At 35.9% G+C, this 43,903-nt stretch carries 38 protein-coding genes and 4 tRNA genes; 25 read left to right on the forward strand and 17 right to left on the reverse strand.

Features of this window, described 5'->3' with window-relative positions; translation table 11 throughout:
* Positions 1-108 precede the first annotated feature (108 nt).
* Positions 109-756 (forward strand): hypothetical protein, encoded by a 648-nt coding sequence (locus ACE1OF_RS15250; RefSeq protein ID WP_448895511.1) that lies wholly within the window; start codon positions 109-111, stop codon positions 754-756.
* Between the two features lie 562 nt (positions 757-1,318).
* Here ACE1OF_RS15250 and ACE1OF_RS15255 read toward each other — a convergent pair.
* From ACE1OF_RS15255 to mutY, 4 genes are all read right to left on the reverse strand, one after another.
* Positions 1,319-1,394 (reverse strand) — tRNA-Thr (locus tag ACE1OF_RS15255).
* A 108-nt stretch (positions 1,395-1,502) separates the two neighbouring features.
* Positions 1,503-1,578, reverse strand: a tRNA-Phe gene (locus ACE1OF_RS15260).
* Positions 1,579-1,768: 190 nt separating this feature from the next.
* Positions 1,769-2,041, reverse strand: coding sequence for an oxidative damage protection protein (locus ACE1OF_RS15265; protein ID WP_448895512.1), 273 nt, complete (start codon positions 2,039-2,041; stop codon positions 1,769-1,771).
* 71 nt (positions 2,042-2,112) lie between these two features.
* A complete protein-coding gene (gene mutY, locus ACE1OF_RS15270) occupies positions 2,113-3,354 on the reverse strand; it encodes an A/G-specific adenine glycosylase (protein ID WP_448895513.1) in 1,242 nt (413 codons plus the stop codon).
* Between the two features lie 89 nt (positions 3,355-3,443).
* On the opposite strand from mutY, the gene ACE1OF_RS15275 reads away from it, so the two are divergent.
* On the forward strand, positions 3,444-3,782 hold the full coding sequence (locus tag ACE1OF_RS15275) for a YggL family protein (RefSeq protein WP_448895514.1): 339 nt from the start codon (positions 3,444-3,446) through the stop codon (positions 3,780-3,782).
* Between the two features lie 71 nt (positions 3,783-3,853).
* Entirely contained in the window at positions 3,854-4,585 is a 732-nt protein-coding gene (trmB, locus tag ACE1OF_RS15280; protein WP_448895515.1) for a tRNA (guanosine(46)-N7)-methyltransferase TrmB, read from the forward strand.
* 10 nt (positions 4,586-4,595) lie between these two features.
* Here trmB and ACE1OF_RS15285 read toward each other — a convergent pair whose 3' ends face one another.
* Positions 4,596-4,964 (reverse strand): hypothetical protein, encoded by a 369-nt coding sequence (locus ACE1OF_RS15285; protein WP_448895516.1) that lies wholly within the window; start codon positions 4,962-4,964, stop codon positions 4,596-4,598.
* Between the two features lie 194 nt (positions 4,965-5,158).
* On the opposite strand from ACE1OF_RS15285, the gene ACE1OF_RS15290 reads away from it, so the two are divergent.
* From ACE1OF_RS15290 to ACE1OF_RS15300, 3 genes are all read left to right on the forward strand, one after another.
* On the forward strand, positions 5,159-6,712 hold the full coding sequence (locus tag ACE1OF_RS15290) for an ATP-binding protein (RefSeq protein WP_448895517.1): 1,554 nt from the start codon (positions 5,159-5,161) through the stop codon (positions 6,710-6,712).
* A 302-nt stretch (positions 6,713-7,014) separates the two neighbouring features.
* Entirely contained in the window at positions 7,015-7,341 is a 327-nt protein-coding gene (locus ACE1OF_RS15295) for a DUF1289 domain-containing protein (protein WP_448895518.1), read from the forward strand.
* Positions 7,342-7,451: 110 nt separating this feature from the next.
* Positions 7,452-7,527 (forward strand) — tRNA-Phe (locus ACE1OF_RS15300).
* A gap of 82 nt (positions 7,528-7,609) precedes the next feature.
* On the opposite strand, the gene ACE1OF_RS15305 is transcribed toward ACE1OF_RS15300, so the two are convergent.
* Positions 7,610-8,146, reverse strand: coding sequence for a ClbS/DfsB family four-helix bundle protein (locus ACE1OF_RS15305; protein WP_448895519.1), 537 nt, complete (start codon positions 8,144-8,146; stop codon positions 7,610-7,612).
* Positions 8,147-8,403: 257 nt separating this feature from the next.
* On the opposite strand from ACE1OF_RS15305, the gene ACE1OF_RS15310 reads away from it, so the two are divergent.
* Positions 8,404-9,591 carry an amino acid aminotransferase gene (locus tag ACE1OF_RS15310; protein ID WP_448895520.1) on the forward strand — a complete coding sequence of 396 codons (1,188 nt, stop codon included), beginning with the start codon at positions 8,404-8,406 and terminating at the stop codon, positions 9,589-9,591.
* A gap of 109 nt (positions 9,592-9,700) precedes the next feature.
* Here ACE1OF_RS15310 and ACE1OF_RS15315 read toward each other — a convergent pair whose 3' ends face one another.
* The gene (locus ACE1OF_RS15315) at positions 9,701-10,180 is read right to left on the reverse strand and encodes an RraA family protein (RefSeq protein WP_448895521.1); all 480 of its coding nucleotides are present in this window, start codon (positions 10,178-10,180) and stop codon (positions 9,701-9,703) included.
* A gap of 143 nt (positions 10,181-10,323) precedes the next feature.
* On the opposite strand from ACE1OF_RS15315, the gene glmS reads away from it, so the two are divergent.
* The 4 genes from glmS to ACE1OF_RS15335 are packed head-to-tail and all read left to right on the forward strand — an operon-like array spanning position 10,324 to position 15,004.
* Positions 10,324-10,794 carry a methylaspartate mutase subunit S gene (glmS, locus tag ACE1OF_RS15320; protein WP_448895522.1) on the forward strand — a complete coding sequence of 157 codons (471 nt, stop codon included), beginning with the start codon at positions 10,324-10,326 and terminating at the stop codon, positions 10,792-10,794.
* Complete coding sequence (locus tag ACE1OF_RS15325) at positions 10,794-12,158, forward strand: hypothetical protein (RefSeq protein ID WP_448895523.1); 1,365 nt, start codon at positions 10,794-10,796, stop codon at positions 12,156-12,158. Before glmS ends, ACE1OF_RS15325 begins: the two co-directional genes overlap by 1 nt.
* The gene (locus ACE1OF_RS15330) at positions 12,155-13,387 is read left to right on the forward strand and encodes a glutamate mutase L (protein WP_448895524.1); all 1,233 of its coding nucleotides are present in this window, start codon (positions 12,155-12,157) and stop codon (positions 13,385-13,387) included. Before ACE1OF_RS15325 ends, ACE1OF_RS15330 begins: the two co-directional genes overlap by 4 nt.
* A 42-nt stretch (positions 13,388-13,429) precedes the next feature.
* On the forward strand, positions 13,430-15,004 hold the full coding sequence (locus ACE1OF_RS15335; protein WP_448895525.1) for an AMP-binding protein: 1,575 nt from the start codon (positions 13,430-13,432) through the stop codon (positions 15,002-15,004).
* An 82-nt stretch (positions 15,005-15,086) separates the two neighbouring features.
* Here the strand turns inward: ACE1OF_RS15335 and ACE1OF_RS15340 are convergent, their stop codons facing one another.
* Positions 15,087-15,305 (reverse strand): EF-hand domain-containing protein, encoded by a 219-nt coding sequence (locus ACE1OF_RS15340; protein ID WP_448895526.1) that lies wholly within the window; start codon positions 15,303-15,305, stop codon positions 15,087-15,089.
* A 178-nt stretch (positions 15,306-15,483) separates the two neighbouring features.
* Here ACE1OF_RS15340 and ACE1OF_RS15345 point away from each other — a divergent pair, with 178 nt between their 5' ends.
* The 8 genes from ACE1OF_RS15345 to ribBA all read left to right on the forward strand — a co-directional run bounded on the left by ACE1OF_RS15345 (position 15,484) and on the right by ribBA (position 24,328).
* Positions 15,484-16,974 carry an alpha/beta hydrolase gene (locus tag ACE1OF_RS15345; protein ID WP_448895527.1) on the forward strand — a complete coding sequence of 497 codons (1,491 nt, stop codon included), beginning with the start codon at positions 15,484-15,486 and terminating at the stop codon, positions 16,972-16,974.
* Positions 16,974-17,759, forward strand: a complete 786-nt coding sequence (locus ACE1OF_RS15350) for an ABC transporter ATP-binding protein (RefSeq protein WP_448895528.1) — start codon at positions 16,974-16,976, stop codon at positions 17,757-17,759. The genes ACE1OF_RS15345 and ACE1OF_RS15350 overlap by 1 nt, the downstream gene beginning before the upstream one ends.
* Before the next feature lie 49 nt (positions 17,760-17,808).
* A complete protein-coding gene (locus ACE1OF_RS15355) occupies positions 17,809-18,972 on the forward strand; it encodes an ABC transporter permease (RefSeq protein ID WP_448895529.1) in 1,164 nt (387 codons plus the stop codon).
* A gap of 346 nt (positions 18,973-19,318) precedes the next feature.
* Positions 19,319-20,575, forward strand: a complete 1,257-nt coding sequence (gene glyA, locus ACE1OF_RS15360) for a serine hydroxymethyltransferase (RefSeq protein WP_448895530.1) — start codon at positions 19,319-19,321, stop codon at positions 20,573-20,575.
* Between the two features lie 112 nt (positions 20,576-20,687).
* Positions 20,688-21,197 carry a transcriptional regulator NrdR gene (gene nrdR / locus ACE1OF_RS15365; protein WP_448895531.1) on the forward strand — a complete coding sequence of 170 codons (510 nt, stop codon included), beginning with the start codon at positions 20,688-20,690 and terminating at the stop codon, positions 21,195-21,197.
* A 13-nt stretch (positions 21,198-21,210) separates the two neighbouring features.
* On the forward strand, positions 21,211-22,404 hold the full coding sequence (ribD, locus tag ACE1OF_RS15370) for a bifunctional diaminohydroxyphosphoribosylaminopyrimidine deaminase/5-amino-6-(5-phosphoribosylamino)uracil reductase RibD (protein ID WP_448895532.1): 1,194 nt from the start codon (positions 21,211-21,213) through the stop codon (positions 22,402-22,404).
* Positions 22,405-22,447: 43 nt separating this feature from the next.
* Complete coding sequence (locus tag ACE1OF_RS15375; RefSeq protein ID WP_448895533.1) at positions 22,448-23,122, forward strand: riboflavin synthase; 675 nt, start codon at positions 22,448-22,450, stop codon at positions 23,120-23,122.
* Between the two features lie 96 nt (positions 23,123-23,218).
* A complete protein-coding gene (gene ribBA, locus ACE1OF_RS15380) occupies positions 23,219-24,328 on the forward strand; it encodes a bifunctional 3,4-dihydroxy-2-butanone-4-phosphate synthase/GTP cyclohydrolase II (RefSeq protein ID WP_448895534.1) in 1,110 nt (369 codons plus the stop codon).
* A gap of 232 nt (positions 24,329-24,560) precedes the next feature.
* Here ribBA and ACE1OF_RS15385 read toward each other — a convergent pair whose 3' ends face one another.
* From ACE1OF_RS15385 to pepA, 4 genes are all read right to left on the reverse strand, one after another.
* Entirely contained in the window at positions 24,561-24,770 is a 210-nt protein-coding gene (locus ACE1OF_RS15385) for a cold-shock protein (RefSeq protein WP_011041587.1), read from the reverse strand.
* 506 nt (positions 24,771-25,276) lie between these two features.
* Positions 25,277-28,132 (reverse strand): valine--tRNA ligase, encoded by a 2,856-nt coding sequence (locus tag ACE1OF_RS15390; protein WP_448895535.1) that lies wholly within the window; start codon positions 28,130-28,132, stop codon positions 25,277-25,279.
* A gap of 43 nt (positions 28,133-28,175) precedes the next feature.
* Positions 28,176-28,640 (reverse strand): DNA polymerase III subunit chi, encoded by a 465-nt coding sequence (locus ACE1OF_RS15395; RefSeq protein WP_448895536.1) that lies wholly within the window; start codon positions 28,638-28,640, stop codon positions 28,176-28,178.
* Between the two features lie 9 nt (positions 28,641-28,649).
* On the reverse strand, positions 28,650-30,158 hold the full coding sequence (pepA, locus tag ACE1OF_RS15400; protein WP_448895537.1) for a leucyl aminopeptidase: 1,509 nt from the start codon (positions 30,156-30,158) through the stop codon (positions 28,650-28,652).
* 207 nt (positions 30,159-30,365) lie between these two features.
* On the opposite strand from pepA, the gene lptF reads away from it, so the two are divergent.
* Positions 30,366-31,535 (forward strand): LPS export ABC transporter permease LptF, encoded by a 1,170-nt coding sequence (lptF, locus tag ACE1OF_RS15405; RefSeq protein ID WP_448895538.1) that lies wholly within the window; start codon positions 30,366-30,368, stop codon positions 31,533-31,535.
* Complete coding sequence (lptG, locus tag ACE1OF_RS15410) at positions 31,532-32,599, forward strand: LPS export ABC transporter permease LptG (protein WP_448895539.1); 1,068 nt, start codon at positions 31,532-31,534, stop codon at positions 32,597-32,599. Before lptF ends, lptG begins: the two co-directional genes overlap by 4 nt.
* A 37-nt stretch (positions 32,600-32,636) precedes the next feature.
* Here lptG and ACE1OF_RS15415 read toward each other — a convergent pair whose 3' ends face one another.
* The 3 genes from ACE1OF_RS15415 to ACE1OF_RS15425 form a co-directional block, all read right to left on the reverse strand.
* Positions 32,637-33,137: an RDD family protein gene (locus ACE1OF_RS15415; RefSeq protein ID WP_448895540.1), complete on the reverse strand. Its 501-nt coding sequence runs from the start codon at positions 33,135-33,137 to the stop codon at positions 32,637-32,639.
* Between the two features lie 356 nt (positions 33,138-33,493).
* The gene (locus ACE1OF_RS15420; protein WP_448895541.1) at positions 33,494-36,544 is read right to left on the reverse strand and encodes an efflux RND transporter permease subunit; all 3,051 of its coding nucleotides are present in this window, start codon (positions 36,542-36,544) and stop codon (positions 33,494-33,496) included.
* A 10-nt stretch (positions 36,545-36,554) separates the two neighbouring features.
* Positions 36,555-37,655 carry an efflux RND transporter periplasmic adaptor subunit gene (locus ACE1OF_RS15425; protein WP_448895542.1) on the reverse strand — a complete coding sequence of 367 codons (1,101 nt, stop codon included), beginning with the start codon at positions 37,653-37,655 and terminating at the stop codon, positions 36,555-36,557.
* Between the two features lie 136 nt (positions 37,656-37,791).
* Between ACE1OF_RS15425 and ACE1OF_RS15430 the strand changes: the two genes are divergently transcribed.
* Both ACE1OF_RS15430 and ACE1OF_RS15435 read left to right on the forward strand, forming a co-directional pair.
* Positions 37,792-38,430, forward strand: a complete 639-nt coding sequence (locus ACE1OF_RS15430) for a TetR/AcrR family transcriptional regulator (RefSeq protein WP_448895543.1) — start codon at positions 37,792-37,794, stop codon at positions 38,428-38,430.
* Between the two features lie 257 nt (positions 38,431-38,687).
* Positions 38,688-38,772 (forward strand) — tRNA-Leu (locus tag ACE1OF_RS15435).
* An 89-nt stretch (positions 38,773-38,861) separates the two neighbouring features.
* Here ACE1OF_RS15435 and ACE1OF_RS15440 read toward each other — a convergent pair.
* A complete protein-coding gene (locus tag ACE1OF_RS15440; RefSeq protein WP_448895544.1) occupies positions 38,862-40,055 on the reverse strand; it encodes a PepSY-associated TM helix domain-containing protein in 1,194 nt (397 codons plus the stop codon).
* A gap of 114 nt (positions 40,056-40,169) precedes the next feature.
* On the reverse strand, positions 40,170-42,434 hold the full coding sequence (locus ACE1OF_RS15445) for a TonB-dependent siderophore receptor (RefSeq protein WP_448895545.1): 2,265 nt from the start codon (positions 42,432-42,434) through the stop codon (positions 40,170-40,172).
* 555 nt (positions 42,435-42,989) lie between these two features.
* Between ACE1OF_RS15445 and ACE1OF_RS15450 the strand changes: the two genes are divergently transcribed.
* Positions 42,990-43,628, forward strand: a complete 639-nt coding sequence (locus ACE1OF_RS15450; RefSeq protein WP_448895546.1) for a hypothetical protein — start codon at positions 42,990-42,992, stop codon at positions 43,626-43,628.
* A 3-nt stretch (positions 43,629-43,631) separates the two neighbouring features.
* On the forward strand, positions 43,632-43,903 hold a 272-nt coding region (locus tag ACE1OF_RS15455), incomplete at its 3' end, for an RNA polymerase sigma factor (protein WP_448895547.1).

Here is a 43,903-nt window from a genome sequence, read left to right on the forward strand (position 1 = left end):
AACAATTAAATGAATTGACTGATGATGATCAGTTAAGTTAATTTAAAGTTGGCTCTACAAAATGATAAATCAAGTGATCAAAGCTGATGAGAATCGGTGATCAAAGTCATGAGAATACGCAGACAACTTGAAAGTATTCATTTAGAACAGTTAGAAGATTACCTTAGACAGAAACATCAAATACTTGAACAATATCCAGATATTATTAATCAAGAAGCTTCTTCAATACCAAAATGGATTGGGGTATTAGTGGGTTCATCTATTTCACCTGATCTTGCTTCTAAAATATCCAATGGGTATTTAACTCCTGATGATATATCTATTGCGGCATTAACTATTCAGCGCTTTCGAAGCTCTAGAGGGAATGTTTACGTAACTACTGATACGTACTTCAAAAATAATGCTAATTCTAGAGATACAACAAAATATAAATTCAATAGTGAAGAATATGGTAAAAGACAATTAGTCCTTGCGGTTATGCGCCATCATATCGAGTTAAATTCAGATTTAACTTTTGCAGAATTAAATAAGCAATTTCCAAAACGTTGTCAAGGTTCAAGAGGTGTATTCATGCTTTCATCTAATGCTAATGAGATATACACAGAAACCAATAGGAAAAGGCACTTTATAGCTCCTGATGAGTTAATAGAGCTTTCAGACTCTACGATTGCAATTTGTACACAATGGGGGATTAAAAATATTGATAAGTTTATTTCTAGGGCCAAAGAGCTTGGTTATGAAATTATCCCTTGTTAATATTTAATTATTGAGAAATAGAAACAGATTGAGCAGAAAAAATTTTAATAAACTTTCTTTTATATAAAATCATTATTCGATAATAACTAAAAGTAACTATTGTGAAAACCATCTGGTTTATCTATTATTGACTGGTGAATTTAAATTTAAAGCTTCTACAACCCAAACCTACGGCTATAACTGGTGCTAATACCCAATTCGGATATTTACTCCATCAACTAATTTACCCTAATAGAATACCCCCGCAGTTTTAGTGGCCTATACGTCAACCCATATACCCTAAGCAACGGATTAAATCCTTTTTGCTCCGTAGAAATCGCTTAATAAAACATTAAAACAATTACCCTAATATCAATTGTGCCCTAATGGGGTTTATTTTAAGTAGGGTGAATTTTGTGCCTATAAGGTATACCAATAAGTTAATGGAACGGGTGTATAAACCACTAATAATGCAGAGTATAGAGAATATTGGTGTAAGTAATTTTTAGGAAAGAAATTAACCCAGTAATAGATACAAAAAAGCCCTAACCGAAGTTAGGACTGCTTGCTTCCTACGAAGGAATGGTGCCGACTGCCGGAGTCGAACTGGCGACCTACTGATTACAAGTCAGTTGCTCTACCAACTGAGCTAAGTCGGCACACAAAGCTGTGTGCAGTATTAGTTATTTTAAAAATGCTAATACTTTGGCACCGAAATAATACTTAATATTATTAATAAATAATAATTGAGCACCATCTCTGTAAAATGGTGCCCCGACCCGGAGTTGAACCAGGGACACGCGGATTTTCAATCCGCTGCTCTACCAACTGAGCTATCGGGGCATCTCTTTCAAGGTGTTTGCTACCTCGTGAAGACGGGGCGTATTAGACTGTTTTTCACTTTGTTCGTCAACTGTTTTTTTAAACTTTTTAATAAAATAAGTTTGTTTGCTGTTTTATTGTGCTTATTGTTGTTTATTTAACAGTAATTGTGATTTTTTCATTCTTTATCTTTAATTTATAGTGTTACATATTAGGTTGACGGTGGAACGTAACCTTCAATATCAGGTTCTATTCCTTCAAACAAGTAAGCAACCATAGCCGCTTCTAAAAAGGCTCGGTCATCAACATTCATCATGTTCATTTTTTTTTCATTGATTAGCATGGTTTGCTTCTTTTGCCAATGTCCCCACGCTTCTTTGCTAATGTTATCAAAAATACGCTTACCAACTTCACCAGGGTATAGCTGAAAAGCTAAACCTTCAGCTTCCTTTTTAAGGTTTTGACAAAATACTGTACGGCTCATAATTCTCTCTTATTTTATGTTAAGTAATAGTCGTTACGGTTACTTATTGGTCTATTATTAATGTTGTCGTGTTAATAGTTTTGCAATAGACCAATAAGTTTTTTTGTTGATGCGGCCAAGCCTACGCTAGCTTCATTGTGTAAATCATACCATTTTTGTTTTCTTGGTTCGCTAATTTCTTGATCATTAATTTGGCCTATTGATGTTGATTCTAGCTGAATACACTCAATAACGATAGGTGAAATATCAAGATGAAAGTGGCTAAAGGTGTGCCTAAATGGTGTTAATGCTCGTTGTGCATTTTTGTTAGCAGTGGCTTTTAAGCCTAATGTTTTTAACAAATGAGTAATGTCGCTTTTATTACTTACTTCATGAAAACACCATAAACCACCCCAAATCCCAGCAGGAGGACGTTTTTCCATTAAAACTTTATCACCTCTTTCTGTCGTAACACGAGGGATCACCATTATGGTGTTTTTTTCAGGTGTTTTTTTCTTAGGCTTTTTTTGCGGAAATTCTGCTTGTTGTGAGGTTGCTAATGCTAAACAACTTGTTTTTACTGGGCATAACTCACAGGTAGGTTTACTACGTGTACAAACCGTTGCTCCAAGATCCATCATGGCTTGTGTGTAAAACCCGGTATCTGTTGCTGGTGTTAAACATTCGCTTAACTGCCATAATGCTTTGTCAAATTTAGCTAGGCCATTGTAGCCTTCAACTAAATAATTTCGTGCTAATACTCGTTTTACGTTGCCATCTAAAATAGGATGATGTTGATTTAAAGCTAAGCTTAATATTGCCCCTGCCGTTGAGCGACCAATACCTGGTAGGGCAATAACTTGATCAATTGTTTCTGGAAAAACACCGTTATATTCACTATCAATGAGTTTCGCTGCTTTGTGCAAGTTACGTGCTCTGGCGTAATAACCTAAACCTGTCCAGTGGTGCAGTACTTTATCTTCATCTGCATTGGCTAAACTGCTAATTGTAGGAAAGCTTGCCATAAAACGCTCATAGTAACCGATTACAGTAGTAACTTGTGTTTGTTGTAACATGATTTCAGAAACCCAAACACTGTAGGGCGTTTTATTTTGTTGCCACGGTAAATGTTTCCTACCTTGGTGGTGATACCAAGTAATCACTTGCGTGGCGAATTGCTTTGCTGATTCAGAAGATATTTTTACTGTTTGCCCTGAGGGAGGATAATTTGTTTTTTTAATGATGGTTTCTTCACTTTTAAATAATGAGGCAGTGTAACTAATTATACAAATTGACTCAAAAAATGTTTTAAGTTGTCTCAATTTATCATTCATCTGTATTTAATAAATTAGTTTTATTGCACGGGATGAAGCCTGTATAATAGCGAGAATTATTTTAGTAACTATATTATTGAGGCAATGCCATGAAAGTTGATGCAAAAAACCGAAGTCAGCGACTGCGTAAAAAATTGAGAGTTGGTGAGTTTAAAGAATTAGGTTTTGATGTGGCTTGGCAATTAAATGAAAATATTACCAGTGATGAAATTGATGTTTTTATAGATAAATTTTTCAGTCAAGTGATTCAACCTAACGGTTTAGGATTTGGTGGTGAGGGTGACTCTTTATGGCATGGTTTAATTTGTACCCAAAAGCTAGGTTCATGTACTGATGAACACAGAGCCGCGGTAGAAAAGTGGTTAATGGATAATGGCGCTAAAGCTGTCTCGGTAAGCGAGCTATATGATGTATGGTGGGCTGAGTAATTTGATTAAGCCGAGTTCAGGTTGTATAGAAAAAGCTGAATTACCTTAAAGAAGAACCTTGAAGAAAAACGATGACAGAAGAAATTAAAAAAACACATAAAACTATTGAAGAAGCGGAACAAGAAGGTAAGTATATTCGTAAAGTACGCAGCTTTGTAAAACGTGAAGGTCGCTTAACTAAAGGGCAAGAACGTGCCTTAAATGAGCATTGGGAAAGTATGGGGTTAAATCATGGCGATGGATTACTTGATACTAATTTACTTTTTGGTAACGATCACCCTATTGTTTTAGAAATTGGTTTTGGCATGGGTAAATCTTTAGTTGAAATGGCTAAAGCAGCGCCTGAATTAAACTTTATTGGCGTTGAAGTACACAAACCAGGTGTGGGCGCATGTATTGCGTTAGCTGCTGAGCAAGGCGTGCAAAACTTAAAAGTGTTTGAACATGATGCTATTGAAGTATTAGCAGACTGTATTCCTGAAAATAGTTTAACCACGGTACAATTGTTTTTTCCTGATCCTTGGCATAAAAAGAAACATCATAAACGCCGTATTGTTCAAGCTGACTTTGTTGAAGCTATTCGCAAGAAGCTGGTTGTTGGTGGAGTATTTCATATGGCAACAGATTGGGAAAACTACGCCGAGTGCATGCTTGAAGATATGCAAAGTGCGCAAGGTTATAAAAATTTGTCACAAACCAATGATTATGTTCCCCGTCCCGATTCTAGGCCGCTAACTAAATTTGAAAGCAGGGGACATCGTTTAGGGCATGGTGTATGGGATTTACAATTTTGTAAATTATAAAACTCACTGTTTAGGCGGCGTTTTCAGGTAACTTAGTGGTTGGTAAATATTCGCGTTCTACATAAAAAAGGTGTTGTGCATTACGCAAATTACCTGAATCTTTAAGCCATTGCTCTGTAACTATTTCTCTTTGTAAAGCCGCATGTAATATGCGGCTTTTATATTGGCACCAGTAAAATATTGTCGCTTCTTGATGGCAGTTGTTATTGGGATAAGTCGCGCTTCGATTTTCTGCTAAGTCTTCAATAATACTCGCGATTACTTTCGCTTTTAACTCTTCTTCTATTTTTTGTTTAAAACGTGTGTAGCGTTTAGCTTTAATTAATTGCCAAATCAACCAAACCAATGAAGCTAAAGCAAGTACAGCGATAATTTGCATTTATTTTTTCTCATAATGATGTTGCAGGGATAATAACAATTTTTAATGATAAAACATCTTTTTTTAAATTTTAATCTACACTTTGCTATAAAATTAGGTAGTTAGTAATCTTATGTTTGAGTTGACTTTTTCTATTAACACGCTTTAAATTGTTCTTCAGGGACGAAAATAAATTATGTCAATAAGTAGCATTAATGAATAAGGCAATTGAAATCAATGACAATCTTACCAAGCGCTTACTGGCTTATATATTGCTTTGCAGTACTTTCGTTTCTGTATGCTCCACTGGCGTTCAGCTCTATTCTTCTTTCAAAGGTGATGTCGCTTTATTAGATCAAAGGTTTGATAACATAGAAAAAAGTTATATTCCTTCAATTGCTAGAGGTTTATGGAATTTTAATAAACCGCTCGTCGCACAACAAATGCAGGGAATTGTTGATTTACCTGATATTGGCCTTGTTATTATCGAAAACGATTTTGATTATAGACAGCAGTTTGGCGATGTAAATATAGTCACGAAAAAGTTTATTGAATACCCTATTTTTTTTCATGGTGAATATGTAGGTAAATTACAAGTTTATGCACATTATCAAGATATTTATCAACGATTATGGCAGCAAGCTGGATTTATATTAACCGCTGAATTTATTAAGATTTTTATTGTCACATTTTTTATTATTCTTATCGTTAATAAGCTTATCATGCGGTATTTATTTCAAATTTCAAATTATGCACAAGCATTAGCAAGTGACAATTTAGATAAAGAATTAATCTTGTCTAATCGCTCGGGAAATAAAGACGAATTAGACTACCTTGTCAATGCTATTAATAATATGCGCATTAAGCTAAAAGATAAAATTACTAAATTAGAAGGTGCTGAAAATGCCTTATTGGCCTTAAATGGCGAGTTAGAAGTTAAAGTGCATGATAGAACGGCTAAATTACAAAAAAATAATCAGCAATTGCAAGATTTACTGGATAATTTAACGTTGGCACAAGACCAATTAGTACAATCTGAAAAAATGGCTTCGATTGGTCAATTGGTTGCAGGTGTCGCTCATGAGGTAAATACACCTTTAGGCATTTGTGTAACATCTGTTACTGCATTAAAAGAAAAAATAGAAGCCTTGCAAAAGTCAATTGAGTCTAACGAGCTTACTAAATCTTTTCTTATTAATACATTACACTTGTTAACAGAATATGAACAAATAATAGAACGTAGTTTATATAAGTCTGTTGAGCTTATTCGTAGTTTTAAGTCGGTTGCTGTAGAGCAACATACTGACCCTAAAATGAACATAAATTTACACCAACATGTGTATGACGTAGTAAACACAGTTAAAACGCTTTTCAAGCAAAAAAAATATCATATTAATGTCGAGGTAGACAAAGAACTAGAATTAACGACATACCCAAGCGCTTGGAACCAAGTTTTAACTAATTTGTTGATGAATTCACATATTCATGGTTTTGAGGATTGTTCTGAAGGGGAAATATCCATCGTCTTTTCTAAAAGTGATGGACACTTAACATTACTTTATACCGACAATGGAAAAGGCATTTCTACAAAGTTGAAAAAACGGATATTTGAACCTTTTGTAACGACCAAACGTGGGCAGGGGGGATCAGGTTTAGGTTTAAATATTGTGTTTAATTTGGTTAATGTAAAATTAGGCGGCACTATTAAACTGCTACAGTCAGAGCAAGGTGCTTGTTTTGAAGTGATTGTGCCCATAGAGCAAGCATAAGAGTTTTTCTTGCTAGGTCGCTAAACTAACTGCTTAGTAAACTGGTAAATATTTATTTAGAATGCTGTATGAATATAGTAATAAAACTGTTGTTTAAATGAGCAAATATTGACTTGTTATACTTAAATCTATAGTATTTTCACGCCTTAAATCTACGTACTATGTAAAAACGCTGTTATTGATTTATGTGCCTATCAGTGTTGCTGTTGCATTTGAAAATCCTGTTTATCACATTGCTATAGATGCACTTTCGTTAATGTGAGTGATGAAATATAAGGTTAAATCTTTAAGGTTGTATAATAATGCAGTTAGAGTTCTTTGATGTTCCAAGTCCGTGTGTGGGCGTATGTCAATCGAATGAAAAAGGCTATTGTCTTGGCTGTATGCGTACGCGTGATGAACGAAAAGAATGGTCTACGCTAAATAATGATAACAAACAAAAAGTAATAAAACGTTGCATTCAAAGAAAAAAACGTCAAGACAAAAAAAATCATATAGAAAGTGTTGAAATGAAACCTGTGGAAGAAAGTTCACAACCAGAGCAGCCTTCATTATTAGAATTAGAGCCAAGTAAAAAAGTTACTTTGTCGCGCGACAATGATTTAGATTTCAGTGATTTTGAATTATAAGCGCTAACGGTTTTATAAAAACTATCATTAGAAAACGGTTGCGAGCTTTAATAATTATAGCTATCATACGCGCTCGTTGGCACATACTCTGTTTCAACTTTTGATAGAATGCCCCGATAGCTCAGTTGGTAGAGCAGCGGATTGAAAATCCGCGTGTCCCTGGTTCAACTCCGGGTCGGGGCACCATATTCTAAAACGAAAAAGCCTGCTATATAGCAGGCTTTTTCGTTTTAGTGTGTTTGGTTTGAGAAATTGTATCATTGATAGTTTATATAAATTTTTTTGCGTGTGCGTTTAATTTTTTTATCGCCCACTCATAATGGCTAGAAAGCGCTGATACGCAATAACTACCCAACGTAGTTGTGCCTGTCCAATTGTAGAATTGCTTTGTAAACAGTTCTTCTGTTGAGAATTTTTGTATTAAAAGCATAACCTGAGCATGACTCGTGTTAACTTTTATTTTAGCATCGTTAAGTGATGTGTTTTGATGTTTTTCCCAAAACTCAATATTCATTGCTCCGTAAGTTTTCCAGTTATATGGTGTGGGAATAAATGGTGATTGAATCCCTGCAAGGTTAGCATTAATCCAGCGTATCAATAATTGATGCCATTCATAAAGGTGAATTAATACATCCCTAAGATTTTTATCGCGGCGCCAATGGGCTTCTTTCTTGTTAGGATCTGTTGAAAAATCAAAATTTGTATTTAATGTGTTTTCTGGCATTGAATCAATTGTTTGCCATAACATTTCAAATTTTATTTTAGCTGCTTTGCATAAATCTTCTTTCGTTTTTGGCCTTGCCATAAGTTAACTTCCTGTTTCAAATACAATGTCTACTCTAACAGCTTAATAGTTTGCGTAACCTGCTTAGTTCTATTTTCTATATTTTGAAAGATTATAGTATTTATATTCAAGATTTATCTACAGTTATTAATATTTATTGATGTATAATCACTGGCAATATTTAATGAATTTTTATAAAGCTTAGTTATTTTTTAGTTATTAGAATAGTGCTATTTGTATTAAAAAATAATCACCGTAATTAAGAAGGTCTTAAACCTATGTTTTCAAAGTTAACACAGTTACCTGCAGATCCTATTTTAGGTTTGTCGGTAAAATTCAAAGCCGACGTCAACCCTAATAAAATAGATCTTGGTGCGGGAATATACAAAGATGAAAATGGTGATACGCCAGTATTATCTTGTGTAAAAATAGCTGAAAGATTTCGACTAGAAAACGAAAAGAGTAAAGCTTATTTAGGTTCTGCTGGTTCAGCATTATTTAATGAAAAAATCACTTCACTTATGTTGGGAGATCACCAAGTTATTAGAGAAAATCGTATTCGTACGGTTTCTACTCCAGGTGGTACTGGTGCTTTACGTACAGCGGGTGAATTTATTAAAACCTGTACACCTGGCGCAACTATTTGGGTAAGTAATCCTACTTGGGCAAATCATCAAGGTGTTTTCACAGCAGCTGGTTTAAATGTTAAAACGTACCCATATTATGATTATGAAAATAAGTGTTTAGATTTTGACGGTATGCTGGCTGCGTTAAAACAAGTATCTAAAGATGATGCTGTACTATTGCATGCTTGTTGTCATAACCCTAGTGGTATGGACTTGAACAAAGAACAATGGCAAGAAGTAGCCGAAGTAGCTAAACAGGTTGGTTTTATTCCTGTTGTAGATATGGCGTATCAGGGCTTTGGCGAAGATTTAGATGCCGATGCTTTTGGTTTGCGCTTAATGGCTGATACTGTTGAGCAAATGATTATCTGTGGTTCATGTTCAAAGAACTTTGGCTTATATCGTGAGCGTATTGGTGCTTGTTCAATCATTGGTAAAGATGCAATATCTGCTGATATTATTAGTTCTGTATTACTTTCGGTTGTGCGTGTTAATTACTCAATGCCTCCTGCACACGGAGCTGCCATTGTAGAAACTATTTTAAACTCTGCCGAATTAACAACGCAGTGGCATGGTGAATTAAAAGAAATGCGTGACCGTATTAATGGCATGCGCCAATTGCTGGTAGATCAATTGATTGCCAATGGCGTAACACGTGACTTTAGCTTTATAGCTAAACAAAATGGTATGTTCTCTTTCTTAGGTATTGATAAAAACCAAGTGCAACGATTACAAGATGAATTTGGTATTTATATTGTTGGCTCTAGCCGTATAAGCCTTGCAGGTATTTCACCTGATAATGTTGACTATCTAACGCAATCAATTGCTAAAGTACTGTAATTATTTAAATTATAGTTTTTAAAAGCTTAAAAAATCCCGTTGTTAATATACGAACAACGGGATTTTTGGTTTTTAGTTCGCTTTTAATTTGTTTGTTGTAATTTTATAGCTAAACAATTTTATTGGCAGTAACAATTACGCCATCGGTGTCAGCGTAAAGGTAATCACCTTGATTAAACTCAATGCCGCCAAATGATAAACGAATACCACGCTCGCCTGATGTCACAGGAATTGCTTTTCTAGAACAAGTACCTAGTGCGTATAGCGCCACAGGTATATCGGTAATTTGAAAAGTATCTCGAATATAACCATTAACGATAATGCCAGCATAGTTATTTTTATGGGCGAATTTCATTAAATTCTCACCCACTACGGCATAATATTCTTGGGCTACATCTACCACAACTACTTTACCTGAGCCATCTTCATCTCTAAGTAGTGTAATTAAGTCAGTATTGTTTTTGTCTAACTTTATTGTGATAACTTCACCTTGGCATTTACTTGTGCCACCATAATTTTGATAACCAGCGCCAAGTACAAATACCTTTTCGCTGTGATCATCACAGATATCTGCGGTAAAAAATGTCATAAATCAGTCCTGTTATTTTTTATATACGGTATTTGGCAGTATTCTAGCATTAAAGGAGTGTTTTTCACTAAATTTTGGTACTATATATTCAGCAATAGTGAATAGTTATACGGTGGGCTCTGCGAAAATATGAAGGTAAAAATATGAAGGTTGTAACAGGTGTAGTTGGTAACGACATCCATGTGGTCGCTAATCGACTAATAGAGCTATCATTAAATGCTCGAGGATACGAGGTGTTTAACCTAGGAGTAAACACCTACTTAGAAGAATTTTTTGATGCGGTAGTAGAAACTGGCGCAGAAATTTTAATGATATCTTCACTTAATGGTGAAGCAGAAGGTTGGAGCCGAGAGGTCAAAGCTTTAAAGTCAAAATACAAAAATTTAGATAATCTTATTATGATGATTGGCGGTAATTTGGTGGTTGGCACTGGTAATGCCGAAGACATTGTACCAAGGTATAAAAATTACGGTTTTGATATTGTTTGTCATCAAGTTGATTTGAATACAGGTCTAGATATGCTTGAAAACTTGCTAGAAGAAAGAGGCCTTGTAGAAAATAAATCTGAAATAAAGAATATTAAAGAAAGCGCGATACAAGAGAGAAATAGCTAATGAGTTTGCTGCAAGAAGAAAGAGAAATTATTCTGAGCAATGAGTATGTTGACACCTTTGACTTTGCCGAAGTAACAGAATTTGTTAAAAACGCCAGTAAAGATTTATTTATATCTCATCACTTTAAAAATCAAAATAAAATGTTAGTGCAACCCCGTGGCGGTTTCCCTACCTATAAAAAACAATTTGCACTTTATGAGTTTTTTGTTGATGCCAATGTTGATGTACTACCATTAACTATTGATTCCAACACACGTTTAAATGATTATGCAACGTCAAAAAAGATGCTGCGTTTAAGTGAAGAAAATAACGTTGATATGCTTAATGGTTATCCTTTGGTAAATCATGGCTATAGAACTACCCGTAAAATGATCACTCATTTCAATAAACCTGTGAGTTTACGTCATGGCACACCTGATGCACGTTTATTAATTGAAACCGCTATTGCCTCGGGAATTTTTGAAATAGAAGGTGGACCAATTACCTACCTTTTACCTTATTCAAAAAACTTTCCGCTTGATAAAGCCTTTCTGTATTGGAAGTATGTAGAAAGAGTGTGTGCTAACTATTCTAAACTGAACGAGCCTATCAATAGAGAATCGTTTGGACCGCTTACTGCTACGTTAGTGCCACCGTCAATCACCATTGTTATTCAATTATTAGAAATGTTGTTGTCATTAGAAGAAGGTGTAAAGTCTTTTTCAGTGTCATTTTCCCAACAAGGTTCAATGAATCAAGATATTGTTACAGGTGCCGTGCTGAAAAAATTAGCGCGATATTATGCTGAACAAATTAACTGTGGCGATGCTGCAATTCACTTAGTTTACCATCAATGGATGGGCGCTTTTCCTACCAACAAAAATTATGCTGAGCAGCTGATCAACATGTCGACTGTAATTGCCTCCATGGTGGGGGCAGATAAAATCATCACCAAAACCCGAGAAGAAGCATCTGGTATTCCTACCAAAGAAGCCAATGCTAAAACGGTGGCAAATACTCAGTACACGTTAGGTATTTTAAATGGTTTACCTAACGTGGTTGACGAAGAAGAAGAAGAAATGCTCACATTGCAGGTAAAAGCTATCATGGAAGCTGTATTTAATGATCCTGCTGATACGTTATGGCGAAAAGTCTTTAACAGTATTAAAAACGGAGTTATTGACGTGCCTTTTTCTCCTCATATTATCAATCACAATAATATGATAACTATTCGAGATGCTAAGAAAAATATTCGAATTATTAAACGAGGTAATGTGCCTATTCCTGATCGCTGTTATGCTTATGATAAAGCGCAATGTGATTTAACTAAAGATACTACCAGTATCGTTAATGATATTATTCACGATATAGGGATTATGCAATGAGTACGGTAGAAATTAACAATAATGATGAAAGCATTAGCATGAAACGTAGCACTGAAAAACTACTCATTGATGTGGGCAGTACTTACTTTAAAATGAGTACACCTTCGACTATTGAACAACATTTTAGAGATTTTAATAAAGATATTTTAGATGATTTAATGCACAAAGGCGGAAAAACAATAGAGCGTTTTGCAAAAGAAGATGTTTATATTTGTTCTTCTGCGAATGGTGGATTAACTACCCTTATTATTGGCATTACCAATACATTCTCAATAAAGTATGCCACTAATATTGCCTTTAATTCTGGCATTAATATTATTGATACTGTGCTGTTTCAAAATATTGAAGATTACTCAATACCAAGTGATCTTATTGATGTTGTTATTATTGTCGGTGGAATTAATTCTAACGGGAATATTTTTTCGAACCGTTTATATCATTATTTAACACAGCTAAATTATTCAAATATAGTATTTGTTGGTAATGAAATTGATGCACCTATAATTAAAGCTAATATTGAGCATATAGATATTTTGCCTAACATTATTGATGATAGGTTACATATTGTAGAAGAGCATTTGCGAGAATACTTAACCAATCTTTATCAAAAAGATATTGAAGGCAAAGAAGATATTAAGCATTTGTATAATATTACCTCGAACCAAATATATTCTACGCCGTACATAGTGAACAAAACTTTGCCGTTAATTAACACCAAATTTTCAGTAGTTAATCCTTTTATACTGCTTGATATTGGTGGTGCAACTACTGATATTCATTATTCAAAAGATTTGGTTGACGACAACTTAGTGACTGAAAATGAATATGACAGGTTGGTTTTTAAAAAGTTGGGTGTGTATAAATCAAAACAGTCATTAATTTTTGCTGCTAAAAACAATGAATTTGTTTACGAGCTGCTTATGCACTTAAAAGTAACCGAAAATATTTTTGAAGAACAAAGTGAAAAAGCGACTAAAATATTAATGCAGCTGGCTATCTTTTTGGTTTTATGTAAAATTTCACACTACAGAAAAGCATACATTAATTTAAAATTACTGGCTATTAACTCAATTGTGTTAACTGGCGGAATTACTAAAGTTTTAACGCGTAGTGAAATAGAAGATATTATTTCATTTTTTTACAAAAAAATTCTTAATTCAGCACATAATCCTACCACTGTCCTTGATAGTAATTATGATATTTGGACACTTGGGGCTGTAGATGCTTAAAGTACAAAGCAAAGCGCAAAGAAAAATAAGAGGAAAAGCATAATGTCGATAAACTGTATAAGAACACTTCTTGAAGATGCAGTGCAGGCCAATAGCGAAAAATCTGCGGTAGTTTATAACGAAAAAATTATTACTTACGGCGAATTATTTACTAAAGTAAATCAGGTTGCTTTTTACTTAAATGAACTAGACCTACCTAAAGATTCACGCATTGGGCTATATTCTACCAAAGGTATTGAACAAGTGATTGCGGTATTGGCTATTTTGTCTACCGACTATATCTTAGTACCACTCACTACTTTACTTAAGTCTGAGCAGGTTGAATATATTATTAATGATTGTGATATTAAATGTATCATTACAGACAAGCTTCAGCTTGAAAATATAGAAGAAATTGATTTTAACGGGCACATTATTTCTTATGAAACTGCTGATAAAGGAATAGCCTCATTTGAAGAAATATTTAAATATTACAATAAACCATATGTTTGTGATATCAATGGTCATAGTAATGCGGTAATTACTTATTCTTTTGGTGTTTCAGGTACGCCTAAAGGTATTGTTATATCACATCGTAACTTAATTGATTCTGCACGAGTTGTTTCGCAATATTTAGATCTTAAGCATGAAGATGTTATTTCAGGCGTACTTATTTTTAATCTTGATTATGGTTTAAACCAAATTTTTTGTACCTTGTACAAAAAAGCAACTTTAGCATTGCATCGCTTCATATTACCTGAAGATTTTTTTAATCATATTATTAACGATAAAGTAACAGTGTTACCCTTAATGCCTGTGAATATTTCACAAATGTTTGATGAAGATTTACACCGTATTCCGAGTGCTGAACTTTTTGCAAACGTTAAAACCATTACTTCTTCGGGTGGCAATGTCACAGCTAAAATGATCAAAGACTGTAAGAATACCTTCCAAAATGCAGATTTTTACTCAATGCACGGTCTTACTGAAGCATTTCGTTCAACCTATCTAGACCCATCACAAGTGCAAATTAGACCTGACTCAATCGGTAAAGCCATTCCTGATGTTGAATTGTATGTGATTAATGAAGAAGGGAAAGAATGTGGCGTGCGTGAGGTTGGCGAATTAATTCACCGTGGTAGCTATATTTATCGCGGCTTTTGGAATGCGCCAGAGCAAAATGCTGAACGTTTTAAATCAGTACAAATATTAAAAGATGTCATTAATTTAGAAGGGCAACTGACTGATGAACTCGTTGTGGCAACGGGAGATTACGTTTATAAAGATGAAGAAGGGTATTTGTATTTTGTGTCTAGACAGGATGACATGATTAAAACCCGTGGTTTCAGGGTTTCACCGTATGAAATTGAGTCTGTTGTCGCAAAAAATATTCCACAAATAGAAAAATGTGCCGTGTTTGGTTTAGATAATGAACTGATCGAAGAAGAAATTGTTATGGTTTATTCTGCGTTAAATGAAATAACCGAGAATGAAATATTATTTGAATTGAAGAAACATCTTGCTTCTTACATGATACCTAGCCGAGTTATTTATAAAAAGTCTTTACCTTTAGTGCAAAGTGATAAAAACAAAATTAACAAAGAAGCATTGAAAAATGGCTTAATATCGGGAGCGTAAAGAATATCGCTCTTTTGAATGATTGGCATTAAATAGCATTTAGCTCTCTAACTGAGAGCTAAATGAAAATTCAGGAATAAAACTACAAGGCTAATTCGATAACCATTTCGGTTAATTCTTCTTTAGAGATAGAATTGCTGTGGTTTTTATCGAAACGATTGAAAATAGACTCACACATACGAATGCCTTTGTCTTGTAATAACACATCAATGAGCTCAACGAATTCAGAGCGACTTATTACGCCGTCTTTATCTTCATCAAATACTTCAAATAACTCATCTACCCACTGATTTAATTCCATGAGGGTTCCTTAAATATATAGAGGGAAATCAATATTTAAACTTTATCTTTTATTCAGGCATTTGGGAATAGTAATTTATAAATATTTACAAATTGATAGATTTTAAATAGCAGCTAACTCTAATAGAATAGCGTTGTTTTGTATAAAAATGGTTAAAATGCTAAAAATGGAATATAAAATGATAAATCATTGGAAAGTTACAACCTTAGTTTTCTTGCTTTTAAGTTTTACAGCTTATGGTGAACAGCAAAGCTTTACTCTGGAAAATTGCCATGTTGATGGCGTGAGAGAACAGGTGAAATGTGGCAAGCTATTAGTGCCAGAAAACTACAGTAAACCTGATGATGAAAAAATCAGCATCAATTTTGTAGTTTTACCCGCTATTGATAACAGTGATAATAAAATACCGCTAATGTTTTTAGCAGGAGGCCCTGGGCAGGCAGCAGCCGAATTAGCATCAGGCTTGCGGTATGTTTTTAGAGAAGTTCGTAAAACGCGTGATTTGATCTTAGTGGATCAACGGGGTACGGGTCAATCTCACCCACTACAGTGTGAAGAATCAGCAGAACAAAACGTTTACACCATAATGCCTGAAGACTTTTCAGCGCAAGATATTAAAGACTGTCTTGCTAGTTTTAGTGGCGATTTAAGTCAATATAATAGTGAAAACGCTATTCGCGATTTTGACGCGGTACGCGCAGCGCTTGGACATCAACAATTAAATATTTATGGTGGTTCTTACGGAACTCGAGCAGGACTGGTTTACATGCGTATGTTTCCTGATTCATTGCGCAGTGTTGTGCTTGATAGTGTAGGCCCTATTGAAATCCCTATCGGTTTGTTTGGGCAAAGTTCGGCTAGATCATTTAATTTGTTATTAGAAAACTGTCAAAAAGAATTAAGTTGTCAGCAAGCTTACCCTGAGCTCGAACAAGAATTTAATAGCCTAGTTGCCCGTTTAGCTGAAGCGCCAGTAGCAGTGAATATTGCCCATCCCAGACTAGGAACCCAAACTCAGTTTGTTATTAGTGAAGGAAAGCTACTGGGTACTTTGCGTATGCAATTATACTCAGTAGCAACACGTTCTATTGTGCCCTTAGTGATTCATCAAGCCTACTTAGGTAATTATATGCCATTAGCTGGTTTGGTTGCCCAATCAGAAAGTGGGCAAGGCATTTACCTTGGTTTGTTATTTAATATCGCCTGTAATGAGGACTTTCCTAGAATATCCGCAGAGGATTTTGCCCAAGACGCGAATAATAGTTTTGGGGGCGATGATAGCCATTTTGCTTTTAAAATGGTTTGTCCCCTATGGCCACAATACAGCCCCAGTGAAGCATTTTATCAGCCTGTAACAGCAAATATTCCTACCTTGATTTTATCAGGTAACTTAGATCCTGTTACACCACCAAGTAATGGTAAATACAGTGCTAAAACGTTACCTAATAATCACCATATTATTATTGAAAATGCGGCACATACTGTTGCGATGAATACGTGCGCGAGTGATATTATTAATGAATTTTTAACAACACTACAACCAAAAACGCTAGACGAATCCTGTTTAGAAAATATACCTAAAGAGTCTTTTATGACTAATTTAAATGGTGGAACACTCATTGTTGAAACTAATAATGCAGGTTCGGCTGAACAAGGAGCTAAAGACTAATGATACAAGTTAATAATTTGCGTAAAACCTTTGGCGGTAAAAATAAACGTTTGTTTAGCGGCTTTAACAAAACAAAAGAACTAGGTTCGGTGATCGCATTAGATGGTTTATCTTTTACTGCTAATGATGGCGAAATTACGGGTATTTTAGGGCCTAATGGTGCAGGAAAAACGACTTGCTTACGGACACTCTACGGTTTACTTAAAGCCGATGATGGTAATGCCATTATTGACGGTATTAATGTTGTTGATAACCCACTTGCTGCTAGGGCACGTTTGGGGATATTTCCTGATAAGTTTGGCTTATATGAACGTTTAACTGCTTATGAGCAAATAGATTACTTTGCCAGTATTCATGGTTTGCAAGGTGACTTTAAGCATCAAGCAATTGAAGCAATAATTAAAGATTTAGATATGGAAGCATTAGCGCACCGTAAAACTTTAGGCTTTTCTCAAGGACAAAGGATGAAGGTAACATTAGCCCAAGCTCTAGTGCATCAACCTAAAAACTTTGTGCTTGATGAACCAACACGTGGTCTTGATGTGATGAGTACCCGCGTATTACGAAATTATTTGGCACGTTTTAAAGAAAAAGGACATTGTATTTTATTTTCTTCACATGTAATGCAAGAAGTTGCTGCTTTATGTGACCGCGTTATTATTGTGGCTAACGGAAAACTTGCTGCAGAGGGAACACCTAATGAGCTTTGTGAGTTGGCAGGTGAAACTCAGCTAGAAGAGGCTTTCGTTAAAATCATTGGCTCCGATGAAGGAGTAGCAGCATGATGGTTTCAAGTTGTCACAGACTTATATTTTTAGTTAAAGGAGCGGCTAAATGATCCAGTTTAAAGCACTTCTATCAAAAGAGCTAAAAGAAGCCTTTCGTGATAGAAGGGCGATGATGATGGCTATGACAATGGCAGTGATGGCCCCAATAATGATTTTTGCTATGTCAAAGGTCATGATTAAAGAGGCAGTAGAAACTCCAGCTGTTTATGTCAAAATAACGGGGGCTGAATATGCTCCACAATTAATAAAATCTCTTAAAGATGAAAATATTTTATCATTAAAAGATGCACCGAATAATGAAAAATCAAGTTGGGAAGAACGTAACCTTAGCATTATTATTCCAGATACTTTTAACCAAGATATGTTAGATGGCAAATCAATTGATCTTTATTTACGTGCAGATTTTAGTGAGAAAGCTAATATGTCACCAATTAGACGTATGAAAACTACGATTAATCAATATGCACAAGCTATTGGTTATAAACGTTTATTAGTGCGTGGAATTGATGTTAATTTACTGCAACCCATTAAAATTATTGAACAAGACACATCGTTACCTAACTCTAATGCCATGATTATCTCAATGATGCTTGGCTTATATTTATTAATGGCTGCGTTTATGTCTGGGCTTCCTGTTGCTATTGATGCCAGTGCGGGAGAACGTGAACGTAACGTGTTAGAAATGCTTTTATGTCAACCTGTTAGTACAGTTAAAATTGTGACAGCTAAATTATGTTGTGCGAGTTTAATTGCTTGTATTGGCGTGTTGCTAACGTTAAGTTTAACCTCGTTTTCAGTTAGCTTTATTGATTTAACTAAAATAGGCGCTAGTTTTAATTTAAATACTCTCACAATCACAGCACTTTTATTGTTGTTATTGCCTATTTGTTTCTTTGCATCGGCTTTACAGCTTTTTGTCGCTTTTCAATCGAAAAACTTTAAAGAGGCACAATCTATGGTTTCTATGATTATTATGTTACCTGCCATGGTGCCTGTTATTATGATGTTCGTAGACAACAAGCCTAAATGGTTAGATTGGTTACCTATCTCAGGGCAGTCATTGATTATGGAAGATCTGTTTAAAGGTTTACCTGTGTCATGGGCGTTACTGGCTTTTACAGGGTTAGTGACAATCAGCATGACCATTTTTTTAGTACTATTGATGGCAAAAAAACTACGTTCTGAAAAAGTGGTTTTAGCATTGAGCTAGCAGAAATAAGTTAATACTCATACAAAACTTTAGAATAAAGCAAAACTCAGGGTTTGTTATTAATTCGGATTTTATTGGGTATATTGTTTATTGTTTGTTGTTTTTTGATATATTGTTGTTTATATTCTGTGTTGTTGGTTTTGGTTATATTTGTTCTTGTCTTGTTTTTTTGTATCAAAATAGTAGTTACAGCAATTCAGACATAAGACAAGACAAAATGAACTAAAAGTTACTGGTTTTGCCGTGTACATTTTGGACTAACTCAGGCAAAATATGCGGCATTAATTTTAGACCTTTTTATTATCTTACATACAACGTTCTTAGGTTGTTTATTTGAGGAAAAACCATGTTTACTCGTGATATGAATATTGCAGATTTTGATGCTGAACTTTATCAAGCTATGAGCAATGAAGTTGTGCGTCAAGAAGAGCATATTGAATTGATTGCTTCTGAAAACTACTGTAGCCCGCGTGTACTAGAAGCGCAAGGCTCACAATTAACTAATAAATATGCGGAAGGCTATCCAGGTAAACGTTATTACGGCGGCTGTGAATACGTTGATATTGCAGAACAACTAGCGATTGACCGTGCAAAAGAATTATTTGGTGCAACTTATGCTAATGTTCAACCTCATGCAGGTTCACAAGCAAATGCTGCTGTTTTTCAAGCGCTTGTAACACCTGGCGGAAAAGTATTAGGTATGAGTTTAGCGCATGGTGGTCATTTAACGCATGGTTCTCATGTAAACTTTTCAGGTAAGTCTTATGAAGCTGTTCAATATGGTCTTCACCCTGAAACTGGTGATATTGATTACGAAGAATTAGAGCGTTTAGCTCACGAACACAAGCCTGAAATGATTATTGGTGGTTTTTCAGCATTTTCAGGTATTGTTGATTGGGCGCGTATGCGTAAAATAGCAGACAGCATTGGTGCCTACTTTTTTGTTGATATGGCGCATGTTGCGGGTTTAGTGGCTGCTGGTTTATATCCTAACCCTGTACCTCATGCGCATGTTGTTTCTACTACCACTCATAAAACATTAGCAGGCCCTCGTGGTGGCTTAATTGTTTCAGCGTGTGATGATGAAGAAATTTACAAAAAATTAAACAGTGCTGTTTTTCCTGGTGGTCAAGGTGGCCCATTAATGCATATTATTGCTGCTAAAGCGGTAGCATTTAAAGAAGCGTTAGCACCAGAATTTAAAGTTTACCAACAAAGCGTACTTGATAACGCAAAAGCTATGGTTGCAGTATTACAAGAACGTGGCTATAAGGTGGTATCAAACAGTACCGAAAATCATTTGTTATTACTTGATCTGATTGATAAAAATATCACAGGTAAAGATGCTGATGCCGCATTAGGTAAAGCACATATCACAGTGAATAAAAACTCAGTACCAAATGATCCTCGTTCTCCGTTTGTTACTAGTGGCCTACGCCTTGGTACGCCAGCAATTAGTCGTCGTGGTTTTGGTGTTGAAGAAACTAAAATACTGACAGGTTGGATTTGTGATATTTTAGATGATATTACTAACGAAGATACAATCGCTAAAGTGCAAGCCAACGTTAAAGAGTTATGCGCACGTTTCCCTGTGTATAAATAATTTTTGATAGTATATTGAATAATCAAAACTAATTTACAAATTAATGTGAATTTATATTAAAATGGTCGCAGTTAGCGGCCATTTTTGATCATGTACTTATTGTAGGTAAACCATGTATTGTCCATTTTGTAGCGCACAAGAAACTAAAGTAATTGACTCGCGTTTAGTGTCAGACGGACACCAAATTAGGCGTCGTCGGCAATGTCTTGTCTGTAATGAACGTTATACCACTTTTGAAACGGCTGAATTAGTTATGCCTCGCATTATTAAACGAGACGGAAGTCGAGAGCCGTTTAATGAAGATAAAATGCGAAGCGGTCTAATGAGGGCGTTAGAAAAACGTCCAGTTAGCACTGAACAAGTTGAACTGTCTATCAATAAATTACAATCACAAATGCGTGCTACTGGAGAACGTGAAATTACCAGTGAAATGCTCGGCAATTTATTAATGACTCAATTAAAAGAGTTAGACAAGGTTGCTTACCTTCGTTTTGCTTCAGTGTACTTATCATTTGAAGACATTAGTGAATTTGCTGATGAAATAGCTCAGCTAGGCAAGGAAAGCCGTAGCAGAGAGAAAAGTGGTAATAAAAAGGTGGATAAAAAGCCGAATAAAAAATAGGGAAGGAAGTTACGTGTTTACTGAACAAGATCACCATTTTATGGCATTAGCTATCAAGCTAGCCAAGCAAGGTCATTACACCACATCCCCTAATCCTAGAGTAGGTTGTGTTCTGGTTCATGAAGAAACGACTGAAAACGGAACTAATACTCAAATTATTGGTACTGGGTTTCATCAAAAAGCAGGGCAGGGGCATGCAGAAGTTAATGCTCTACTTGACGCTAGAAATAATTACCCTCAGTTAATTAAAGGGTCAACTGTATACGTAACCCTAGAGCCATGTAGCCATTTTGGTAGGACGCCTCCCTGTGCTCAAGCGTTAATTGATGCACAAGTTAAACGTGTTGTTGCTGCAATGGTTGATCCCAATCCAGAAGTTTCTGGCCGTGGTTTAGCCATGTTAGAACAAGCGGGTATTCAAGTAGCATTTGGTTTGTTAGAAAATGAAGCAAAGTTATTAAATGTAGGCTTTATTAATGTAATGACCAAAGCATTGCCTTATGTTCGCGTTAAATTAGCGGCTAGTTTAGATGGTAAAACAGCCATGAAAAATGGTGAAAGTAAGTGGATTACCTCAAGTAACGCAAGGTTTGATGTACAAAAGCTTAGGGCACAAAGCTGCGCGATTATTACTGGTGCAGATACAATTTTAACTGATAATGCCAAAATGACAGTGCGTTGGTCTGAATTAGGTGAATTAAAAGAAAACTATCAGGCAGAAAATATTCGCCAACCTGTTCGGGTGGTCATTGATAGTCAAAATAGGCTAAAGCCCGACCTAGACTTTTTTAATCAGGCATCACCTATTATTTTGGTGCGTGGAAATTTAAATGAAACTAGCCTTGAAAATTGTCATGATTGGCCTCATTTTGTAGAACAAGTACAAATTCCTATGGTTAAAACGAACATAGGTAAGAATAAAGTTGATTTGCTAGCATTACTGTCATTGTTAGCTGAACGTGGCTTAAATGATGTGTTAGTTGAATCAGGTGCCCACTTGGCAGGAGCGTTTATAGAACAAGGTTTGGCAGATGAATTTATTTTATATCAAGCTCCCAAGCTATTAGGCGGAGATGGAAAAAACCTAATAGAAATGCCAAATATTAATACATTAGCGCAAGCAAAATTGTTATCAATTACCGATGTTCGTCAAGTAGGTAATGATATTCGTATTACTGCAAAACTGAAAAGAAAGCATACTAATTAAAAATTTGATTATAACACTTAGCAAAACAGAATAGAGAATATACATGTTTACTGGAATTATTGAAGCTGTCGGCACAATTAAAGCAATTAATATTAATGCGCAAGGAGCACGTTTAGTTATCGCGACCAATAGCCTTGATATGAGCGATGTTAAATTAGGTGACTCCATAGCCACTAACGGTATTTGTCTGACTGTTGTTGATTATGACCCACATACCTATAGTGCAGACGTGTCAAATGAAACGTTGCAACGTACGGGATTTGCTCATTATAAAGTAGGTATGAAAGTCAACTTAGAAAAAGCCATGCGAGCAAATACACGTTTTGGTGGGCATATGGTTTCAGGCCATGTAGATGGTGTTAGTGAAGTGTTATCTATTACTAATAACGGTAATAGCATTGAATACTGGCTATCTATGCCGTCAGATTTAGCGCATTACATTGCAGAAAAAGGCTCGGTGACGGTTGATGGTACAAGCTTAACGGTAAATGCATTAAATGAAGCATCAGGCAACAACAAATTTAGATTAACCATAGTACCGCACACTGTTAAAGAAACTGTGTTTGCTTATTATCAGGTAGGCACTAAAGTGAATTTAGAAGTAGATTTAATTGCTCGCTATTTAGAGCGTTTATTAACAAAAAATAAAAACGAATCGATGGACGTTAAGTCGAACGTGACAGAAGACTTATTAAAAAAATCTGGTTTTATTAAGTAATATCTAAAATTAGTGCTAAACATGATAATACTTTTTAATTGGTATTATTTACACTTATCACATAACTAATATCAACAAGTAACCAAAGAGAACCTCATGAATTTAAATACCCCACAAGAAATAATCGATGATATTGCTTTAGGTAAAATGGTTATTCTAATGGATGATGAAGACCGAGAAAATGAAGGTGACTTCATTATGGCGGCTGAAAAAGTTACACCTGAAGCTATCAACTTTATGGCAACTCACGGACGTGGTCTAATTTGTATGCCAATGACACAAGAAAAATGTGAAATCTTAAAGCTACCTTTGATGGTTGATAAAAACGATGCTCAGTTTAGCACTAACTTTACCGTATCAATAGAAGCTGCTAGAGGTGTTACTACAGGGATTTCAGCTGGAGATCGAGCAACTACAGTACTTGCCGCTGTTGCTAAAGATGCAACACACTTAGATATTGTTCAGCCAGGGCACATTTTTCCTTTAATTGCTAAAGATGGTGGTGTGTTAAATCGTGCGGGGCATACTGAAGCAGGAGTTGATTTAGCTCGTATGGCAAAATTAGAGCCTGCAGCAGTAATTGTAGAAATTTTAAATGAAGATGGCACCATGGCGCGCCGCCCAGATCTTGAAATTATCGCTAAAAAGCATGATATAAAAATGGGTACAATTGCTGATTTAATTGAATTTAGAAATGCAACAGAAACTACCATTGAACGCGTGTCTCAATGTAAATTGCCAACTGAATTTGGTGAATTTGATCTCGTTGTTTTTAAAGACACAATTGATGGACAAGCACATTTTGCCTTAACTAAAGGTGAGATAAAACCAGATGAACCTACTTTAGTTCGTGTGCATTTAGAAAATACATTCAGAGATTTATTGTTTAGTCAGCGTGAAAGTGTTGCTAAGTGGCCGCTAGCTAATGCATTAGAGAAAATAGCAAAAGAAGGTGGGGTATTGGTTTTACTAGGTAAGCATGAGTCGCCAGCGGAACTAATTAATTTAGTTGAGAAATACGCAAAAATTGATGCAGGCGAAACAGTAAAAGAAGTTAACCGTCATGTTGGATCTCGTAATGTCGGTGTTGGTTCTCAAATATTGTCTAGTTTAGGCGTGAGTAAAATGCGTTTGCTAAGCTCACAAAGTAAATACCATTCATTATCAGGTTTTGGTTTAGAAGTCGTTGAATATATTGCAGAATAACGCTTATTTAAATAATGTTTTACTAAACGCTAGTGGTGAATAATCGGTAGCGTTTTTTTTCGGCTGCGATATTTAATGATACTTAATTTGAACTTGGCTTAATAAAAGTTTCAAATGATTAATACCAACTTAATCAACTTGGTACAAACCAAAAATAACCAAGCGTTAGAAACAAAAAAGCGAAGAAGGAGTTTAACTCATTCTTCGCTTTTTCCGCTTATAAGTTAAAAACTTATACAGCTAGAACGTTTTCTGCTTCAGGGCCTTTTTGACCTTGTTTAACAGTAAATGTTACTGCTTGACCGTCAGCTAGAGTACGGAAACCGTCTCCAGAGATAGCGCTGAAGTGAACAAACACGTCAGGACCATTTTCTTGTTCTATAAAACCGAAACCTTTAGTTTCGTTGAAAAATTTAACTTTACCAGTAACTGTATCAGACATACTTACATTTTCCCGTAGTCATAAAATAATATTAATGTGGTGCCTTGTTAAAATATTTAACATAAGTTTACACCGTTTTTACCCGAGTAAATGCCCTCTACCATAAGTAGTACAGGAAGAGGAAGGAAACAAACCATATTCGTAACAAACCGTATTTGGAACAAACAATCAGTCTGTATTGCCTAAATCCATTTGTTAAGAATAAACAAGTACATCAGTACCCGGTAAATCTAAAACAAAAGTTAGTATCAACCTTCATCCGTAACACAAAAACTCAACGCAATATGATATTAGCACAGGTATTTTTAATTTGCTTTATAAAAAATTGAAATAGTTCAATATTTTTTATAATGAATAAAAATTTTAAATCGATAAAAACACATTTCTTGTTATAAGAAACAACGTGAATTTTATAAAATGAATTATTAGATAAAAAAATTACTCATTTAGGTTAAACCGCCTACGTTAAAAACATTTACTGTAGGCGGGTGTATTCGCGTTAACAGTTATATTGCAGCGATTTGAGCTTTTTGTTCAAGCAGTTTTGCAAGTGCTGATTCAGCCTCGCTTAATTTAGCTTGTTCTTTTTCAATAACGGCATGTGGTGCTTTGCTAACAAAGTTGTCATTTGCTAATTTTCCGCGTGTTTTATTTGCTTCTTTGTTGAATTTTTCAATTGCCTTATCTAAACGAGCCATTTCAGCTTCTTTGTCAATTAAACCAGCCATAGGTATTAGTACGGTTAAATCACCTACAACCGCAGACGCAGAAGCGGGTCCTTGTTCTCCCTCACCAAGTACCGTTATGCTCTCAAGTTTTGCTAATGAACTTAAAAATTGTTCGTTCTCAGTTAAACAACGTTGATCGTTCTCACTCAAATTTTTCAGTAAAACAGGTAATGATTTGCTTGGGGCAATATCCATTTCACCACGAATATTACGAATAGCAATGATGAATTGTTTAACCCATTCCAAATCATCAATGGCTTGTTGATCGCATTTATCGGCATCAAATTGTGGGAATGCTTGTACCATGATTGAGTCGTTAGCTTTGGCGAAATCGCTTAATGGTTGAACACGTTGCCAAATGGTTTCAGTAATAAATGGCATTATAGGGTGCATTAAACGTAATAAACCTTCTAATACATTCACTAAAGTATGACGTGTACCGCGTTGCTGTGCTTCATTGCCTTTGAATAATACTGGTTTAGTTAATTCTAAATACCAATCACAGAACTGATTCCAAGTAAACTCATATAAAGCTTGTGATGCTAAATCAAAACGGAAGGTATCAAATGCTTCATGTACGGTTTTTACCGTTTGTTCAAATTGACCGATGATCCAACGATCAGCTAATGAAAGTTCTAGCTCACCTCCTTTTGCACCACAATCAAACTCTTCAGTATTCATTAATACATAACGGCTTGCATTCCATAACTTATTGGTAAAATTACGGTAACCTTCTAAACGCTTCATGTCCCAACTAATATCACGACCTGTTGTTGCAACAGACGTCAGGGTGAAACGCAAAGCATCTGTGCCGTGCGCTTCAATACCGTTAGGAAATTCTTTTTTAGTAAGTGTCTCAATTTTCTTGGCAAGCTTTGGCTGCATCATGTTGCCAGTACGTTTTTCAAGTAAACCTTCTAATGAAATACCGTCAATCATATCTAAGGGATCAATAACATTACCTTTAGATTTACTCATTTTATCGCCATTTTCATCGCGAATAAGACCAGTCATGTAGATCTTTTTAAACGGAATTTGTGCTTTGCCATTTTCATCTTTGTTAAAGTGCATGGTCATCATAATCATGCGAGCAACCCAGAAGAAAATAATATCAAAGCCTGTCACTAATACATCAGTAGGGTGAAAGGTTTTTAAATCGTCAGTATCTTTAGGCCAGCCTAAAGTTGAAAAAGTCCATAAGGCAGATGAGAACCAAGTATCAAGTACGTCATCATCTTGTTTAAGATTGACATCATCAGCAATATTATTGTTAGCGCGCACTTCAGTTTCGGTGCGACCAACATAGACTTTACCACTGTCGTCATACCATGCAGGAATACGATGCCCCCACCAAAGTTGGCGTGATATACACCAGTCTTGAATATCTTTCATCCAAGAAAAATAGAGGTTCTCATATTGTGTAGGCACAAATTCAATTTGACCATCTTTAACTGCATCAACGGCAGGACCTGCTAGTTTTTCAACACGTACATACCATTGGTCAGTTAATAATGGTTCGATGATCACACCAGAGCGATCACCATAAGGGGCAACGAGATCATGATCTTTCACTTCAACTAATAAGCCAAGTTCATCAAATTTTGCTACAATTGCTTTACGTGCGACAAACCTGTCCATGCCTGCAAACTCGCTAGGTAATGTGGTACTGTATGCATCACAAAGTTCACCTTTGGTATCATAAACTTCTGCTTTAGCTAAAATAGCGGCATTTTTGTCTAAAATATTAATTTGCGGCAAGGCATGGCGTTTACCTACTTCGTTATCATTAAAGTCATGGGCAGGTGTAATTTTTACACAACCTGTACCTTTTTCCATATCGGCATGTTCATCACCAATAATAGGAATTAAACGGTTAACCAAAGGTAATAAAACTTTTTTGCCAATTAAATCTTTATAGCGAGGATCTTCTGGATTAACCGCTACACCTGTATCGCCTAACATAGTTTCGGGGCGCGTGGTTGCAACAACTAAGTAATTAAGCCCCTCTGCAGTTTTTTCGCCATCGGCTAATGGATAGCGTAAATGCCACATGTGACCTTTTTTGTCTTTATTTTCAACTTCTAAATCAGAAATAGCGGTGTGGAATTTTGGATCCCAGTTTACCAAGCGTTTACCACGGTAAATTAAGTCATCTTCAAATAAACGCACAAACACTTCTTGTACGGCCTCAGACATGCCCGCATCCATAGTAAAACGTTCGCGTGTCCAGTCAATAGAATTACCCAATCGGCGCATTTGTTTACCAATTGTACCACCAGATTCTTCTTTCCATTCCCAAATTTTATCGATAAAACCTTCACGGCCGTAATCGTGACGTGTTTTGTCTTCTTCGGCAGCAATTTTACGTTCTACTACCATTTGAGTCGCAATACCTGCATGGTCACAACCTGTTTGCCAGAGTGTGTTTTTACCTTGCATACGTTGATAACGAATTAACGTGTCCATGATGGTTTGTTGAAAAGCATGCCCCATATGCAATGAGCCTGTGACATTTGGTGGCGGAATAGCAATGCTATAGCTGTCACCTTCACCTGTAGGGCTAAAGTAACCTTGCTTTTCCCAGTGAGTATAAAGAGATTGTTCAATGTCGGTTGGGTTGAAAGTTTTTTCCATCATGTTCTCAAAATAAAAGTTATGAATTGTAAATTTGCTTACATTATTGTGAAGGTGATACTGGTTGATTATCTACTGCAAAGCCCCATTGCCTGTATGCTTTAAAACGTTCTCTTGCTTGTTGTTTTAGTAATTCATTACTAGGCACAAAATCAACAATAAATTGAAATTGGCTGGCAAAACTAGGGGCAGTAGGCGTTAAATTAATTAACACAGGACGACGGCCTCGCAATGGTTGATCGCTAATTTCAACAGCGGAACCGTGTTTAGGTCCTTCTCCTGATAAGTTATGCGGTACAAAACTGTCGCTGTCAAACGCCCATAATAACTCATCAATTTGTTCAGCACTTTGTTTATCTTGCGTGTAAATGAATACCCGCTGATTTTGGCGATAAAAATAACTTGCTTGCAAACAGGCATGATAAAACGCTGAGCTAGTATCAGCGTTTTGACTGTGTATTTTTTCCTTGTCATCATTGAGAAGGTAAAACATTACTTGTGTTTGCATGTGGTTTATCTATTCGCCTTGTTCTTGACCTGCACGATTAAGCATAAACTGCGTTAACATACTAACAGGGCGACCTGTTGAGCCTTTGTCTTTGCCACCACTACGCCATGCGGTACCAGCAATATCTAAATGCGCCCAATGGTATTTTTTAGTAAAGCGAGCTAAGAAACAAGCGGCCGTAATAGTACCAGCCTCTTTACCGCCTATATTTGCCATATCAGCAAACGGGCTTTCTAATTGTTCTTGGTAATCGTCCCATAACGGTAAGCGCCAAGCTCTATCACCACTTTGATCAGACGCGTTTAGCAATTCATGCGCTAATGGGTTATGCGAGCTTAATAAACCAGTGGCATGCTTACCTAAAGCAACCACACAAGCCCCCGTTAACGTTGCTACATCAATTACAGCTTCAGGATCGTAGCGTTCAACATAAGTTAACGCATCACACAATACTAATCGACCTTCAGCGTCAGTATTAAGTACTTCAACCGTTTGACCAGACATTGTTGTGAGAATATCGCCAGGGCGGTAAGCATTACTGCTAGGCATATTTTCACAACCTGCTAAAACACCAATAACATTGATTGGTAAATCTAACTCTGCTAAGGCATGCATTGCACCTAAAACACCAGCTGCACCGCCCATGTCATATTTCATTTCGTCCATACCTGCGCCTGGTTTTAGCGAAATACCACCACTGTCAAACGTGAGGCCCTTACCCACTAAAACTAAAGGTTTTGAGTCATCATCAATACCTTTGTAGGCCATAATACTCATTAATGATTCGTTAGCTGAACCACGTCCTACTGCTAAGTATGACCCCATGCCTAGTTTTTCCATTTCTTGTTCACCAACAATAGTGGTAGTCACTTTATCGTAATCGTTGGCTAAAATTTTAGCTTGTTCGGCCAAGTATGCAGGGTTACAAATATTAGGTGGCATATTCGCAACATTTTTACAGGTGCTTATTCCTTCGGAAATAGCCAAGGCATGGCTAATTGCACGTTCACCAATAGGTAATTCTCGACGAGTAGGCACGTTAAACACTATTTTACGTAAAGGTCTGCGTGGTTCTTCTTTATGAGTTTTTAAACTATTAAAACTATATAAGCTATCTTGAGTTGCTTCTACCGCTTGACGAACTTTCCAGTACGTATCACGACCTTTAACGTGTAACTCAGATAAGAAACAGACCGCTTCCATTGAACCGGTTTCGTTTAACGTGTTAATTGTTTTTTTAATTATTTGGCGATATTGACGTTCATCTAATTCGCGTTCTTTACCACAGCCTACAAGTAAAACACGCTCACTTAAAATATTAGGTACGTGATGTAGTAATAACATCTGTCCAGATTTGCCTTCTAAATCACCTTTTCGTAATAAATTGCTTATGTAACCTTCACTAATTTCGTCAAGTTGTTCAGCTGTTGAACTGAGGCGACGAGGTTCAAATACTCCCACCACAATACAGGCACTACGCTGTTTTTCGGGACTACCGCTTTTTATACTGAACTCCATGAGATCTCCTTAAACCTTTTTAATTTGCTAAAATTAGTAAAAAACTGCACTCTTATCTATTCAAGAGATATCGCTAAGCGCTATAATTATAGCAGTATTTATCAATTAAATTTATCTGTGACTATATAGTTTAGCTATGAAAACGGCAAGTTTACTAGAAAAACTCGTCGATTGTCAGAAAAAACACAGTTTTAATGGGATCTTTTTGTGATCATTTTTCGTTATTTATTAAAAGAAGTGGCAAAAACACAACTTGCAGTATTTTTTGTGTTGATGACCATTTTTATTAGCCAAAAATTTGTTCGAGTATTAGGTGATGCCTCTGAAGGAAGCATACCTGGACAAATGGTTATGGTTTTTATTGCGCTTAAAGTACCTGATTTAGCAGGTATGATGCTGCCACTTAGTTTTTTCTTGGGAATTTTACTAGCATACGGACGTATATATGCAGACAATGAAATGACGATATTGCATGCGTGCGGTGTAAGTGAATGGTATGTGGTAAGGGTTACATTAATACTTGCATTTATTACCGCTATTTTTACAGGCATTTTTACTTTGTATTTAGCGCCTATGGCATCAGAATATCAATATCAAGTTAAAGACAAGCTTGCTGCTGATTCTGGATTAAGCTCTTTAGTAGCTGGGCGTTTTCAAAAAACAGGTAATGAAAAAGCCGTTGTTTTTATTCATGATAAACATCGTGACGATAATAGCTTTGACAAAGTATTTTTAGCTCAGTTACCAGATGAAAATCATCTTGAAGAAAGTATTATCAACTCAAGTTTAGTTTATGCCAAAAAAGGTCAAGTTTTCGAGGAAGATTCGGGTTCACAACGTTTAGTATTATCTCAAGGCATTCGCTATCACAAAGATGCAACTAACGGTGAATTTCAAGCGGTTACTTTTGATAAATATTATATTCAAATTCAGGATCAAGAAGTAGAACAAAAACACCGTAAATTGAGCGCTTTACCTACACATCAGCTGTTTAACCCACCAGATGTCGATTCAGCACCTGAATACAGCGCTACTATTCAATGGCGTATTGCTTTTCCACTTGCTTGTATTATTTTAACCTTGATTGCTGTGCCATTAAGCGTGGTTAATCCACGGCAAGGTAAATTTGCAAAGATGCTGCCCGCGCTTATGTTATTTTTAGGGTATTTTTTGCTATTAACGGCAATGAAGTCGGGCGTGGAACGTCAAGCATTACCAGCGAATATAGGGTTGTGGCCTATACATATTAGTGCGTTATTTATGGGGATTATTTTGCTCATGAGAGAGCGTAGTAGTGGGCGTAAAATTAAATCAAAATTCCCTAGTTTAAGGCGTAATGTTACGAGTGTTAATTATGCTCAGGATAAAAAAGAATGAAGATATTAGATGTTTACATTGGCCGTATTGTGGCATCCACCACCTTTTTAACCTTAGCTGTTTTTGTGAGTGTTAGTGGCATTATAAAGTTTGTAGAGCAAATGCGTGCGGTAGGCCGAGGAGACTACGATTTGTCTCATGCTGCATTGTATGTACTTTATTCATTACCTCGCGATATTGAAGTATTCTTTCCTATGTCTGCCTTAATTGGCGGTTTAATAGGTATTGGTATGTTAGCAAGTAATAGTGAGTTGGTAGTAATGCAAGCTGCTGGATTATCACGGTTAGATATTATTAAATCAGTGATGAAAACTGCCATTTTATTGATTTTTGTTTCCATGGCTGTTGGTGAATGGCTTGCCCCTAGCGGTGAAGCAACGGCAAGAGAGATACGTGCCCAAGCAATATCAGGGGGAAGTTTAATTTCTGCTAAGAATGGCGTGTGGGCTAAAGATGGTGATTATTTTGTTAATATTGGTGAAGTATTAGAGCAAGGCCAGCTTAAAAAAGTAGAAGTTTATCGTTTTAATGATGAATTAAAGCTCGATAGCTGGCTTAGTGCTCAGTCTGCTATTTATAAAGATAATATTTGGCACTTATCCAGTGTGGTTAACACACAGATAACTCAAAAAGAAATTACGACCTCTAACGTAGACACTCAAGAGTGGAAATCGTCATTAACACCTAAAAAATTAGGGGTGGTTACTGTAACGCCTGAATCATTGTCTGTACGTGGATTGATTGATTACCTTGATTATTTACAGGCTAATTCTCAAGACCCTAGCCGTTATCAACTTGCTTTTTGGCGAAAGCTTATTCAACCAGCAACGGTGGCAGTGATGCTTTTGGTGGCGTTATCTTTCATTTTTGGACCGCTTCGCTCTGTGTCTATGGGGGCGCGAATTATGATGGGGGTTATCACAGGAATTGTCTTTTTTGTCTCAAATGAAGTACTTGGGTCGTTAAGCCTCGTATATCAATTTCCCCCGATAATTGGCGCTGTGTCGCCAAGTATATTATTTATAGGTGTAGCCTGGTACTTTATGAATAAAAAAGCGGCGTAATAAAGTAATAAACAAGGAAGTTATACGCCGCGAGCAACTAAAGCCTGCCTTTGTTTGCTTCTAAAGACAATACTACAACCTCTGTGTTGGTTAGTCTGTCTTGCAAACTCAGTTTGTTTTTACGATCAAATATTACGGTTAAATTACCTAAACCCAGTAAGGTAGGTAATAAACGTTTTATTCCTGTTATTTTACTAATGCGCGTACCATCTTGATTTTGTACGCGCAAACGCCACGCTTTCATTCCTAATGTTTGACCACTTTTAGCCCAAAAGAAAACAAAGAAAAAACTGACCCAAGCAATGTTCCAGCCGTAAATTAGTATGCTATACAAAATAGAGGAGCGTTGTAAATCTATGGGGTGCTCAAAGTTTTGCATACTGATTAAACCAAATTTTATTAGTAAATTAAAAAGTAAAAATGCAATGGCGCCTGCAACCATATAAACAGCAAAGGCAATAAGTACGTCATAAATCCAAGAACCTAAACGGCGACGAAAGCCAGCGCGGGGAAATTCGTTAACAGAAATTGAAGTCATAGAAAGTGCTCAGAAAAATTTGCCATAGTCTAGCAAAGAGATAATCAAAGTTTAAGCACGTAATGCTTTATATTAAAATTAAAATACGCCATGTAGGTTAGAATTTATTCTGACATGGCGCAATGAATTACGCCCTACAAAGGTTGTGAACTGATGTAGGTTAGAATTTATTCTGACATCATGCAATAAATTGCGCCCTACAAAGGTTGTGGATTGATTGGTTAGAATTTATTCTGACATGGCGTAATGAATTATGCCTTACAAAGGTTGTAGATTGATTGGTTAGAATTTATTCTGACATCATGCAATGAATTACGCCCTACAAAGGTTGTGGATTGATGTAGGGGTAATGTATTCTAAGACGGTGCGCTAATTTTATACAATGATGAGTACAATACAGGAACTACCGCTAATGTTAATAATGTACCAATACCTAAACCAAAGGCAATAACATTGGCCATACCATAAAATAAAGGATCTTTGCCGATAATAAGTGGCAGCAACCCCATTACCGTGGTAATGGTGGTCATGGTGATGGGGCGTAATCGAGCTAAACAAGCATCAACTAAAGCTTTATATGGTGTTTTACCACTTTGTTCTTCAATTTTAATGCGATCAATCAGCACAATAGCATTGTTGATGATAATACCCGCTAAACTATATAAGCCTAAAGTTACCATGAAGCCGAAAGGGGCTTGCATTACAAGCAAACCAATAACCGCACCAATGAAGGATAAAGGCATGGTGAGTGTTATAATAGAGGCTTGTCGGAATGAGTTAAATTGAGCAACAAGTAATATTAAAATAAAGCCGATTACCATAGGCATGCTCGCACTTAATGCTTTTTGTGCTGCTTTAGATTCTTTAATAGCGCCCCCATAAACTATTTCATGGTTGATTGGTAAGTCAGCGGCAAGCTCATTAATTTTTTCGTCAATTACTAATTGTAAATCTTCTGCTGCCATATTGTTATTACGTGCTTCTATACTAATGGTACGAAACATATCTTCATGATGTATAACTGAAAATTGATTGACAGGCGCAAACGTTGCTACTTGAAATAGTGGAATAGCTTTGCCCGTTTTTTGTGAATAAACGTTCAGTGTACGCAATCTGTCTAAATTATTTCGTTCAGCTTCTTCAGCGCGTAAAATAATTGGAATAATTTCATCTTCTTCTCTGAATTCTGTAATTTGGGCACCCGAGAAATAAGTTTGTAAGGCATCGGCAATTTCTGTTGATGTTAAACCAGCTCTTTTCGCGCGGTGTTGATCAACACGCACATCAATTTTAACAATTAAATTTTCCCAATCATTGCGTATATTAATTGTATTGGGCACTTGATGGAGTAAATCCATAATTTGTTGTGCCTTTTTATAAATAACGTTTTTGTCTGGGCCTCGAACCTGAATTTTTATTGTTTTTGCATCAGACGGGCCGAGAAACATTTTTTTAACGCGCGCTGATATATTAGGAAATTTCGCTTCAAGTTGTGTATCTAGCTCTAGTACTCTTTTAGCAACATCAGTACCCTCAACTACATTGAGCACAACAAAACCTTTATTTTGAGCGGGATCTTCAGGATTAAGTGATAAAACAAAACGAGGACCATTAAAACCCACATACCCTGAATAGTTTTCAATAAAGCTGAACTTTTCCTTGTTATTTAACCACTGAAAGATTTCTTGCATTTGTCGGTTAGTTTCACGAGAAGAGGTACCATTTGGCAAATCGATATACATGAGTATTTGTGTTCGGTCTGATTCAGGGAAGAATTGCTTAGCTACAAATTTCATTGAACCCACGGCACCAATAAATAGTACCAACATTAAACTCATAAATAATAAACGATGCTGTAATAGCCAATGCAAAAATTTCTCATAATTTGCATAAATTTTAGATAATGTTGAATCCTTTTGTTCTGCATTCTTTGAAGGCTTTATAAAATAATAACAAAGGATGGGCGTAACGCATAAAGCCATTATCCAACTGGTTAGTAAGGTAATTAAAATGACTAATGAGATAGAGCGAGTGAACTCACCTGCTACATGTTCAGCTAACATGAGTGGTAAGAAAAATAAAATAGTGGTTACAGAAGAGCTTAATAACGGAATGGCTAATTCTTTACAACCTTGAATCATAGCATCAAAACGACTGATCCCTTTTTCAATTCTACTTTTAAAATCCTCAGCAATCACAATACCGTTATCTACTAATAGTCCTAGCGATATAATGAGTGTGGCTAAGCTCATACGCTCTAATTTCATGCCAAAAAATAGCATGATGGAAAGCGTTGCCAGCATCACAAAGGGTACTATAGCTCCCACTATTAGGCCTGTTCGTAAGCCTAAGAATAACACCACCACAACAAGTACAATGGTTAATGTTTGCAGCACATTGATAGAAACGCCACGTACTGTTTTTTCTACTTGGTCGGGTTGATAAGTGGCAATATCTAACTGATAGCCTATAGGTAAACTTGAAATAATATCGTTAAGTTTAGTTTTAATTCTAGGTGCATATTTTAAAATGTTATACTTAGGTAACATTGAAATAGCAAAGAAAATAGCAGGTTTACCATTAAAATAAGCCAGTTTGTCTGGTGGATCGATGTAACCTCGTTTGATATTCACTACATCTTTTAATGCTATAAAATCTTGAGAGTTGGGAATATTAATATAGGTATCTGCAATATCTGATACACTGCCAAAATTCCCCGAAGGCTCTACAATAAAGCTTTTAACGCCTGTATCTACTTCACCACCAGAACGAATAATATTTTGCTGTTGTAATTCACTGATTAATGCTTGTGGAGAAATTCCCAACTGCGATAGTTTTGCGTTTGATACTTCAAGAAAAATACGTTCTTGTAAATGCCCTAAAATTTCAATTTTTTTTGTACCTTCAACGGCATACAATGTGTCTCGAATGTGTTGTGCAATATCATACATTGAGCTCATTTCAAAGCCATCAGCAGTTAATGCCAGTGTTACAACTGACACATCGCCAAACTCTGTATTGACAAAAGGCGAGTTAGTACCTGAAGGCATTTTGCTGTGGGCAGCCGCCGTTTTATTACGAACATCTTGCCAAATATCATCTAAATTAAAATAGCGATCATAAATTTTAACATGAATGGTTGATGCACCCGTTGTCGATAATGACCTTATTTCTTTCACTTCGGGTACTTTTCGTATTTCTTCTTCAAGTTTTTTAGTAATTAATTGCTCTACTCGCTCGGGTGCCATACCTGGGAACGAGGTCGAAATAACGGCTTCTCTAATTGTAATTGTTGGGTCTTCTTGTGCAGGCAATATAAAGTAAGCGAAGACACCATTGATCAAAAGTAGGGTGAGAATGAAAAAGGCAGTTTTACGATAAGTAAACGCAATTTGAGTAATATTCATGGTGTGACTCTTAATTAAAACGCTGAGTAGTATTGTCTAATAGCGTTACTTTTTGTCCATCTCTCAAAAAAGCAACACCTGCGGTAGCAATGATTTCACCGTTGGTTAAACCTGAAGAAATAAAGACAATATTATTGAGCACATTCTCTGTTTGTACTTGACGTTGTTCAACCACTTGTGTTGTTGGATTGTAGACAAAAACATGGCTTTTTTGATTTATTCCAGCACGAATGGCAGAGAAAGGTACTTTAATAACAGTGCCCTGAAAGCCTGTTTGTCCTACCCCTTCAAAGGTAAAGTCAACTTCAGCTGTCATGCCTGCGCGTAATAAGGGGTTTTCTTCTTGTAACGCTGCCGTAACGGGAAAAGCATTAGCTGTTTCAGCTCTTGTTCCAATTTCAGTAATGCGCCCAAATAGGTTTAATTGCGGTAACACGGGGAAGCGTATTGAGATAATTGCATTTTGTTGTAATTCCCTTATGAGGGTTTCAGGCACCATAACATTTACTTCTAAGCCGTGTTTACCTTCGATTTCAAAGGCTGCTTGCCCCGCTGCAATTTGTTGAGATGGTTCTATTAGTCGTTTAGTAATAATGCCATTGTAAGGGGCAATTAAGGTACTATCTTGTAAATTTTTCTTGGCAATATCTAATTGTGCTTGTGCAACATTAACCGCGCTTTTACTTGATTCAAAATTAGCCTTTGCATTATCAAAGCCCGATTGAGATACCAGCCCTTGTTTTATTAGTTGCTTAAAGCGAGTAAAACTATTTTTCGCTTCAACCCAGTCCGATTTTGCTTTGTCTAACTGTGCTTGAGCAGATTTAGAGGATAATTCAAAACTGCGGTGGTTCAATTGCGCTAAAACATCACCTTTTTGAACGGTATCACCTAGTTTTACTTCGACACTTTGCACTTTACCATTTACTTCAAAGCTTAAGCTTGCTGCTTCAACAGGTGCTACAATGCCTGACAAAGTGCGTAATTGTTGCAAACTGGATTCAGTTACTTTTGTCCATGCAATAGGTCTAATGGGAGTTTCGGTGGTAACCGGTTGCTCACTACAGCTCAATAAAAATGATGTTAAAATAATTGTTAGTAATAGTCGCATGATGATTCCAGTTAGGATAACTCGCTTTTATTTAAGAAAATAAAGATTAAAAAGTAAATGGTACTGTTAAGTACCGTGTATTCTGGTACTATGTAGTACCAAAGTCAATTAAAAAGTTAAAAGCGCTAGTAATATAATGGAAAGTTGCCAAACCATACATTCAACTCAATTAAGTGCCCGTGGAGAATTAATACTTACCGCTGCAAAAGATTTATTTCTTCAGCATGGATACGATCAAACCTCACTTGAAATGATTATTTCTATTGCAGGTGGGTCTAGGCGCTCTATTTATGATGAATTTGGTAACAAACAAGGTTTGTTGATGGCAGTAATACGGCAGCAAGTAAGTATGCAAACAGCCACTATCGCTTCTATTAATATGACAGAATTAGTACCGAGAGATGCTCTAAAAGAAATGTGTTTTAGGTTTGTTAAAGGTTTAATATCTGAAACCTTAGTGTCACTTTTTCGATTAGTAATTCAGGTTATACCGAAATTACCCGAAATAGGCATGCTAATATATGAAAAGGGGCCATTAAAAGGTTTAAAGCCACTGACAGATTATTTAATGCAGCTTGATCAAGCTGGTATTTTAGCCATTGATGACCCATGCTTTGCAACACGTATGTTAATGGAAATGATAAAAGGTCGAATACACTTTCAAGTGTTATTATTGCCAAACCAAAAAATATCAGATGAAGAAATTCGCCAGCATATTAATAAAGCGGTCGATCTATTTTTTAAAGCTTATCAACCAGAGCAGCCAGCTAAATAGTGTCACAGGAATAAAAAAGAAATGATTAAAGCAGAATTGAATAAATAAACAACAAATAGGGCACAAATGCGCAATGTGCAGAGAAAAACTATTGCACTAACAAAGATATCTCGTATAATGCCAACCACTTTAGCGAAGTACGTTATTATGTATAAGTTATAGTTACCTTATTAAAAGAATTAATAGAGTTTACAAAGAAATTAGGTTTTAGAAAAACATGATTTCTTTGTAAACTTCACAGTTTACTATCCCCTCTTGCCGGTGTGGTGGAATTGGTAGACACGACGGATTCAAAATCCGTTGCCTTCGGGCGTGACGGTTCAAGTCCGTCTTCCGGTACCATATATGAAAGCCCTGATTCGAAAGAGTTAGGGCTTTTTTGTTTCATTTGTCTTAGTAAACGGCACTATGGAACTTTGTTAATTATCCATTTAAATGTAACGTTGTAGCCAAAATAAAAATGCAATAACCGTTAAAATTAATAATGGCAATGTCACTATTTGTGTTTGCGTTAAAGCTTTACTCTTTGTGCGTTTCCAGCTCATTATAACTCCTGTAACAGATAACCCAGTAAGTGCTAAACCAAAAAAGAACCAAATTAACTTTGACCATAAGCCAGCAAAAAAGCCAAAGTGTAATGGATCTATATATTCATTTAAATAAGCATTGGTGCCGATAGAATCTGGTGTAAAAATATCGATAACTTCTTTTGTTATAGGATCAATATATACTCTATAGGCTCGTTCCCTTAGTAGTGGATTATCCTTAATTCCTCGCATTTGTATTGGCTTATCACTGGTTTGAGGAATGAAAATAGAAGTTATTTCCCAATCTTTATGAGTTGATTGAGCTAGCTGAATAATCTCATTGAAATCTTTTGAACTTAGGTGTAATTTTGAATTATCAATGACTCTTTCTATTGCTGCCCCCCTCGGTTCTAAAGTAGCACCAACTAAGCGGAAACTAAATTCATATAAATACCAAATACCCGTTATACATATAATACAAGTAAACCAGATTCCCCAAAGACCTGATAACTTATGAGCATCGCTTAATGTTATGCGTGGTCCTTGGTCGACTCTAAAGCGCCACAAGGCTTTCTTCCAGTTTCTGGTTGTTTTTAAACCTGTGTATAGTGAGATAACTAAGATAAAAGCAAAAAAACAGACGATAATAATACCTGGAAGTGCAGGCATAAATAAATAACGATGAAAGTCTCTAAAAAAACGTTGTACCGTCAGTTGAGGCATTGTGCCTGTAATTTTATGAGTCCATTGATCTATTTGTACAAACTTATGATGAAGAGAGTCATCAATGATAGTTGCTCTATAAGTAAGATAATCTTCTCCCATAGTTTTCAAATAGACTGGTTGCCCATTAGGGTACGATTCTTTTAGTGTCGCATATATCGCTTGCCAGTTTTCTGCGGGCATTTTTTGAGGTGAATTAGCGGGCTTTTCTGATGCTCTAAGTTCATCAAAAATTAGCCAATCAATTTCATTTGAAATTGTAGCAATTGTACCAGTGGCTAAAATTACAAACATGATAATTGCGAGTTGGAAGCCAAGCCAAGCATGTAAATTGTAGAGTTTTTTTAAATTGCTTTTGTTTTTTTTACGGTTCAACTTTATTCCTACCAAAGATGGATATTACATAATAATGGCTACTTTATTGGTGTTTAACGTCAATAAAGTAGCCATTTAATTACTAATTCTTTTTACCTATATCTATTGGTATTTTTAAAAATCAAATGATACTGAGGCAAAGGCAGTTCTAGGTGACCCTAACGGGATACGCAATACTGTAAAACCTGCACCATAGTATTCATCATCAAATAGGTTTTTAACGCCTGCTTGAAAACGAATAGTTCCGTCTTTAGATAAAGAGTCAGGTGCTTTAATTGTATACCAAGCAGATAAATCAACTAGCGAAATATCGCCAAGATTAACTTGTTGGCTCAAGTTACCTTCCGCATCCATAACACGATCAGATTCATAGTAGTATCCCGCACCAAGACCAAGACCTTCTAAATAACCACTCTGAAATTCATAAGACGTATACATATTGAAGATATTGTCTGCAATACTTTCGGCTTGTGTTTTATTACCTAAAGCATCTTGGTCTTCAGCATCAGTATAAGCATAAGATACTGAGATATTCATGCCGTCTGTTGGTTGACCAGTAACAGAAAACTCTACCCCTTGAGAGCTTCTACCATCAACAAAAATAGGATCACCTAAATCGTCTAAACCATCCACAACGTTTATCTTATCAATTTTATAAAAAGACAGTGTTGTTTGTGCTTTACCACTGAAAAATTCTGATTTAACACCAAACTCTATCTGTTCACCTTCTTCAGGATCTATTTCTTCTGCATCACCCGTATTGTCAGGGATGACATTATTTGGTTCAAATGATTCAGAAAATGATGCATAAACAGATGTATTATCTAATACTTTATAGTTGAGTCCTAATTGTGGTACTACTCCAGACGAAGCGGTTTGAGAAGTAATGACCCCATTACTTGTAGCCTCATAATCTGTGTCGCTATAACGCATACCAGCTAGAACACCTAGCTTTTCTGTAACATGAGAGTAAATATTAAAATAAGCTCCGTAGTTTTTACTTCCAGTTGAGAGTATAGGTAGTCCATCAAGGCTAAAATCCCCCGATAAGTTATAAACAGGGTCAATAAAGCTATGGAATGCTGAATTTATTCCATCAGTTTGAGAGCCAACGGTGAACTTCCTATCGATATTGTCATTGCTATAATCAGCACCTAAAATAACTTGATGAAGCATTGAGCCTAATTCAAACTCACCTCTGAGCTTTATGTTTGCTAAATCAGCTGTTACTTCTTTATCTCTACTACCATCTAAGCGTTTTATTAAATATACTCGATCTGAGGAATCATCATAAATAGCTCCATCCGTTATTACTGATGGGTCAAAATCTTTGCTAGTAATATAACCTTGCTCATTTATAGCTGTATCGGCATCAACAACAAAAGCTGCTCTAGGGCGAGATTGAAGGTCATTACCTGTTGAGCCTTCATGAGCTATATTTAATTCAAGGTTCCATAAATCATTAAAATCATGCCCTATGGATAATTCAAAAATTTCAGCTTCTACTTCACCAATTTCCCAAGGGCTACCAAATCGTTGACTAAAAGGTACATCTAAAAGATCATTGATGATAGCTGGCCCATTAGTTGTCTCAATAGCGATAGTTCCTCTATCTAATGGGCGTGCTTCATTTCTGTATTCATAAGCAAAATCTATTTTTGTTGAATCAGCCAAATAATATCGAGAAGAAAAAGCGAAAGTATCTCGTTTAATATCAGTAAAATCACGAAAACTTTCAGAATCCTGTATTGAAGCAACTAAACGGATTGAAAAATCTTCATTGATAGGCTGCGAATAATCTATCATCCCAAATTTATCATTATATGAACCAGTTCTTAGCTCTCCAGCTATACGTTGCTCATTTAGCGGTTTTTTTGTAATTACGTCAACAACACCCCCAGGCTCAACCTGACCATACGTAATGGCTGCTGGTCCTTGAACAAGTTGCACATATTCAGTATTAGACATGTTGGCTTTAAAAATTGACGTTCGTCTAAATCCATTTCTATATTCAGCATTTCTTCGGAAACCACGCATAAAGAAATCGTCTCGGGTGCCCCCAAAGCCATCTCCTGCACTAACACCTGGTGCATTTCTTAAAGCTTCTTCAAGGGTTGTTACTTTTCTATCGAGGATTAATTGTTCAGGTATTAATATTGTATTTCGTGGGTTATCTAAAAATGATAAGTCTAAACCAGTTGCACCATCATTAACTTCAATGATATATCTTGACTGTTTTGTTCCTACAACTGAAATCTTTTCCATATCTGTATTCTCTTGTTTAACGTTATTAAGAGTTTCTCCTGCATAGAGATTTTGAGTTGTGAGGACAGATAAAGTGCTAGATATAACTATAGCGATTGTATTACGTTTCATCATGATGCTTCCTAGAATATTATATGTATCTATGTTTTGGAGTTATTTTTGAGCGCAATATAACACATAGTAAATACAAATGATATTGATTCGTATCACCTAGCTTTTTGTGGTTTAACTTGGGAGTATTTAACTGGGATATTAATACGTTAATTTAACGAAGCTGAAGTAAGGCTTGATGATATTGAAGCACGAGAAGACGTTCACACAGTAACGGTTAAGGAAAAGCCTAAACGCACCCCTTTACCCAAAGATACACAGCCTGAGCTCAAAGCTACCAGTGGTGTGTTGTCTCTGAACGATCACTTTTGCCACACTGCGGACATTAATAATTAGATGATGAACGGCTGTAATGGTGGCTAACTCGCCAGTTTAGGATATATTCACTCAGGTGAGAGCAATGCCTCCTGCAAGCTGATATTATACTTACAGTCTATCTCTTAAACACGAAATAATAAATCCCACACTTTAATATCTTTTCGATTACTTTGTCACACCTATCAAATAGTATCGTCTAACTTGGTATAGACATAATTTTTAACACTTCAAGGAAAGGCAATGCTACGATTAAACCAAGTTAAACCAACAGTTATGGAATTCACAACATTTACGAAAGCCGATGATATTACTGATGAGGATTTCATTAGTTTAGTGATGAAATTTGAAAGTGATTATTTAAAAAATCAATCAGGTTTAATATTTCATTGCCTAGTAAGAAATTTGAAGGGTGAATATGCTAATCTGCTTTTTGCCAAGGACATGCAAAGCATAACAAATATCGGGAACGGTTTTAGCAGTAGTGACACAGCCAAAGAATTTATGAAATCAATAAAACCACAAACAGTAAAAATTCGTTATCACAAGATTTTAAAAGACAACTTTCAAATACCTGAAAATTTTTCTTGTTTTGAACACGGTACATTTTCGCTAAAAGAGAATAATGACTTTTCTGAGGCCAATTTACTTTCAGTTTCTGAACAAATTGAAAATACTCACCTAAACACTTATGAAAATACCTTATCGCATTTTATTGGTAAAATAGATAATGGCACTTATTCAGAAATTACGTTTGGAAAAACTCTTGGGGGCACTAAAGAAATTTGTTATGGCTATTTTAATAACGAATCAGGAATGAAAATGATGAGTATGTGTGATCCTGAAACAATGGATTTAGGCTTCTGGTATTTAATTGCATAACTGATGAATATTAAGATAAGTGACTCCCAATTGATACAATCATCCTTGTCTGGAGACAAGGCTGCCTTACGTAGTTTAATAGACAAACATTATTTATTTACCTTTAATATTTGTCTTAAAATGCTATATAGCCACCAAGATGCAGAAGATGTTAATCAGGAAATTTGGATAAAAACCATTGTTAGTTTAAAAAACTTTAATCATAAAAGCACATTTACCACTTGGTTATACAGAATAACAGTTAATCATATGCTAGATATGAAAAAGAAAGGCAT

The organism is Colwellia sp. E150_009, from assembly GCF_053543955.1.

Excerpts from the sequence above, each read along its gene's own strand:
- ACE1OF_RS15295 (WP_448895518.1), top strand. The coding sequence starts at position 7,015 with ATGCAGTTAGAGTTCTTTGATGTTCCAAGTCCGTGTGTGGGCGTATGT.
- ACE1OF_RS15425 (WP_448895542.1), bottom strand. The coding sequence starts at position 37,655 with ATGCGACTATTACTAACAATTATTTTAACATCATTTTTATTGAGCTGT.
- pepA (WP_448895537.1), bottom strand. The coding sequence starts at position 30,158 with ATGGAGTTCAGTATAAAAAGCGGTAGTCCCGAAAAACAGCGTAGTGCC.
- ACE1OF_RS15330 (WP_448895524.1), top strand. The coding sequence starts at position 12,155 with ATGAGTACGGTAGAAATTAACAATAATGATGAAAGCATTAGCATGAAA.
- ACE1OF_RS15385 (WP_011041587.1), bottom strand. The coding sequence starts at position 24,770 with ATGTCTGATACAGTTACTGGTAAAGTTAAATTTTTCAACGAAACTAAA.
- ACE1OF_RS15430 (WP_448895543.1), top strand. The coding sequence starts at position 37,792 with ATGGAAAGTTGCCAAACCATACATTCAACTCAATTAAGTGCCCGTGGA.
- ACE1OF_RS15345 (WP_448895527.1), top strand. The coding sequence starts at position 15,484 with ATGATAAATCATTGGAAAGTTACAACCTTAGTTTTCTTGCTTTTAAGT.
- nrdR (WP_448895531.1), top strand. The coding sequence starts at position 20,688 with ATGTATTGTCCATTTTGTAGCGCACAAGAAACTAAAGTAATTGACTCG.
- ACE1OF_RS15285 (WP_448895516.1), bottom strand. The coding sequence starts at position 4,964 with ATGCAAATTATCGCTGTACTTGCTTTAGCTTCATTGGTTTGGTTGATT.
- ACE1OF_RS15450 (WP_448895546.1), top strand. The coding sequence starts at position 42,990 with ATGCTACGATTAAACCAAGTTAAACCAACAGTTATGGAATTCACAACA.
- ACE1OF_RS15375 (WP_448895533.1), top strand. The coding sequence starts at position 22,448 with ATGTTTACTGGAATTATTGAAGCTGTCGGCACAATTAAAGCAATTAAT.
- ACE1OF_RS15340 (WP_448895526.1), bottom strand. The coding sequence starts at position 15,305 with ATGGAATTAAATCAGTGGGTAGATGAGTTATTTGAAGTATTTGATGAA.
- ACE1OF_RS15355 (WP_448895529.1), top strand. The coding sequence starts at position 17,809 with ATGATCCAGTTTAAAGCACTTCTATCAAAAGAGCTAAAAGAAGCCTTT.
- ACE1OF_RS15305 (WP_448895519.1), bottom strand. The coding sequence starts at position 8,146 with ATGGCAAGGCCAAAAACGAAAGAAGATTTATGCAAAGCAGCTAAAATA.
- ACE1OF_RS15290 (WP_448895517.1), top strand. The coding sequence starts at position 5,159 with ATGAATAAGGCAATTGAAATCAATGACAATCTTACCAAGCGCTTACTG.
- mutY (WP_448895513.1), bottom strand. The coding sequence starts at position 3,354 with ATGAATGATAAATTGAGACAACTTAAAACATTTTTTGAGTCAATTTGT.
- ACE1OF_RS15415 (WP_448895540.1), bottom strand. The coding sequence starts at position 33,137 with ATGACTTCAATTTCTGTTAACGAATTTCCCCGCGCTGGCTTTCGTCGC.
- ACE1OF_RS15250 (WP_448895511.1), top strand. The coding sequence starts at position 109 with ATGAGAATACGCAGACAACTTGAAAGTATTCATTTAGAACAGTTAGAA.
- ACE1OF_RS15420 (WP_448895541.1), bottom strand. The coding sequence starts at position 36,544 with ATGAATATTACTCAAATTGCGTTTACTTATCGTAAAACTGCCTTTTTC.
- ACE1OF_RS15275 (WP_448895514.1), top strand. The coding sequence starts at position 3,444 with ATGAAAGTTGATGCAAAAAACCGAAGTCAGCGACTGCGTAAAAAATTG.
- ACE1OF_RS15395 (WP_448895536.1), bottom strand. The coding sequence starts at position 28,640 with ATGCAAACACAAGTAATGTTTTACCTTCTCAATGATGACAAGGAAAAA.
- glmS (WP_448895522.1), top strand. The coding sequence starts at position 10,324 with ATGAAGGTTGTAACAGGTGTAGTTGGTAACGACATCCATGTGGTCGCT.
- ACE1OF_RS15315 (WP_448895521.1), bottom strand. The coding sequence starts at position 10,180 with ATGACATTTTTTACCGCAGATATCTGTGATGATCACAGCGAAAAGGTA.
- trmB (WP_448895515.1), top strand. The coding sequence starts at position 3,854 with ATGACAGAAGAAATTAAAAAAACACATAAAACTATTGAAGAAGCGGAA.
- glyA (WP_448895530.1), top strand. The coding sequence starts at position 19,319 with ATGTTTACTCGTGATATGAATATTGCAGATTTTGATGCTGAACTTTAT.
- ACE1OF_RS15350 (WP_448895528.1), top strand. The coding sequence starts at position 16,974 with ATGATACAAGTTAATAATTTGCGTAAAACCTTTGGCGGTAAAAATAAA.
- ACE1OF_RS15265 (WP_448895512.1), bottom strand. The coding sequence starts at position 2,041 with ATGAGCCGTACAGTATTTTGTCAAAACCTTAAAAAGGAAGCTGAAGGT.
- lptG (WP_448895539.1), top strand. The coding sequence starts at position 31,532 with ATGAAGATATTAGATGTTTACATTGGCCGTATTGTGGCATCCACCACC.
- ACE1OF_RS15335 (WP_448895525.1), top strand. The coding sequence starts at position 13,430 with ATGTCGATAAACTGTATAAGAACACTTCTTGAAGATGCAGTGCAGGCC.
- ACE1OF_RS15310 (WP_448895520.1), top strand. The coding sequence starts at position 8,404 with ATGTTTTCAAAGTTAACACAGTTACCTGCAGATCCTATTTTAGGTTTG.
- ACE1OF_RS15445 (WP_448895545.1), bottom strand. The coding sequence starts at position 42,434 with ATGATGAAACGTAATACAATCGCTATAGTTATATCTAGCACTTTATCT.
- ACE1OF_RS15325 (WP_448895523.1), top strand. The coding sequence starts at position 10,794 with ATGAGTTTGCTGCAAGAAGAAAGAGAAATTATTCTGAGCAATGAGTAT.
- ribBA (WP_448895534.1), top strand. The coding sequence starts at position 23,219 with ATGAATTTAAATACCCCACAAGAAATAATCGATGATATTGCTTTAGGT.
- ACE1OF_RS15390 (WP_448895535.1), bottom strand. The coding sequence starts at position 28,132 with ATGGAAAAAACTTTCAACCCAACCGACATTGAACAATCTCTTTATACT.